Here is a 57,671-nt window from a genome sequence, read left to right on the forward strand (position 1 = left end):
TGCGCACCCGCGTGTTCTCCTGGACCGGACGCAGTTCCGGGCCGCTGCGCAGGTCGGCCAGCCACAGGTCGGTGGCGGTGTCGGCGCCGGTCGTCGCGGAGATCGTGAGCCAGCGGCCGTCCGGCGTCACGGCGACGCTGTAGAACCGGGTCTTCTCCTGGCCGTCGCCGAAGATCAGGATGTCGCCGGCCGGATCGGATCCGACGTGGTGGAGATAGACCCGCCGGTGGTACCTGTCCTCGCCGGGATCCTGCCGAGGAGGGAGCCGTCGCACGTAGTAGTAGGACCGGCCGCCCGGCAGCCAGGCGACGGGAGATCGCCGCACCCGGTCGATCGGGCCGTCGACCACGGCTCCGGTCGCCACGTCGAGCACCCTGAGCAGGGAATCCTCGGTGCCGCCCGTGGAGAGCTGGAAGGCGAGAAGGTCGCCTTCCAGCGAGGGATGCCACGCCTCCAGCACGGTGCGCCCGCCCGGGTCCAGGGCCAGTGGGCTCACCAGCGGGCGCTCCGTCCCGTTCTCCGACACCATCAGCGTGGGATGGTCCTCGCCGGGTTCTCTGCGGGTGTAGAAGATCCGGTCGCCGCGTGGCCGGGGCACCGAGGTCAGGGGGATCCGGCTGAGCCGGGCCAGCGTCGCGTGCCACTGGTCCAGGTGCGGCCATCGAGCCCGCTCGCCGGTGAGCAGTGCTTCCTGTGCCGATGTCCAGGCGAGGGTCCGCTCGTCGCCTCCGTCTTCGAGCCAGCGGTAGGGGTCGGCGATGAGGTGGCCGTGGAAGTGGTCCGCCGCCGCGGTCCGGGGGGCGTCCGGGTAGCGCACAGTGCCCTTCCTCCGTCTCACGCCCGGAGGCGGCCGGTCGAACTCAGGTAGTCCAGGAGGGCCGCATCCACCGTGTCATGAAATTCCGCCAATACCGTGATTTCATCCGCGTATTGGTACGACTCCTCGCACGTGATCCATCTGCCCTCGGTCTGCCCGGCCGGTAGGTAACCGTCGCGGACCGTGCCCACCTGCCAGCCGGGTTTGCCCGCCGTCTCCCAGCAGCTGAAGAGGGTGCCGTCGGCGTTCACGACCGCGCCGTACTTTCCGTCCTTGAACGAGCACGCCTGGCAGGGGCGGTGCGCGCGCGGGCGCGGCACCGTGAACCCGAGGTCCACCGCGCGACGCTGCCACCGTGTGAACCGGCCCGCCAGTTCGGTGGAGAACTTCAGTTGGTTGCCGTAGCCGATGCCCACATCGCCGACCCGGGCGAAGTGGAGCGAGCACCGGGCCGGGTCCAGCCCGTCCGCGAGCCGCTCGACCAGCGCGTCGATCCCCTCGAAGTTGTGGTGGGAGACGTTGACCCGGATGTCGCACCTGATCGGGGTGACCGCCGTCACCTGGGCCATGTTGGCGACGATGGCGTCGAAGGTGCCGCCACCGCTCCGGCGTACCCGGATGCGGTCGTGCTCGGGCCGATCACCGTCGAAGGTCACCTGGACGTCCCGCAGACCGAGATCGGCCAGTTGCCTGGCGAGCGGCGGGGTCAGCAGCGTGCCGTTGGAGGTCATGCTCGCCCGGAGCAGCCCATAGTCCGCGGCACGCGCGAGCAACTCCCGGCAGCCCTGCGGATTCAGCAGCGGCTCTCCCCCGAAGAGCATGAGCACGAGCCGGTCCATGCCCGACTCCGCCATCCGCCGCCCGGTGAAGTCGAGGACGGAGGTGATGGTGTCCGAGGTGAGCCGGGAATAGGCGATCCGCGGCGGACGGCTGCCGCCGGCGGCGTCCTGGTCGACGTTCTGGAAGCAGTAGGCGCAGCCGAGATTGCAGTTGGTGCTCGTCAGCACGGTCAGGGAGTAGTTCTGGTAGCCGCGTGTGCTGAGCAGGCCCTGCTCGCTGAGGTGCCGCTCGGCGGCCGGCCGTAAGGCGCGCGTGGCCGTGAGATGTTCGTTCTTGAGGCGGGCGATCCCGCCAGGCCCCAGGAACCACCAGCCGTGTTCCCCTCGGAGCATGCGCGGCCCCACCTCGGCTTCGCGGTGCCGGCCTTTGTTCATCGAACCCTCCGTGCTTCACGATGAGGGTTCCCGGTCTCCGCGGGAGACCGGGAACCGAAGGGGGACCTAGCTGTCGTGCTCCTGGTGGATGCCACACCAGGGAGTCTCTTCGCCCTCCTCGGAGTGCGCCACGACCTCGGGGGCCTCGGCGTCCACGATCTCCGGCTCGGTCTCGGGGCTCAGGTTGTCCTCATTGGGCTCGGCCATGCCGGCGCTCCTCACTATCAGGGCGAATGCCGTTTCATCGGGCGAACCACACGCTAGGGACGGCCAGTTTGGGGTCAGTATGGCGACGGCATGGCGCCGCCATACTGGCCCAAAACCCGCCGTCAGTAGCGTGTGGCCCATCAGTCGCCGAGACCCTGCGGCAGGCGTGACCAGGAGGTAACCGATGAACGGACACGACGCTGAGACCCGGCCGACGTCGTTCGACGCGTTGACATCCCTGCGCGAGGCGGGTCATCCCATCGATCTGCTCAACGAGCGGCAACGACAGGTGTTCGCCGAGCTGAGCCGGCCGGAGATCGAACTTCTCAACTCCATCAAAACCCGCCTCGACGCGGCGGCGGGCGAGGTCGAGGGCCAGGAGCTCAAGCTGATATGAACGCCATGGCCGCTCGCCCCGCCCGCCGGAACGTCGTCATCTTCTTCATCGACCTCGTCGGCTGGACCGAGTTGGCCGAGCGGCTCGACCCTGAGCTGCTCAGAAGCGTTCTGGACCGATACTACGAGGCGTGCACGTCAGGCATCATCGAGCACGGCGGCGTGGTGGAGAAGTACATCGGCGACGCGATCATGGCCACCTTCGGCATTCCGATCAGCAGTGAAGACGATGCTCTCCGGGCGGTCCGCGCCGCGCACGCCGCCCTCACCCGGGTACGGGAGCTGAGCGACGGGCTCGCGCCCACCCACGGGATCCGGTTGGACGTGCACTGCGGCATCTCCGCCGGGGAGGCGATCGTCATCGATTCGCCGGGATCGGACCTGCGCGTCATCGGGGACATCGTCAACACGGCAAGCCGGCTGCAGTCGGCCGCGGGCACCGGCGAGGTCCTCGTCGGCGACGACGTCGCACGCATGGTTCGATCCCAGGTACGCCTGGAACCCGTGCCGCCGCTCACCCTGAAGGGCAAGAGCAGCCCGGTGCGGGCATGGCGGCTGCTGTCGCTGGAACCCGAAGCCCGCCACGACGAGGACGAGATCCCCCTGATCGGCCGCGCCGACGAGATGGAGCAGCTCCACCAGGCATACCGCCGGGTGACACAGGGACGCCGGTGCTGCGTCGTGACCCTGCTCGGCACGCCCGGCATCGGGAAGTCCCGGCTCGTACGCGAGTTCCACGGCTCCCTGCCCGAGGACGTCGCGGTACTCACCGGCCGCTGCCCTTCGTACGGCGCGGGCATCACCTACCGCCCGATAGCCGAGATGCTGGAATCCCTCAACGGTGCGGGCCCGGTCATCGCCGCCACGCTGGAGCCGGCGAGCGTCCTCACCCTGCGCGGCCTCGCGACCCTGCGCCGGGCCGAGGAGGACTCGGGGGTGGAGGAGATCTCGCGCGCGGTGAGATCCCTGTTCGAGACGCTGTCCCAGGACAGGCCCCTGGTGGTGGTCTGGGAGGACCTGCACTGGGCCGAGCCGACTCTGCTGGATCTGATCGAAGACCTCGCGGCCTGGCTGCTGGACGTGCCCGTCCTGCTGATCTGCGTGGCCAGGCCCGAGCTGCTCACCACGCGGACCACCTGGGGAGGCGGCATGGCGTGCGCCGTCGCCCTGGAGCTCGGCCCGCTCGGCGGGGCGCAGATGGCACGCCTGGTCACCGAGTTGTGCACACACCGGAAACCGCCCGCCGAGGTGGTCGCGCACGGCACTGATCGACTGTGTCTGCGGGTCGCCGAGAGCTCGGACGGCAACCCGCTCTTCGCCGATCTGATGCTGGAGACGCTGATCGAGGAGGGCGAGGACGCGCCGCTCTCCCCCACGATCCAGGCGCTGCTCGGCGCACGCCTGGACCGGCTCGGCGACGGTGAGCGAAACGTGCTCGAATGCGCCGCGACGATCGGCCACCTCTTCACCTCGGACAAACTGCGAATCCTGGTCCAGGATGACCTGGACGGCCAGGCCGGGATGGACGAACTCATCCGGCGGCTGCTACGGCAACGCATGATCCGGCGTGCGGCGTCTCCGGCTTCGTTCCAGTTCACCCAGACACTCACCCGGGACACCGTCTACGCCCTGACCCGCAAGGATTTACGGGCCACCTGGCATCTGGCCCTTGCCGACGCGCTTTCCGCTCGGATGGAGACCTCGGCCGAAGGGGCGTCGTTCGAGGAGTCGTCGCAGGGGGACTACGCCCATCATCTGGAGACCGCCTGCCTGCTCAAACGAGAGGTCCAGCCGGACGACCCGCTGTTGCCGACGCTCACCGTACGCGCCGCCCGGGCCCTGATCGACGAGGGCACCCACGCGCTGCACCGCAAGGACCTGCCCGCCGCCATCTCCCTGCTGGAACGGGGACGTGCGCTGCTTCCCGCGGGAAACCCCGGGCACCGGCCGCTGGCCGTACGCATCTGCGACGCCGGGCTGGCGCGTGGCGACCGCGACCGGTCGTCGACCGCGCTCGACACGGCCGAACGAATGCTGCCCGACGACCCGAGGAACCTGCTCACCTGCGCGATACAGCGCGAGATGCTGGCCGTACGCTCCGGAATCCGGCCGTTCGCCCCTGAGCCTCTCGGTGACCTGCTCGCCGCCGACCCGGACGACGACCTGAGCTGGTGCCGGTTCCACCAGTTGGAGGCGCTGGCGCAGCTGGGCGAGGGACGCTTCGGCGCCGCGGAGGCGGCATTGCGCGACGGGTTGGCCCGCGCCCGGTCCCTGGGCGACCGCTACGAAGAGAATCGCCTGCTCAGCGGGCTGTGCGAGCTGGCGCAGTGGTCGCCCACGCCCATCGGGGAAAGCCTCACGCTCTGCGCCGACCTGGCGGCCAGGTTCAGTGGCGACCGGGCCCTGCTCGTACCCGTACTGATCACCCAGGCCCGCCTCCTGGCCCTCTCGGGCGACATCGCCGCCGCTCAGACCGTCCTCGTCACCGCCGGCCGGCACACGAGCGATCTTCATCTCGGCCTGGCGGCGACCGCGGTCATCCAGGTGAAGGGACTGGTGGAGGCGCTCGCCGGTCAGCACGCGACAGCGGAGGCGCTGTTCAGGCAGGGCGCGGCGGCCCTGCACACGGCGGGCCAGACGGGCCCCGCCACCACACTGGAGGTGTACGCGGCACGCGAGCTGCTCCGACAGGGCAACCTCCCGGAGGCCGCCCAGGCGCTGGACCGGCTGACCGCGACCGGCGACCGGCTCCAGTCGCGCGGCGAGCTGATCCTCATCGCCCTGCGGTCCCGGCTCGAATCCGCCGACGGCGACCACCGCACGGCGCTGGCCCTCGCCGCCCAGGCCGAGGAACGGCTGGACCGGACCGACGACCCCTGCCTCCAAGGCGATGTGCTGGTCGAACTCGCCGCCACCTACCGTACGGCGGGCCGTACCGCCGACGCGGCCGACGCGGCGGCACGCGCACTGCGGCACTTCACGAACGCGGGCGCGAACCTGCCCGCCGAACGGGTCCGCAGGTGGCTCACCGGTGTGGCGGAAGGAGATCAGTGACGGAGCCGCCCTGGCGTCGGGAACGGCGCGAGCACTACCCCGGCATGCCCGCCTGGAGCCTGGCCACCTCCCGCCAGGCGCAGGAGGAGTTCCCGGTGAGCCGCCAGGAGGAGGTCACCAGGGAGTGGGCGATGGCCGGGGCCGACGGATCGGGCGTGCGCGTCTGCGTGGTCGACAGCGGTGTCGACGGCGGGCACCCGCGCGTCGGCGGGCTGGAGCGATCGGTGGTGGTCGCTCGCGACGACGACGGGGAACCGACGCTCATCGACTGCGATCCGGTCGATCCCGCAGGCCACGGTACGGCGTGCGCCGGCGTGATCCGGTCGATCGCGCCGGGGGTCGCGCTCTCGTCGGTGCGGGTGCTGACCGACGGGAAGAGCGGCACCGGCAAGGCCCTGCTGGCAGGACTCCGCTGGGCCATCGACGAGGGCTTCGACCTCATCAACCTCAGCCTCTCGACCACCAGGGCCGAGTTTCAACCGGCGCTCCGCGACCTGGCCGACCGCGCGTACTTCCGGCGTTGCCTCCTGATCGCCTCGGCGCACAACATGCCGGTGCTGAGTTTTCCGTGGACCTTCTCCTCGATCGTCTCGGTGGCCAGCCACGACGAACCCGATCCGTTGACCTATTACTACAATCCCGCGCCACCGGCCGAGTTCTACGCGCGCGGCGTCAGGGTCCCGGTCGCCTGGCCGGGCGGCAAGGAGGTCAGCAGCACCGGGAACAGCTTCGCCGCACCCCACATCACCGGCATCTGCGCGGTCATCATGAGCAAGCACCGATGGATGACGCCGTTCCAGATCAAGTCGGTGCTCTACCTCACCGCCGACAACGTCGCCGCATCCAACGGAGGCACCCATGTCCCTACATGATCCACTGCCTTCCGAAGGCACCGACATCACTGAGCGGCGACTGCTGCAGTCCATCGTGGAAGTGGCCCGCCACGTGTTCGACTCGGCCGCGGCATCGATCTTCCTCGTGGACGACGACACCGGAGAACTGGTCTTCGAGGCGGTGTCGGGCGAAGGCGAGAAGCACCTGCTGGGGATGCGTTTCCCGGCAGGCACCGGCATCGCGGGCTGGGTCGCGGCAAGCGGCCAGCCCCTGATCGTCGACGATGTGTCAGAGGTGACGCAGTTCGCCCACGACGCGGCCGAGTCCACCGGCTACGTGCCCCGCAGCATCATGGCGGCACCGCTCATCCGCTACGAGGAGTGCATCGGCGTGCTGGAGGTGCTGGACCGCTCGAACCCGACCCGCGGCGACCTCGCCGACGTGGACCTCCTCGCCCTGATCGCAGCCCAGGCCGCCTACGGCCTCGAACTCCTGCTTCGCCTACGGCATGCGAACACCACCCCCACCGACGACATCCACGTGTTGCTGCAACGGATCGCCGCCCGGATACCCAAGGGCGCACGGACCACCCACCCGACAGCCGCGAAGCTCCTCGCCATGGCCGACGACCTCCTCGCCTGACGGCCGCATCGGCCTGCGCGACGCCATGGCAGCCCCGGGCCCGCGCCGGTGACTTCGGCCCCGTTTGGTTGTTTCGCCGTTCCGGGAGAGGCGGGAGCCTCGGAGGTCCGGGTTGACAGGCCGACTGCGCGTATCGCTATTCTCAATATATGAACAGTTCTTCAGATGAGCAATCGTCGGCTGTCGACGACTGCGCCATCCGGGTGGTGGATGCCCCCCGGGTGGCGGCGGTGCGTGAGCGGATGCCCGCGGGGCAGGATCTGGACGACACCGCGGAGGTGTTCGGGTTGCTGTCGGACCCGGGCCGGCTGCGGCTGCTGCTGGCGCTGCTGGAAGGCGAGATGTGCGTGTGCGATCTGGCCGCGGTGAGCGGGCAGAGCGAGTCGGCGGTGTCCCATGCGCTTCGGCTGCTGCGAGCCCACCGCGTGGTGACGGCCCGCCGCGCGGGCCGGATGGCCTTCTACCGGCTGGAGGACGCACACGTGCGGATGCTGCTCGACCTGGCGCTCGCGCACACCGAGCACACCCAGGCCATCCACCCCGAACGGGACGGGAACCACTGATGGGCACCGGGCACCGACACGGACACGGGCAGGGACACGCGGGGGGACGGCATCGGTGGCGGCTCGCCGTCTCCTTCGCGCTCATCGGCTCCTACTTCGTCGTCGAGCTGGTCTACGGGTTGTTGTCGGGCTCCCTGGCGTTGCTGTCGGATGCCGGGCACATGGCCGCCGATGTGGTGACCTTGGGCGCCGCGCTGGTGGCCACCCGGATCGCCACCCGCCCAGACGCCACGGGCCGCCGCAGTTACGGCTCCTACCGGGCGGAGGTGTTCGCCTCCCTGCTGGCGGTGGTGCTGATGCTCGGCGTGGCGGTGTACGTGGTGGCCGAGGCCGTGGGGCGGATCGGCGCCACCGCCGAGGTCTCCTCCGGGCCGATGCTCGTCGTGGGAGCCGTCGGCCTGGTCATCAACGTCATCGTGTTGCTGCTGCTGCGCTCCGGCGCGGCGGAGAGCCTGAACGTCAAGGGCGCCTATCTGGAGGTGGTGGCCGACACCGCCGGGTCGGTCGGCGTCATCGCCGCGGGCTGGCTGGTGGCGGCGACGGGCCTGCCGATCTGGGACACGCTGGTCGCCCTGGCCATCGGGATCTTCGTGGCCGTGCGCGCCGTCTCGCTGGGTCGGCAGGTCTTCGCGGTCTTGGGCCAGCATGTCCCGGCCGGTATGGATCCGGCCGCCGTCGCCCGGGATCTGGGCGCCGTCGAGGGCGTGCGTGACGTCCACGACCTGCATCTGTGGACGTTGACGTCCGGCATGCACGTGGCCACGGCCCATTTGGTCACGCAGGACGGCGCCGACCCTCACGCCGTCCTGGACCAAGCCCGCGACCTGCTGCGCGGGCGGCACGGCGTGGCTCACGCCACGTTGCAGGTCGAACCGGCCGATCACGTCGGCTGCGACGAACTGGGCTGGTGAACGCCACCATCACACCGGCCCCTGCTCCACCCTCTCCATTCCCCCTGCCTCCCCCTTGGAGATGGTCATGACCGTCCCGCTCACCTCAGGAATGCCCGGCAGGCACGTCGCCCCGGCCTGTCACGCTCGCATACGGCGGGCGACGTCTCACGCTCGCATACGGCGGGCGACGTCGTGCAACGCCGCGGCGAGCCGGTCGACGTCGCCAGCTGAGGTGAACAGGGCAGGGGTCACCCGGACGCAGTCGCCTCTGGTCACACCGCCGCGCCGTACGGTGAAGATCCGATAGCGGCTCATCAGGTAGTCGCTGATGGCGACGTTGTCGGCTTCGGAGGTCCGCCCGCTCACCCGGAACGCGGTGATGGTGCCGTACATGGCGGGTTCTTCGGGCGTGAGGATCTCCAGGTTGGGGATGTGGCGTACCTGGTGGACCCACCGGTCGCGCAGGTAGCGCAGGCGTGACTGCTTGACCGGGGCGCCGAGGGAGTCGTGGAAGTCCAGGGCGGTGCCGACCGTGAGGATCGGGGCGACGTCCATGGTGCCGGAGTGGACCCGTGAGCGGATGTCGCCGGCGGGATAGGTCTCATCGGCGAAGACCAGGTCGATGTCGGCCAGGCGGTCCTTGCGGATGTAGAGGAATCCGGCTCCCAATGGGGCGCCCATCCACTTGTGCAGGGAGAAGCCGGCGAACTCGGCGTCCAGATCGGCGATCGTGAAGTCCAGGTGACCCCAGGAGTGGGCGGCGTCGACGATGACGTCCACTCCGTGGGTGCGGGCCATCGCGATGATCTCTTTCACCGGGGTCACCAGGCCCGTGCGGTTGTTCATGTGGGAGAGCAGGAGCAGCTTGACCTTCGGATGGGCGGCGAAGGCGTGGGCGTAGGCGTCCAACACCGCCTGGCGGGTCGCCGGTTCGGGGATGACCAGCTTCTCGACATGCACTCCCCGGCGGCCACGCAGCCAGTTCATCGTGTACTGCATGCTGTGATAGTCGAGGTCGGCGTACATCACCGCGTCGCCCGATCGTAGAGCGCGGTAGCCCGCGATCAGGTTCTGCAGGGCTTCGGTGCCGCCGCGGGTGAGGGCGATCTCCTCCATCGTGACGCCCAGGAGGGTGGCGATACGCTGCCTGACCTGATCGGCCTGGGCCTTGTAGGTGGTCCGCAGCAGGTGGGAGTTGACCTTGTTGAGGTGGTCGACGTTGCGGTGGTAGGCGTGGCGCACCGGCTCGGGCATGATCCCGTAGTAGCCGTTCTCCAGGTTGACGAACTCCGGGCTGACCCGGAACCGTCGCGCGACGGCCCGCCATACGGTCTCGTCGCGGGCCAGCAGGTCGGGGTCGACGCCGGCGGGTATCCGCACCGGCTCGGCGTCCGCTCGTCCGTGCAGGCCGGAAAGGGTCATCAGCGCGCCCGCGCCGGCGACCATCGTACGCCTGGACATGGTCATCTCAGCTCTCCCAACGGCTCGACAGGCTTCGCATGGCCCAGGCGTCGTGACAGTCGCGGGCCGCGTCCCAAGTGTGCGCACGATAGCCCCGCCGTACCGGGATTGGGCGGTGCCGGGCGCGCCGCATCGACCGGAAATGCACATAAATGGCACTAATTCCATCTGATGCGAGAGGACTTCATCCGGCGATTCGAATTTGCCGTATTTTGCAAAGTTCTATGTCTTCACCGGGCGCGTCCTGCCGACCTGTGGGCATCATCTCTTTCGATGTTCACGACACGATCAGTGCGCCGCCACCGGCCGGCCGGATCTTTCTCCGGCCGGATGGTGGCGAATGCGCTGATCGCCGTGTATCTGGTGGTGGGGCTGGCGTTCACGCACGGCGGCGCCTGTGCAGCCCTGATCATCTCCGAAGCGGCGGGGCATGCCGGCCACACGGCGCAGTACGCGCCCACCACGACGGGGTCACCGGGGTCGGGGTGTTCTCATGACGATCTGCCCTCAGGCCACCGCCATGGGGCGGAGCATGACACCTCGACGGCCACCGTGCCCGGCGCGGAAATGCCGGCGGCCGAGCCGAGTGCCACGCCGGTCCTTTCCTGCCTTCCTACCGAGCGGAATGTCCGCACGTCCTACGACAATTCCACGTTTCCGAACCCACGCCCGCCGAACCTTTATGTGATGCGTATATAGGCCGAGGTGTGACCGCCCGCCACAAGGTGGCAGGCGGTCCGTCACCGATCCTATTCCTGACGTGACCATTTCCGGCGCCACGTCCATCCGCATCGGGGATTCAGCAATGACACCGCGCAACGCGGCCGCATGCCTGGAGCACGCGGCCTGTGCCACATATCCAGCACTCGGCCTCACCATCGGCAACACGCCGCTGACCTACATCTGCGAACCGCACGCGCCCGAAGGACCCGGTTTCTGGGCCAAGCTCGAAGGCTTCAACCCCGGAGGGATCAAAGACCGCCCGGCCCTGCACATGGTCCGCCAGGCCCGCGCACGGGGCGACCTCAAGCCGGGCGGGACGATCGTGGAGTCCACCAGCGGCACGCTCGGGCTCGGGCTTGCCCTGGCCGGCATCGTCTTCGGCCACCCCGTCGTCCTGGTGACCGACCCCGGCATGGAACCGCTCATGTGCCGGCTGCTGACCTCCTACGGCGTGCGCCTGGAGATCGTGCCCGAACCACATCCCACGGGCGGCTGGCAGGAGGCCCGCCGTGTCCGCGTCCGGCAACTGGTGCGGGACCTGCCCGGCTCCTACTGCCCGGACCAGTACAACAACCCCGACAACGTCGCCGGCTACGCCGGACTGGCCCACGAGCTTCTCACCCAGCTCACCCGGATCGACGTCCTGGTCTGCTCGGTCGGGACCGGCGGGCACAGCGCCGGCATCCACCGGGTGCTCCGCCAGCACTTTCCGCACCTGGAGCTCGTCGGAGTGGACACGGTGGGCTCCACCATCTTCGGCCAGCCCGACCTGCCTCGCCTGATGCGCGGCCTGGGCAGCAGCATCCACCCGCGCAACGTCGCCTATGACTCCTTCAGCGAGGTGCACTGGGTCAACGCCGCCGAAGCCGCCTGGACCTGCCGCGACCTGGCCGCGCGGCACTACATCTCCGGAGGCTGGAGCACCGGCGCGGTCACCCTGGTGGCCCGATGGGCGGCGGCGAGCGGGCCACCCGGGCGCTGCGTCGTCGCGGTGTTCCCGGACGGGCCGTGGCGCTACTGGAACACGATCTTCGACGATGAGTTCTGCCACGCCAACGACCTGCTCGCCGCCGCCCCGGCCGCCGAGCCGGATGAGATCGCCGTCCCCGGCGAGCGTAAGGTTTCCCGCTGGACACGCTGCACCTCGGTAATCGATCCGCTCGCCGATGCGGAAGGGCGGCCTCAGTGATCGCGACGCTGCGCCAGTTCCGCTCCTTCAGCCGCCCGATCCAGATCCTCCAGATCAACCAGGTAGGCATCAACCTGGGCTTCTACATGCTCATGCCGTACCTGGCCCAGCACCTGGCCGCCGATGCGGGCCTGGCCGTGTGGATCATCGGACTGATCCTCGGGCTGCGCAACATGAGCCAGCAAGGGTTGTTCCTCATCGGCGGCACGCTGTCGGACCGCGTCGGCTACAAACCCGTGATCATGGCGGGGTGCGCGCTGCGCACGATCGGGTTCACCCTGTTCGGCCTGTCCACTTCGCTGCCGGGCCTGCTGCTCGCCGCCGTGCTGACCGGTATGGCCGGAGCGCTGTTCAATCCCGCTGCCCGCGCCTATCTGGCCCACGAGGCGGCAGGTCGCAAGGTCGAGGCGTTCGCCGTGTTCAACGTCTTCTACCAGGTGGGCATCCTGGCCGGGCCGGTAGCCGGAGTCGCTCTGCTCGGCGTCGGCTTCCAGGCGGTCTGCCTGTCCGCGGCGGCGATCTTCGCCGTGCTCACCGTCGTGCAGGGGGTGTGCCTGCCCGCCCGCGCGGGAGCGGAGGCCGACTCCCACCGGCCGGTCCTGCACGAGTGGCGCGAGGCGTTCACCAACCGGCCCTTCCTGGCCTTCGCCGCCGCGATGATCGCCTCCTACGCGCTGTCCTACCAGATGTATCTGGGACTGCCGCTGGAGGTTCGGCGGGTATCAGGCGCCGATTCGGGCGTGGTGGCGCTCTACGTCATCTCGGCCGTGCTGGGGATAGTCGGACAGGTCCGGATCACCGCCTGGTGCGGTTCGCGCTGGAGCCGGGGGCAGGCCATCGCGCGCGGGCTCGCCCTCATGGGCCTGGCCTTCGTGCCCCTGATCGTCTCCGCTCACCTCACGCCCCCGCCGCAACTCGTGCTGGCCCCGGTGATCGTGTGCACCGTGATGCTCACCACCGGCACCCTGATGGCCTTTCCGTTCGAGATGGCGACGGTCGCCGACGTGGGCGGCGGGCGGCTCATCGGCACCTACTACGGCCTGTACAACCTCCTCTCCGGCGCCGGGATCCTGCTGGGCAATCTGGTCAGCGGCGCCGCGATCGACCTCACCGAGGGCTCTGCATGGGCGAGTCTGCCCTGGGTGCTGCTGGTCTTCGCGGGCCTGCTGTCCGCGCTCGCCGTACGACGCCTGGACCGCGCGGGACGACTGGCCGCCCCGCGACGCGGACCAGCCGTGACGACGACCTGACACCGCATGCCGGGATCCACCGGATCACCGCCTTCGCCCGCCGGCCCGCCAGGCGGAGGCGAGCGAGAGGTACGGGCGTCGCGGTGTTCCGCGGCGAAGCGTGACCTACCCTTGCACCGTGACCGGAGCGGATGTGGAGAGGCAGGCCAGGTGCGGCTCGGCAATCTGGAACGCTCGATCATGGAGGCCCTGTGGGGACATCCTGAGGGAATGCTCGCCCAGGAGGTGGCCGACGCGCTCGCTTCGCGGCCCGCGGTGACGACGGTCCTGACGGTCCTGGTGCGGCTCTCACGCAAAGGGCTGGTGTCGCGGGAACGGGCAGGACGCGCTCATCTCTACAAGGCGACCGGCGACAAGGACGCGTTCGTCGCCGAGACGATGCGCGCCGCCCTGGCCGAGGCCGGCGATGTGGAGGCCGCGGTGAACCGCTTCGTGGTGACCGTCTCCCCCGAGGTCACCGCCGCCCTCCGGGCCGCCCTGGAGGTGCCGGGCGGGGACCCCTCATGACTCCCTGGCTGATCGCGGCAAGCGTGGCGCTGGCGCCCATCGTGCTCGGCGGGCGCCTCGCGCGAGGGCTGGCCACCGCGCGGTGGGCCAGCCACCACCCGCGTGCCGCGCTGACGCTGTGGCAGGCGATCGGCCTGGCCGGCGGGCTGGGGGCGGTCGGCGTCGGCCTGGTGGCCGCGGTCGCCCCGCTCGCGGCGGCGTTTCCCCATGGCATGCACACGTTGGGCCATCAGGTCCTGGACGGGAGCGGGTTCGCCGGACTCGGCATGGCACACATCGCGGCGCTGCTGTGGTCGGCGGCTCTGATCGCGTGGCTGGCCAGCCACACCGCGCACACCACCGTGAAGACCATTCGCGAGCAGCGCCGCCAGCGACTCCTCCTCGACGTGCTCGCCGACCACTCTCCCGAGCACGACGCCTACGTGCTGCCGAGCCCGAAGCCGACGGCCTACTGCGTGCCCGGATGGCCTCCCCGGATCGTGCTCAGCCGCGGCACCCTGAACCTGCTCGACCCAGCGGAGTTGCAGGCCGTCCTGGCCCATGAACGCGCCCACGCGGCGGGGCGGCACGATCTTCTGCTGCTGCCGTTCATCGCGATCGCCCGCGCCTTCCCCTGGGTGCCCGCCGCCAGGACCGCTCGGACGGCGGTGCCGGTGTTGCTGGAGATGATCGCCGACGACCAGGCCCGCCGCGCGCAGGGCGACCGCGTCCTCGCGCACGCCATCCTCAACATGATCGAGTCGGCGGGCGGCCCTGCCGCGACACTGGCCTTGGCCGACTCGGCGGTCCTGCAGCGGGTCGAGCGTCTCCTGCGGGCGAGCGAGCAAGAACGGCAGTGGGTACCGGCAGCCGCCTACTCGACCGCGGCGGCACTCCTCAGCGGCCCCCTGGCGGTGATGGTGGCGCCGATGCTGTGCGGGATCCTCTGGCCGGTTTGACGCCCTGACCCTGATGGCCGTCGCATCGGGACTCACTCACAGCAGGGTGCTCCAGTACGACCAGAACCGGACGCCGATCATGGTGAGGATCCCCAGGAACCAGACCGTGACCACCACCGCGTGATAACCGACCATCGTCTCGACCACCCGGTGCCCGCCGGCGGGCAGGAACGGGCGGCGCCGCAGGTTGTGCAGGGTGACGTAGAGGAAGATCGGGATGGTGACGGTCCACACCAGCATGCAGTAGGGGCACAGGGCGCCGATGACGTACAGGCTCTGGAAGATCAGCCAATGCACGAACACCACCCCGAAGGTCACACCCGCCTGCAGGCCCAGCCAGAACCAGCGGCCTGGACGTGCACCGGCCAGCAGGGCGGCGCCCACGGTGGCGACGACGGCGAAGGCGCCGATGCCCAGCAACGGGTTGGGGAAGCCGAACACCTCCGCCTGCGGCGTGGTCATCACCGAACCGCACGACAGCACCGGATTGATGCTGCAGCTGGGCACGTAGGCCGGATCCTTCAACAGCGCGATCTTCTCAACAGTGAGCGTGAACGCGGAGCCCAGCCCGATCGCCCCGCCCACCAGCAGCAGCCAGGGCAACATCCGGGGAAACGGCCCGTCTTCAGAGGCCCCCGGCACCCCCAGAAGATCGGCGGCAGGTTCTGCCGCGGCTTCAGCCGGCGAGTGCTGCATCGATGGCCACCTTGAAGTCCTCAGCGGACTGGGGTTCGATCTTCTTGCCGTTGAGGAAGAACGTCGGTGTCCCCTGCACTCCCAGCGCCTGACCGTCGGCGAGGTCCTTCTTGATCCGGGCCAGCGTGGCCGGGTCGTCGTACGCCTTGTCCCAGGCGGCCACGTCCAGGCCCATTTCCTCGGCGAACTTCCGGAAGAGGTCGTCGGCCGGGACCTGCTTCTCCCCCCACTGCGTCTGGGTCTGATACATCCGCTGATACATCGCCTCGAACTTGCCCTGGCCGGCGGCGGCTTCGACGGCGCGGGCGGCGCGCTCGGCGTTGAAGTGGCTGGCGATGGGGAAATAGCGCACCACGAAGGTCACCTTCCCGGCGTACTCCTTACGCAACTGCTCCACGGCGGGGAAGGCCGCCTTGCAGGCCTCGCATTCGAAGTCGAGGAACTCCACCAAGGTCACCTTGCCGTCCGCGGCGGTTTGCACGCGGTGACTGTCCGCCCGGACCAGCTGGGATTCACCGGCCACCGTGGCGGCGCCGCCGGAACCGGGCCCGAATCGATTGATCGCGAACACGGCACCCAGCACGACCACGAACATGCCGATCACCGTCAGCGAGATCGCGAGATTCTTCTTGCGCGTGGCCTGGCGCCGCTCCTCGGCGCGCATGGCCTCCAGCTTGTCGCGCCGAGCCTGGGCCCGCGCCGATGTCTCCGACACTCACATACTCCTTGCTCAAGGGGAGACGCAGTCATCACGCCACGCCGCTGGACCTACCGGGCCACGCTGCTCCGAGGGATCACCTGCCGGACCGTCGTAGGCGCCTCGCCAGGAAGAACCCGGCCCCCGCCGCGACGGCCACCACACCGATGCCCAGTACGACCACTGTTCCGCCGCCGCTTCCCCGCGCGGCGGCGTCCTGCCCGACGGCCTGCGGGGTGAGGTCAGGTCGGACCGGCTGCGCGCTCGACGTCGGTGAGGCGGATGGAGACGCGGGCGGCGTCTCGCTCGGGGAGGTGGCCTCGGAGGGAGAGGGGGAAGGCGCGGCGATCACCGTGAACGGCACCTGGCCGGTACGCGGATGACCATCAGAGGAGACCACTCGATAACCGATGGTGTACTTGCCCGGCGGCAGCACCCCGGCCACCTTCTGGATCACTTTCTTCCCGCTGATCTCGGCCTCGCCCTGCTGAAACTGCTTCTCCCCGGCGTTCAGCACGACGACCTTGGGGAAGGTCACCGCACCGTTGAACTCCAGGACCACCTGCTCGACCGCGGTGACCCTGGCGTCCTTGGCGGGGCTGCTCGACTTCAACACATCGTGCGCCTGAGCCGCCGCCACCGGAACAAGCCCGACAGCACCTGCCGCGACTAAGACCGCTGTCCTTCGCAGGAACATGAGAAACCTTCCGCCGGTACTCATTCGGGTCCCGAACCGGCCTTACGCCGGGCACGCTCGGCCTGCCTGGCCCGTCCCTCGCTGCGCACAAGCCAAACGATCCCGGCGATGAAGGCACCCCCCACGACCACGGGCGGTAGGAGGGCGGACACGATCTCGATCACGAAGCTACTCCAGACGCCGGACGGACCACTGCCGAACTTCTACATTATGTCGAAGAAGTGGGTGGGGTCCGCGCTTCCGGTGGGCGAAGCGGCGATACCCGGAGTCTGCCCTGGTAGAACCCCCATTTTCGACACCCCGTCGCCCGGTTTACGGGTGGCGGCCACGCCGCCCTACTGGCATTCATCGGCAGGATCACCGCCACTGAGGACCCCTGGGCGACATCTCCGACTTGCCAATCGATCGCATATGGCGGATATCATCGCCAAATGGCGATTAATGAAGGTGCGCGGTGCGTGAGCACCGACATCGCGGCGGGCGTCGCGCCGGCGGCGGCGCTGTTCCACTCCCTGGCCGATGAGACCCGGCTGCGCATCGTGCAGCGCCTGGCGCAGGGGGAGGCGCGCGTGGTGGATCTGACCGAGCAACTGGGACTGGCCCAGTCCACGGTGTCGAAACACCTGGCCTGCCTGCGCGGCTGCGGGCTGATCGACTACCGCGCCGAGGGCCGCCAGTCCTTCTACGCCCTGACCCGCCCGGAACTGATGGACGTACTGGCCGCCGCCGAACACCTGCTGGAGGCCACCGGCCACGCGGTCGCGTTGTGTCCCGGCTACGGCCTCGACCCCGGTGCCGCCCCAAGCCGGGCGGGCAAGCGGGAGAAGGTGTCATGAGCGTCCTGAACCACCCTCCGGCGCCGGCCCGGCGTACGGCACTGCAGCGCCGTATCCGGTTACTGGTCGCCGCGACCATCACCTACAACGTGATCGAAGCCACCGTGGCCATCACCGCCGGCACCCTCGCCTCCTCCACGGCACTGATCGGCTTCGGCCTCGACTCCATCGTCGAGGTGGCCTCGGCCGCAGCCGTCGCCTGGCAGTTCTCGGCCACCGATCACGAAAAGCGGGAGAGGACCGCGCTGCGGATCATCGCCCTGTCGTTCTTCGCCCTGGCCGCCTATGTCACCGTCGACGCGCTGCGCGCTCTGATCGGCGGCGACCAGGCCGAGCACTCCCCACCGGGACTGGTGCTGGCCGCCCTCAGCCTGGTCGTCATGCCGTTCCTGTCGGCCGCCCAGCGGCGCGCCGGCCGCGAACTCGGCTCGGCCTCCGCCGTCGCCGACTCCAAGCAGACCCTCCTGTGCACCTATCTGTCCGCAGTACTGCTCATCGGCCTCGCGCTCAACAGCGCCTTCGGCTGGTCGTGGGCCGACCCGATCGCCGCCCTGGTCATCGCCGCCGTCGCGGTCAAGGAGGGCCGCGAAGCCTGGCGCGGCGACGCCTGCTGCACCCCACTCCCTGGCACACCATCCGGCCCCAGGGCCATCGAACCCTCAGATTGTGCCGACGACTGCTGCTCCGGCACCCAGCAGAACGGGCAGGATCAATGATCGGCCGACCGATGCCCGCCGAGGTGCGGGTCGTCTACACCCGTGAAATGCGCGCGGCCCGGACCGTCCCCGACCCGGCGACGCGGTGGCGGCATCTGGAACGAGCGCACATCCTGTCCCAGCCCTGGCCATGGCCGCACACCCGCATCACCTGGCGATGTTGGGCTTATGCAGGCTGGACCCCTACAGTGATCGCCTCGGATGTGATCACGCGTGGAGACCCGTGACGAGGAGGGCACCATGGCGCTTCAGCCGCCACCCGAACTCGCCATGCTGCTCAACCTCGTCGTCTCGTGGCCGCTGATCGACGAGGACGCGCTGCACGAGGCCGGGACCCAGTGGATCTCCTTCGCGACGACGGCGGTGCGCGTCTCCTCGACCGCCGCCACGCACGCCGCCCGGACCACCACGCGCAACGACGGGGAGGGGGTTCAGGCGTTCGACGGCGACTGGCGCGACACCTCGGACCGCTCCGGCGATGCGATCGCCGCCGCGCTGCTCATCGGCGGTGCGCTGCAGCTCTCGGCCATGATCGTGCTCGCCGTGAAGGTAGCGCTGATCGCCGTCCTCGTCCGGCTCGCTCTGAACCTGGCGCAGTTGGCCACGGCCTCGGGGCCCACGGCCGGCGCCTCGCTGGCGGCCGTTCCCGCCGTCGTGGCCGGCGCCCGGACGGCAGCGCGGGGGATCATCCGTAAGATGGTCGACCTGCTGGAACGCAGCGCGCTGCGCTTGTTCAATCGCGCCTCCGCGCTGCTGCGCAAGCCGCCCCACAAAGTGGGGGCCGCCGCGATCCCGCCCGGCAAGCGCCCGCCGACCCCCGTGCGCGACCCCGACAACTACCTCGACGCGGCGGCCGACAGGAGCGTCGACGTCAAGAGCATCACGCCCTACCCCATCTGGCGCCGCGACCGCGAGCCGCTCTACCGCTCCTCGGACGAGTCTCCGGACGTGGTCTTCGGGCAGGGCCTCCATCCGCGCGACCCGTCGATGACCAACCTGTCCGACTACGTGCTCAAGGCCAGGCCGTCCGCCTTCGTCGGGACCAGCACCCGCATGGATATCGACAACGCGTTCCCGCGCAGCCACGTCTACGAGGTGGACGCCCCCGGCGGGATCGACGTCCAGGAGACCGTACGGGGCGCCGGTCATCTGTCTCACGAGCGCGAGATCGCCTTCCCCGGCGGCGTGCACCGGAGATACGTCTCCGGCGCCTGGCCGCAGGGGGTGCCCCGGACTCCGGAGAACTTCATCCCCAACCCGCACTACGACCCCTACCCGTCAGGTGGATCGCCGTGACCGACACCCCGCTGCCCCCGCCGCCGGTCACCGACGATCTGCGGCGGCAGGCACGGCTGCGCCCGGGCTCCTGGATGTACGCGGTCGATCCGTTCTTCGACCCCGACGGCGAGGTCCCGCCGTACGGCATCGTCGGCGCCTGGCAGGTCGACGAGCGCGGCGAGATCACCGGCGAGTTCCGCCACAACCCCGGCTACCGGCCCTCGCCGGTGGCGCTGGGCCACCCCGAACCCACCGACCCGCTCGACCGTGCCGTGCAACTCGCCTCGACCGGCTACACCAGCGGCGACGACCTCGTCCTCCTGCTGCTGGAGACGGAGGTGATCGTGGCCGGCGGACCGGGCGGCGGGGTGCCGGTGTTCGACACGGGCGAGGGCCGGGCGGCGTTCGCCTACACGGCCCAGGCCCACCTGCCGGACACCCTGCCGGATGGTGCCACGGGCTGGCAGCGCCTGCGCGGCCGGGACCTGGTCGCGCTCCTGCCGCCGGACGTCGGCGTCGCCGTCAACCCCGAAGGGCCGGCGGGGGCGCTCCTCACCCCGGACGAGCTTCGCCGCTGACCCGCACCCAGGCAGGCTTCTCCCCGCCGACCAACTCCCGGCGCGCGCTCCTCACCCCCGACGAGCTTCGCGGCTGACCCGCACCGGGCGAACTTCTCCCACCGACCAACTCCCGGCGGGGGCGCTCCTCACCCCGGACGAGCTTCGCCGCTGACCCGCACCCAGGCAGGCTTCTCCCCACCGACCAACTCCCGGCGGGCGCGCTCCTCACCCCGACAAACTTCGCCGCTGACCCGCACCAGGCGGGTTTCCCGCCAGCCCTGGCCGTCACTGACGCTCGATGGCCCGCCCGTTCCGTGCGGCGTCCTCCTCGGTGCGCCGCTCCGCGTCCCGGTAGTTCGCCCCCATGACGTGCACGTCGTCTCCCGAGGTCATCTGCCGCTCCCCCAGCGCCTCGTACACCTCCAGCGCCCTCTGGGTGACCGCGAGGTAGACGGCCTTGACCGTGCTCTCGGCCTCCTCGCCCCAGGGGTCGCACTCTCCCTCGAGATGGGCGCGCAACACCCCCACCGCCTCCAGCCAGGTCGTGCCGGTCTCACCCAGCCCCGCGCCGGTGCCGCGCAAGTCCGTGTGGGAGACACCTAGTCGCTGGTCGAAGTGCTCGCTCACCGCTCCTCCAGCCGCCGCGCGACCAGCTCGACCCCGTCGGCGAACTCGTCCAGCCGCCGCATCACGTCGGCGTGCACGCCGCCCAGCGTCTCGGCGAGCCCCTGCGGATCCGTCAGGTCGGCCGCCTCCAGCCCCGGCACGCTCGCCCGCAAATCGTCCAGCGCGGTGTTGACCGCCGCGAGGATCTCCCGTGCGAGGTCTTCCGACGCCATCCGCATGACCCGAGGGTTGAGGTGCAGCTCGCGCAACCGCCCGTCCTGTCCGGCCACGGCCCGCACCTGCCCGCCCGCCGCCTCGCCGCTGCCCTGGAGGGCGGCGTCCGCGTGCGGCTCCGCCGTCCGCGCGAGCGCCTGGACGGCCTCTGCCAGCATCTCGCCGATCTGCTGCCCGTTTGCGTGCATAGTTACCTTTATCGCACCCCCGCAGCCGCGCACTAACCCACCGGTCGCGTCAAAGCAGGTCCGTGACCCCCTGCAACCTGCACTCGACGTCCTCGCGGAGGCTCTGACCTGCGTGCATAGCCTGCGCGGACACGTCCAAGCCTTCGCCGAGACGACGAAGAGTCTGATGGTGTGAACCTCTGCCAGCGCTGACCTGATCCACCACATGCCTGCCGCCTGCCTTCGCAAGCTGCTCATCGGTCAGCCGTCAGCCGTCAGCCGTCAGCCGCTACGGCGACGCGATCGCAGTAAGGTCGCCGCCGTCATCTCACCAGAAAGGCCAGAATTGAATATGTAAATTCTGACGCCTCCTTGGGGCTCTCGGTAAATACCCCCGGCGGCATCAATGCCCTGCGATGCGCTCGGACATACCATCTCCGTCCGGGCGGACCGAGCTTGAATGAGTCGTGGTCGTCGCCTCCGAGCGTCTCGTCGATGGCTACTGAGCCGCTTCTGGAGTGGAAGGACGTGGTTATCCGGTCGGTTTCGGGGTTACCGAGAGTCGGATCCCTGATCGACGTCCCACAGCTCAAACCGGATCCGCACCAGATGTGTGGCGCCCGCTCAGCGGTGGTCCTTCCGCTTTGTTTCCTCGCCGGCATTGCCGTATGTGACCCACTCGCCGGTCTTGCCGTCCTTGAAGAGTTCCTCTGCCAGGAGGCGAGCAAACCACTGAAACCGCTGGATCAGGCCAGATCGGCCCAAGGGGGTCGGCGGGGTCGAGGCGAAGAAGCGGAGCAGGCCCAGGAGCCGGCTGGCTGGAGGGGCGGTCCAGTGGCGTTCGCCCGGGTGCGGGACGGGATCTGCCAGGCGTCCGACGGCCCAGGTGAGGTGGAACCACAGTGCGCGAGCCTCCCAGTGACGACAGGAATATATAACATCAGCCTTTGAAATTCTTCTCCAAAAAAGCTCTATCAGATTCAGTTCATCCCGACCGGCATACAGCCGTGTACGCGATAGCCCACATATTCGCGAAACCACCGATGAGGTAGGTGGGAGCAGCTCTCCTCCGGTAGCCTTTGCCGGGCCTCCGCTCCATTTCACGGCGGGGCATCCGACACGAAAAGGAGTCGACAGTCCATGACGCGTCTTCCGAAACGGAACCGCTTAGCGATCGGGTCCCGGGCCTTTCTCGCCGCCGGGGTCGTTCTGCTTCTCTCCGGCTGGTCCGCCCCCGCCCAGGCCGCGGAATCGCACAAGCCCGCAGACAAACTGGCCAAGCAGATGTCCAAGGCCGTAACCGGTGAGAGGGCCTGGCGCCACCTGGCAGCCATATCCAAGGCCACAATGGCCAACGGCGGGCACCGGGCCGACGGCTCACCCGGATACGAAAAGTCGGCGGAGTATCTGACCCGCAGGCTGACCGCCGCCGGCTATGAGGTCAAGCGGCAGGAGTTCTCCTTCCTCGATTACGCCATCTTCTCGGAGGCGGCGTCCGTCACGGCACCGGAGCCCCGGACGCTGAAGCCGATCATCGCCCGTTTCTCGATCTCCACTCCCGAGGGCGGGCTGACTGCCCCAGTCGTGGTGCCGTCGGGCAAGTCCACCGGCTGTACGGCGAGCGACTACGCCGATACGGACGTCACAGGCAAGATCGTCCTGGTGGACGTCAACGACTGCTTCATCACGCAGAAACAGATCGTGGCGGCGGAGGTGGGCGCGGTCGCCGTGCTCATGAACGTCAACACCCCCAACCCGAACCTGAATCTGCGCTACCGCATGGTGCCGCCGGAGGACGCTCGGATCCCGATCGCGACGCTGAACCGGGGCGAGGCCGAACAGCTGAAAGCGGACATCGCCGAGGGGCCTGTCACCGTCAACGTCGATCTGCGTGGCGAGAACAAGATGACCGAGACCTACAACCTGCTGGCCGACACCCCGACGGGCCGTGCGGACAACACTGTGGTCATGGGCGCCCACATCGACAGCGTGGACACCACTCCCGGCTTGAACGACAACGCGGCCGCCTCCGCGATGCTGCTGGAGACGGCGGTCCAGATGGCCCCGCACTGGAAGCAGGTCAAGAATCGGGTGCGGTTCGCGTGGTGGGCCGCGGAAGAGAAGGGAATCTCCGGATCCCAGTACTACGTCAACCAGTTGAGCGAGGAGGAGCGGCGCGGGACCGCCCTCTATCTCAACCTGGAGATGATCGGCTCCCCGAACTTCCTGCGGCAGGTCTACAACGGTCAGACCCCGACCGGCCCCGGCCCGGCGGGATCGGATCGGATCTCCCAGCTCATCAGTGGCTACTTCGCCGAGCAGAGGCTGCCGACCGTAGGACTGGTGCTCGACGGCCGGTCCGACCACTCACCCTTCATCGTCGCCGGCATCCCGGCGGGCGGAGTCAACGCCGGCTCCGACGCGATCAAGACTCCTGAGATGGCCGCGCTGTTCGGCGGTACGGCGGGCGAGATGCTCGACCCCTGCTACCACCAGGCATGCGACACGCTGTCCAACGTCAACAGAACCATCTTCGAGCAGAACGGCCGGGCCATGGCCTGGGCAGCCGGCCGCTTCGCCGTTGACACCTCGGACGTCAACGGCAAGTAAGGGGCACGACAGCCACGGCAACCGGAACCCAACGATCCGCCCGCGCACAGGCACGGGCGGATCGGTGCGTACGCCCCCTGGCGTACTGAAAAGGGGCGTCAGCGGTCGTCCGCCGTCTCCGGGGCGGTCACACTGTCGAGTGCGGTTTCCTTCTTGGTCACGAAGCCCATCGTGCGCACCTCGCGTAACGCCAGCAGGCCGATACTGCTGGCGCCGACCAGGACGGCCGCCACCACCAGAACGGCGGCGTTGCCGGTCACAACCGCGACCGGGGCGGCCAGGGCCAGGCCGAGCGGACGCGCCGCGAAGGAGAGCAGCGCGTCGTAGGAGTCGGCACGGGCGAGGGTGTGCGGCTCGAACCGCTGCTGCATCACGGTCTGCCACACGGTGTTCAGCACGCCCAGCCCCAGCATCGCCACGAAGTACGCGGCCGCGTTCACCGCGGTCGGCGCCGGCACCGCGAACGTGAGCAACGGCAGGGCGAAGACGAACCCGCCGACCGAGGTGGCGACCAACGGGCGGGTGATCGGCAACCTGGGGGCCAGATAGGCGCCGAGCAGCATGCCGACCATGCCGCACTGGTAGGTGATGACCCAGGAGGCGTCACCCCCCAGTTCACGGACCGCGATGAGCGGCCCGAGCGTCATCAGGACGCCCGCGGTCAGGTTGGAGATGCCGTGCCCGACGAGGTTCGTCCAGAACCAACGGTGCGCACGGACCACCTGCCAGCCCTCGGCCAGGTCCTTCATGAAGGTGCTGTTGCCCGCCGGCCGCTCGTGCCGCGTCACCTTCAGGCCGCCCAGGGTGGTGGCGGCCACGATGAACAGCGCCGCGGTGAGCACGAACGACCAGCCCACGCCGATGGTGACGACCAGGACTCCGACGATGCCGGGCCCGGCGACCAGCGCGATGCCCCGCGCCGTACCGAGGCGGCTGTTGGCGCGGAGCCGGGCCTCCGGGGGAACCACCGCGGTCACCAGCGGCGACACCGTGGGGGTGCCGATGGCGACGGCGGCGCCGGTGATGATCGAGAGGACACAGAGGTGAAGGATGTTGACGGTGCCGGTCAACAGCTCGATGCCGATGGCCAGTTGGGCCGCGCCGCGCACCAGGTCCGCGGCGAACGCCACCCGCTGGGGCGAGTGCCGGTCGGCCAGGACTCCTCCGACCGGCAGCAGTACCAACTGCGGGATCAGCTCGCAGGCGAGCACCAGCCCGAGGTCGGCCGCCGAACCGGTGGCGTGGATGACCGCCAGCGTCAATGCGGTGGGGATGAGACAGGTGGCCAGCACGGACAGGGTCCGTCCGGTCAGCAGGCGTCGGAACCCCGGGATAGGGGCGAGCGCGGTAGGGGCAAGGGCCATATGGTCAGAGTCCGCCGTTCGAAGGGGAGTTGACGGTGGGAGATGGTGACGTGCTCACCCGAACAGCTAAGCGGAGCACAGCTGCCCCGTCAGTTGAGTGAGAAGTTCGGGGGGAGCGTTGAGGAACGCGTGGTGGCCGCCCTCCAGATTCACCTCGGCGTACCGCCCGTCTGCCGCGTACGCGCGCCAGCCGCCCATCTGCTCCGGTCGGATCTCCTTGTCCTCGCTCCAGCCGATCACTCGCACATCGCAGGGCAGGGGGACCGGTTCGGCCAGATGGTAGAGCTGATTGGCGGTGATGTCCGCCCGTAGGACACGCAGACTCATCTGAATCATGTCGGGGTTGGGAGTACCCCCCATCGACCTGGTCAACGCGGCCAGTTCGAGGGCCAGTTCGGAGTTGCTGAGCTGCAGGAAGCGTCCGAAGGGGCCATCGTGCGGAGCCACCTGGGAGGAGATGAACAGCGTGTCCGGGGTGGGCAGCCCGGTGCGTGCCAGGTGCAGTGCGGTGGCGAACCCGGGCAGGGCGCCGCCGCAGTGGCCGAAGAAGGCGAAGGGCCGGTCGAAGTGCGGCAGCAGCGCCTCGGCGACTTGCTCAGCCAGCTCTTCGTACGTGCCGTAGTGGGGCTCGCGGATGCGGTTCTCGCGGCCGGGTGGCTGCACGCGGCAGATCTCGACGTCGCCGACGTGATCGGGCCACTTGTTGTACATCGACGCGCCCAGACCGGAGTACGGGAAGCAGAAGAGCCTCGCCCTGCTGTCCTGCTTCGGGGGGCGCAGGAGCATCCGGGTCGGACGGCTGCCGGGGGGCATGGGCCACCTCGCTTTCTGGCGGGAGTGATTCGGGACATGGCGGACCGCGCGTGGTTTCAGACGGGCACCGGGCCGTCCGCCGTGACGGCTTCGACCAGGGTCGCTGCGGCGCCCTCGCGCAACCGTGCGGTGAGGGGCATGCTCTTGATCCCCGCCACGAAGTTGGAGGTGAGGTGCTCGACGGGGCCGGCGGGAGCGAAGTCCTCGACGCTGGCGACGATCTCTTCGAACAGCAACCGCAGCGCGATACGCGCCAGAGGGGCCCCGATGCAGTAATGGGGCCCGAACCCGAAAGCCACATGGCGGTTCGGGGAGCGGGCCACGTCGAAGCGGAACGGGTCGGGGAAGACCTCCTCGTCGCGGTTGGCCGAGCCCAGCCAGGCCACCACCGCGTCCCCGGCCTTGAGCTCCTCGCCGCGCAGCGTGATGTCCTGGGTGACGTACCGCATGAAGTGGTTCGCGGGCGAGGCCCAGCGCAACCCCTCCTCGACGGCGCTGTTCGTCAGCGAAGGATCGGCCAGCAGCCGCCGATGCTCCTGGGGGTGCTCCATCAGCGCGAGGACGGTGGCGGCGATCGCGTGCGGCGTGGTGACGTTGGCGCCCAGCAGAAGGCTGTAGCAGTTGTAGACGATCTCGTCGTGGCGCAGCCTTCTGCCGTCGGCCTCCATTTCCGTGAGGAAGCCGATCAGGTCGTCCTCGGCGAAGCCGTACCGGATCCGTCGCTTGACCTGGCCGGAGAAGTACGCGAACAGCTCGTGGTGGGCGGCGGCCAGGGTGCTCTCGCCGGCCGTCTCCCGGTACTCGGGGTCGCCCGGTGCGACGGCCATCGTGGTCAGCCGGGTGAGCCGGGGCCAATCGGCCTCGGGGAGCCCCATCAGCGTGCCGGTGAACGCCATCGGGAAGCCCGCGGAGGCCGCGGCCACGTCCCAGGTGCCTCCGTCCAGGAGCGGAGCGAGCATCCGGTGCACCACACGGCGGATCTGCGGCTGTCGGGACTTCAGGGCACGATGGGCGAGCACCTTGTTCAGTGGTTCGCGCATCGCGGTGTGCACGGGTGGGTCGCTCGCCGCCATCATCTTGCCGCCGGCTGGATCCGTACCGCCCAGGATGGACAGCAGCGTGCCGCGGTTGGAGGTGAACCGCGTGTGGTCGCGCAGGACATCGTTGACGTCGTGGTACTTGGTCACCGACCAGAACGACCGGCCGTCGGCGAGGGTCTGGCGGTGCACTGGGGCCCGTTCCCGCATAAGCGTCCAGATCGCGTGCGGGTCGCCGACGGCGTACAGCTCGGGGTCGAACAGATCCACCGCATCCAGATCGATGTCGGTGCCGGTGCCACCTGGGTGGGGAGTGCTGATTCTCATCGGTCTCGCTATCTCCTGTGGGAAGCCGTCACCCGGCCGACGGGCCTTCGCTCTCGCCCGCGGTCGTCAGCGTGCTGAGGTAGGCCGCCAGCTCGTCGATCGTCGGATGCTCGTAGAAGGCCACCGGAGGCATGTTCACGTCGTACTCGACGCTGATCTCACCGGTGATACGTGCCGCCATCAGGGAGTGGCCGCCGAGTTCGAAGAAGTCGTCGTCGACTCCGACCGGGGAGAACCCCATGAAGTCGGCCCAGAGTTCGGTGAGCCAGGTCTCCACCTCGGTGGTCGGGGCGCGGTATTCGCTGCTCATCTCGGGACGTTCGGGCCTGGGCATCGCGGTGAGTACCGCCCGGTCCACCTTGCCGTTGGAGCTCAGCGGGAGCGCGTCGAGCCGGACGAAGAGAGCCGGGATCATGTAGGAGGGCAGGGTGCGCCCCAGGTCACGGCGCAACTCGGCGGTGGTGACGGTCTCTTCGCTGACGTAGTACGCCGTCAGACGGCGTTCCGTACCCGACGTCCGCTGCGGGACGACCGCGGCGTCGGCGATCTCGGGGTGCGCCCGCAGCGCGGCCTCGATCTCGCCGGGCTCGATGCGGAAGCCACGGATCTTGACCTGCTCGTCGGCCCGGCCGTGGAACTCGAGCGTGCCGTCGGGGCGGCGGCTGGCGAGGTCGCCCGTGCGGTACATGCGGTCGCCCGGCACGTCGGAGAAGGGGTTCGGGATGAACCGCTCGGCGGTGAGCGCGGAGTTGTTCAGGTAGCCGTGGGCCAGGCCGAGCCCTGCCGCGTAGAGCTCGCCGACCTCTCCGTCCGCGACGGGCTCGTAGTCTCCGTCGAGAAGGTGCACGCTGGTGCCGCGGATGGACCGTCCGACCGGTACGGGGCCGTCCCCCACGGCGCCGGTGAAGGTGTGGCAGGCGGTGAAGGTGGTGTTCTCCGTCGGCCCGTACCCATTGGTCAAGATGGTCCGGGGCAGTTCACTCAGCGCGCGGTCGACATGCGCGGCGGAGAGTACGTCGCCGCCGGCCACCAGGTGACGCAGTCCCCGCAGGTTCTGGACGCCGGACTCGACTATGGCGTGGAACAGGCCCGCGGTCAGCCAGGCGACGGTGATCCCGCTCTTCTGGACGAACGCGGCGAGGTCGGCCGGCGTGAGCTCGCCCGGGGGCGCCACGACCAGACGGCAGCCGTTGAGCAACGCGCCCCAGATCTCCAGCGTGGAGGCGTCGAAGGCGATGGGCGCGAAGTGCAGAAAGACGTCGTCGGGCCGGATCGACAGAAAGTCGGGGTCCTGCACCAGGCGGACGACGCCTTGATGGGGCACGCAAACGCCTTTTGGTTTTCCGGACGAACCCGAGGTGTATGCGATATAAGCAGTACTCATCGGCGACGTTTCCGCATACGGTGGCGTTGCGGAGGAGGTGGGCGCGGGGGCGACGTCGAGGACGAGCGTGGCGGCCGAGTGACCGAGCTGTTCGACATAGTCGGTTGTCGTGATGACCACCTTGGCGCCGGAATCCTCCAGGAGAGCGATGTGGCGTTCCCGGGGCTGTTTGGTGTCCAGCCCAAGGTAGTTTCCGCCGGACTTGAGAACGGCAAGCAGGGATACTATCAGACCCGCCGAGCGGTCCAAGCAGATTCCTACGGTATCCTCCGCACCTATCCCCGCTTCACGGAGTTTGCCGGCCAGGAGGCTCGACCGGGAATCCAGCTCGGCATAGGTGAGTTCCTCGTCGTGCGCGCTGATCGCCACGGCGTGGGGATCCGCGACCGCCCGCTGCGAAAACAAGGTGTGCACGGATGCTGTGATCGTAGCGTAGGTCGGTCTTTCCAATAAGGTTTCCGTCGACATTCTCCGTCCGTTCTGTGAGTTCTTGCCCGCCGCCCCGGAAATGATGGGCAGATGCTGGATCGATTACGCGAGGGAGGAGTGCCTGTTCAGGCCGCCGCGGTCAGCCCGCCGGGCACGGCGACCCAAACCGCCGACGCCTTGCCGACCACACGGCCCGATTCGTCGAAGAGGGCCGTGTCGACGACGGCGGTCCTGCCCTGCCTGCGCCGCAGGGCGCCCACCACGACATAGGTATGCCCCAGGGCCGGCCGACGAGTGATCACCGCGGTCATCCGGCTGAGCACCATGGGCTCGGTACGCGGGTCGCCGGTCCACCCGCCAGGACAGTCCAGCACGCTCCACACCAGCTCATCGGTTATGCGGCCGTCGGCGGACGCCTGGTCGTCCGTGGGCGTCCAGAGGCAGGCGACGGTGCCCTGACGTCCTTCCACCGGGCCGGGGGTGAGCGCGAGTCCGTCACCGGCGGCCCGTTCGTGGCCGCAGACGAAGCAGGTGGGAAAGGGATGACCGGTGAATCCCTGGAAAGCGTGCGAGGCCCGCTCGGCCTCGGCCGGGGAAACGACATCGACCACGGCCGGGTCACCCGCGGTTCTGACAACGGTGGCGATGAGCCGTCCATCCCGCCGGACCTGGGATCTGCGGGCGCCGTGATGAAATTCGAGTGGCACGCCAAGAGGTGGCGGCGACACCAGCGTCACCGCCGCTGCAGAGCCCTCGGAAGGCGCGACGAGGCCCGCGAACAGGCCACAAGCATAACCGCCCTGCGCGGAATCCGGTGGACCGTTATGACGGAAATCGATGACAGGGCTGACTCGATCTGACACGACGAACACAATCCCCTTCTCTGCATACCGCGACAAGGCCGGAAGGGGTCTCTTCCCGCCTTCGTGCCGCCGACTCCCCCGCGATTCGATCTTGTTGAGGAAAGGTTCGGCTCTGCAGGCTCATGCTCTCCGTTCCTTGATCAAACACCGGAGCCCAGCTCAATGCGCGCCGATCAACATCTTCTGACAATCAAGGTAAAAGGGGCGGCGCACGATGTTTTCTCCTTTCGTGCTCTACATGATTGAGACCCCTTTCGCTGGGGAAAGCGAATGCGCAGAATGTGATCACGAGTGCTGGCGTGAATCGGGTGGGCCGTGCTTTACTGCCCGACTGCAACGGCATTGGAGGGGCTGCTTTGGGGTCGTGACTCGACCCGGCTGTCATGCCCCACGTCATACGTCGGTCAACAGGACAGTTAAGGAGCACTCGTGCACGCCGCACCACTCAGGACTCCGTCCGAATTCTCGTCCGACCACCGATCGGTCGCGGCCCTCTTCCGCGAGGTGGCCGCACGGTACGGGCCGCGCCCCGCCGTACGGCATGGCGACACCGAGCTGAGCTATGAGCAACTGGCGTCGGCCGCCGGCGGGCTGGCGGTCTGGCTGCGGGGCCAGGGCATCGGGCGCGGTGACGTGGTGGCCACGATGGTGGACCGCTCGGTGTGGTCCGTGGTGTCCATCCTCGGCGCGTGGTCGGTCGGCGCGGTTCACGTCCACCTGGAGCCCACGGACCCCGACGCCCGGATCGCGACGCTGCTGACCGCGACCGGGGCGCAGGCCGTACTGGTCGACGAGCGCAACCGGCTGCGCTTACCCGCGCGGACATCCGTGGTGCGGGTGTTGGATGCCACGCTGCCCACCGCTCCGTACGAGCCGATCCACGAGAGCGAACCGCAGGACCCGGCGTATCTCGTGTTCACCTCAGGATCGACAGGCGTGCCCAAAGCGGTCGAGGTCCCGCACGCGGCCGTGCTGAACCACCACGCGGGCTTCTGGCGTCACATGACACCGATCACGATTCCGCAGAGCTTCGGACTCACCACGACCTTCGCCGCCGACCTCGGGCTCATCTCCGTGTTCGGCGCCGTGCTCAGCGGCGCCCGGCTGGACATCTACGACCGCCACACCACGCTCGATGCCGACGCCTTCGCCGCCGAACTCGAGAACCACCCGGTGGACGCCGTGACCTACACCCCCTCCCTGCTCGAGGCGCTGGCCGGGCAGCGGGACATCGCTTCGCTGCTGCCCGGCCGAATGGTCGTCGTCGCGGGCGAGGCCTTCCCGCCGCGACTGGCCGCCGCGATGCTCGAAGCCCGGCCCGACCTGCATGTCTTCAATGGCTACGGCCCTTCCGAGGCGACCATCGAGATGATGCTGCACCAGGTGCGGGAGGCGGACACCCGGCGGGCTCGCGTCCCGGTGGGAAAGGCCATCGACGGAGTCGTGCTGCGCCTGCTCGATGAGGACGGCGAGCCCGTGCCCGACGGCACCCCCGGCATCCTCTACATCGGTGGCCGCTGCCTCGCCCACGGCTACCGCGGCGACCAGGACCTGACCGAGCGGAAGTTCACCCGGGACGCCGACGGCGAGCGCTTCTACCGCACCGACGACCTGATGGTCCGCGACGGCGAGGGCGTCTACGAATACCTGGGGCGGGCCGACCGCCAGTTGAAGGTCCGCGGCAACCGTGTCGAGCCCGGCGAGATCGAATCGGCTCTGCTCGCCCTGCCCGGCATCCAGCAGGCCCTCGTCGTCGGCGAGGAACCCACCCCTGGAGCACCCACCGAACTCATCGCCTACGTGGTCACGACCTCCCCGCTGGCACCGGAGGAGATGTCCCGCCGATTGCGCGAGCACCTGGCGGGGGCGCTCATCCCGAGCCGTATCGACATCGTCGCCGCCATCCCCGTCACCGTGAACGGCAAAGTCGATCTGGCCGCCCTGCACGCCCTCGCCGCGAGCTCCGCCGCTTCCGACCGGCCCGCGGGCGACCCGCCGCGCACCGACACCGAGCGGTTCGTGGCCACGTTGTGGAGTTCCGTGCTCGGACGGCCCGAAGTCGGCCGGGACCAGCGGTTCATGGAGATCGGCGGCGACTCCTTCAAGGCGCTGCGAATCTTCGCGGGCCTGCGCCGCAGCTACCCCGGCATGACCATCGGCCAGCTCTACGAGCATCCGACAGTCGCCGCGCTGGCCACCGTCCTGGACGGCGAGGACACCCGGCAGGCCGAGCGGTCCGTGCAGACCGTCGAGCTCTGAAGGGCCTCATGGACACGGGAAACGACACCACCGCGGTGGCCGTGGTCGGCCTGGCCTTCGAGTTCCCCCAGTGCGACAACTGGGACACGCTCACCGAGATCCTGCGTGCGGGACGCGACTGCGTGGGACCGATGCCCGCCGCGCGCGCCCGGGCCACGGGGGCCCCTCTCTCCGACAGCGACCAGGAAGGCGGCTGGATCGACGACATCACGGGTTTCGACCGCCGCTGTTTCGGTCTGTCCCGCGCCGAGGCGGAGCTGATCGACCCCAGACAGCGCAAGATGCTCCAGCTCGCGGTGCGCACGATCGGCCACGCCGGTTACGCCCCGGCGGAGCTTCGCGGCCGCGACGTCTGCATCTACACCTCCGGGTACGGCGGGCCGGAACCGACCCTGCACGACCTGCTGTCCGAGACCGGCCGCCGCCATGCCGCCGCACTCACCGGCAGCATCCGGGCCTTCGCCGCCGGCCGCATCGCCTACCACCTCGACCTGCGCGGAAGCGCGATGGTCATCGACACCGCCTGCTCCTCCTTCCTCGTCGCGCTGCACGAGGCGCGCCGGAAACTGGCATCCGGCGAATGCGAGGCGGCCCTGGTCGGCGGTTACGAACTCATCCTGGGCCCGCCACCGCGCCGACCGGAGGGCACAGACGGCCTGGGCGTGCTCTCCGCCACCGGCCGCTGCCGCCCGTTCGACGAGAAGTCGGACGGCACGACCTTCGGCGAGGGCGGCGGCTTCGTCCTGCTCAAACGGCTCGCGGACGCGTTGCGCGACGGTGACACCGTGCATGCGGTCATCCGCGGCAGTGCCGTCAACCAGGACGCCGGGCGCAGCAACGGCCTGACGGCGCCCAGCCCGGTGGGCCAGGCCCAGGTGATCGCCGCGGCGCTGCGGGACGCCGCCGTGGACCCGGTGACCATCGGCTACGTCGAGGCCCACGGAACCGGCACCCGGATCGGCGACCCGATCGAGGTCCAGGGGCTGGCCGCCGCACTGTCCGACGTGGCGGCCGACTTCCCGGCCACCGCCCGGCCCACCGCGCTCCCCCTGTCCTCGGCCAAGGGCAACTTCGGCCATCTGGACTGCATGGCGGGCTTCGCGGGCCTGGTGCGGGTCATCGCGCAGTTCCGTGCCGGTGAGATCTTCCCCACGGCGCACTTCACCGCCCCCAACCCCCTGCTCGGCCTGGACGGCACCGGGCTGCGCGTCGCCGACCGGTGCGAACCGTGGCCGACCGGTGACATCCCACGCCGCTGCGGCCTGAGCAGCTTCGGCCTCAGCAGCACCAACGCGCATGTCATCGTCGAGGAGGGCACCCTTGCCGGGTCGACGACGCGGCCCTCGACCGGGGGCCGCCTCGATCACGCCAACCACGCCAACCACGTCGACCTCGCCGACCTCGCCGACCTCGCCGACCTCGCCGACCACGTCGTCACACTGTCCGCACGCGACGCGTCCGGGTTACGGCGGTACGCCGCGCAGCTGCGGGATGCCGTCGCAGCCGATCCGCGGCACTTTCCCCTCGCGGACGCGGCTGAGGTCCTGGCACTCGGGCGCGACCACGGGCAGCCCTTCGCCCACCGCCGAGCCTGGGCGGTGGGCGATGCCGCCCAACTGCTCAGCGAGCTGGACGGTTTCCTGGCCGCCACCGCCGACGCAGCCGACGCCGACGCCGACGTGACGACTCGCGGCCGGCTGGTGCTGGCCCTCGGCTCCCCCACGGACCCGTCCGCGGACCTCGAGGTCACCGAACTGCTGGGCATGGCCGACGCGTCACCCGGCTTCGCCCGCGTACTGGACGAGGCGCGGCACCACGTGCCGGCGCAGCGCTGGACCGCGTCGCAGCGCCGTCTGCTCCGCCTCGCGGGAGTGCAGGCGCTCCTCGCCGATCTCGCGGTCACCCCCGATCTCGTACTGGCCCACGGAGTGGGGGCGATAGCGGACCGGTACACGCGCGGCACGGTAGATCTGCCCACCGCCCTGGCCCAGGCGGACGGGGAGTCACACACCACGGTTCCCGACGCGGGCCGGCTGCGGGCGGCGCTCGCCGGGTTCGCCGACGCCACGGTCATCGTCGACCTGGCACCGGGCAGCGCGCTCTCGGTTCTTCTGCGGGAGGAGCCCGGCTCCCGGTTCGAGACCGTTACCCCGCGCACGCCCGCCGAACTGCTCGCCGCCTGCCACAACCGGGGTTTCCCCCTGGACTGGCGTACGGGTCTGGGGCGGGGGCCGAGGCGCCGGATGGAGCTGCCCGTCGCTCCGTTCGCCGAGGAGCACTGCTGGCCGAGCGGCGTGCTCGCCGTACCGACACCCGAGACCCCGACGCCCGAGGCGGCCGAGACCCAAGCGGACAGCCCAGCGGACACCTCCGACACGACACTCGCCGCCGTGGTGCTCGAACTGGCCAGGGACGTGCTGAAGGAGCCCGGACTCAGCCTGGACGACGACTTCTTCGAGCTGGGCGACTCTCTCTACGGCCTGAAGCTGGCCACCCGGCTGAACGACCGTCTCGGCACCGACCTCGATGTCATGGACCTGTTCGACTTCGCTTCCCTCAGCGAACTGGCGTCCTCGCTCGGCGCGGAGGACACGGTCGGAGCAGCGACCACGACCGGGACCGCAACCGTGGCCCGGACCGCGACCGCGACCGCGACCGTGGCCCAGACCGGGACCACGACCGCGACCGGGACCGGGACCGGGACCGGGACCGGTGGGAGCGCCGAAGCCGCCCGCGGCCCGCTTTCCGGGCAGCAGGCCGCAATCTGGGCAGCCGTCCAACTGGCCCCCGAATCCGCCGCGTACAACGTGCCGAGCGCGTTCCTCTTCGACGGTCCGGTGGATCCCGACCGGCTGACCCGGCGGCTGGAAGCACTGGTACGCCGCCACCCCATGCTGCGCGTCACCCTGCACGACGGCGCGGACGAGTTCGTCCAGATGATCACCCCGCCCGAGGAGGCCCGGCTCACTCTCGAACGTCTCACCGTGGAGTTCCCCGAGACCACCGCCGCCGAGGGCCGCGACAGCCTGCTGGCCCGGCTGAAGGACCTGGTGAGCAAGCCGCTCGACCTCTACGGCGACACACCGGCCCGCTATCAGCTCGTCCGGGCCCGGTTCACCGACCAGGACCAGTACGTCCTCGTCCTCACCTTCCACCATCTGTTCTTCGACGGCTGGTCGTGGCGGGTCCTGATGGACGACCTGAGCGCCGACCTCGACCGTCCGGCGCCCGAGCGGACCTATCTCGACTACGTCGGGGACCAGCGGGACCTGCTGGACGGCGAACGCGGCCGGCGACTGGTCGAGTTCTGGAGCGACCGGCTCGCCGGCGTGCCTGTCGTGACGCTGCCGACCGACGGCACGGACGCCGACTTCTCCCGGCCGCCGGGCCGAGGCGCCGACCTGCCGTTCCCGATCGAGCCCGAACTCGCGGCACGGCTGCGGGACATCGCCCGCGGAGGGCGGGGCACGCTCAACATGGTGCTGCTCGCCGGGTGGATGGCGCTGCTCTGGAAGATCGGCGGCAGCCGTGACCTGTCCGTCGCGAGTCCGGTCACCGGTCGGGTCCCAGGCCACGACGACGTGATCGGCTGCTACGCCAACACCGTCGTGGTCAGGGCAGCCCTGGTCCCCGAGGAGCCGTTCGCGGCCCTGCTCGCGGCCGTCCGCGAGGCCCAGTTGTCCGCGCTGTCGCACGGGGATCTGCCCGCCGACCGGATCGTCCGGATCGCCCGGCCGTACTCGGCCGAGCCCGCCGCGACGACCAACTTCAGCTTCCACAACGCCGTCAAGCCCATCCTGGCTCTGGGCACCGACGGCCCGGCCATCGAGCTGCTCGATGTCGACCCCGCGGCGCCCACGTTCGCGCTCAGTGTGTCGGTCATGGAGTACGGCGACGCCCTGTGGGCCGGGGTGAAGTACGCCACGGACCTGTTCCGGCAGGAGACGGTCACCGCCTGGCTCGACGACTACCGCACGCTGCTGCGCAACCTGGCCGAACGTGGCCCCGACGCCACCCTGTTCGATCTGTTCGACGCGCCGTCCCCGGCAGTCTGCACGCCGACCGTGCCGGACTTCACGTTCTGAGGCCGCAGGCCTTCGAAGAGGAGAAACCCCACGTGAACACCACCATCGACGTCACCGGCCTCGCCTCCCGCGAGTTCTGGCTGCGACACCGGGACGACCTGCGCGCGGGATCCGTCGCCACGGCGCAGGCCCTGGGCGGTTCGTACGACGCCACTCCCGGCGACCTGACGACCGCGAGGGCCGCCCTCACACCCGCCACCCGTGCGGCCCTCATCCGCGTCACCGGCGGCCGGCCCCTGTTGCTCTGGGTCTCCGCCGCGGCCGCCACGGCCCTCGTCCTACGCCGATTCGGCGCCGAGGGGGCCGTCACCCTGCTGGCCGGCGCCCCGCTGGGGCAGGGGCTCCCCGCGCTGCTGGGCCCCGACCCCGCGGCGACCTTCCGGGAATGGCTGGGCACCGTACGGTCCGTGGCCGCGCAGGTCCTCGAGAACGGCGATGCCGACGCCGGCACTCTCCAGAGCCTTCTGCAAGGGGACCTGACGTTCACGGTCGACGCCGCCGGCGACCCCGCCGCGGAGCCCGGCGCCGAGGCGGCAGCGGCGCTGCACCTGGGCGCCGAAGAGATCACCGTGACGTCGCGGCTGCTGCCCGCCGAGCGGCTGAGCGCGCTGGCGACGGGTGTGGCCTCGGTGCTGGAGCAGGGTCTGGCCGACCCCGACCGGCGTCTCGCGGACCTCGGCGTCCTCGACGAGACCACCCGCCACCAGGTGCTGGTCGCCTTCAACGAGACCGCCCCGCTGGACAACGGCCGGCCGTACCGGGACCTGCTGCTGGCCCAGGCCGCGCAGCGCCCCGACGCCGTCGCGATCCACGACGAGACGGACTCGTTCACCTATCGGCAGCTGTGCTCGTACGCCACCGCCGTCGCACTGCGGCTGCGGGAGGCGGGGGTCGGCCCGGAGAGCCAGGTCGCGCTGGTCGCGCCACGCAGCGCGTGGTTCCTCGTGATGGCCGTCGGCGTCCTCTTCTCGGGCGGCGTGTACGTACCCCTGGATCCCGCGATGCCCGCCGGACGCCGGGACCGGCTGATGCGAGACGCCCACGTCGTCGTCGCCGGCACGGAAGTGGAGCTCCCGCAGGAATCCGGCACGACCCGGCTGTTCCCCCAGCACCTGCGCGAGGAGGTCGAGTCCGCCCCGGGGCCGTACAGCCCCGAGACGGTGCAGGAGCTCCTCGGTCCCCCGGCGGCTCCCGCCGACCTCGCCTACATCATCTTCACCTCGGGATCGACGGGCACCCCCAAGGGGGCCGGAGTCGAGCACCACTCCTTGCTCAACCTTCTCGCGACCCGGTTGCCGGACTACGGGCTGCGTCCCGGTGTGGAGGTGCCGCAGACCGCGCCGCTCACCTTCGACCTGTCCATCTGGCAGATGTTCGCGGGCCTGACGGCCGGCTCGACGGTCTGTGTCGTCCCCGACGACGTGGTGCGCGATCCCGCGGCGCTCGCCGCGATGGCGGTGGAGCACCGGTTCGGCTGTCTCGCGCTGGTGCCGACCTTCGTCGCCGTGCTCCTGGACCACTTCGAGGACGCTCCCGACTCGGCCGCGGCCGTCCGCGCGACCCTGGGCCGCCTGATCGCCACGGGCGAACCGCTCAGCGGCGAGTTGGCGCGCCGCTGGCACGCCGTCATGCCCGGGGTGGAGCTGCTCAACGCCTATGGGCCCGCGGAGGTCGCCGACGACAGCACGGGCGGGCCCGTCACGGCCGATGAGGGCATGTACACCTCCGTCGGGAAGGTGCTGCCCAATGTCCGTGTCCATGTGCTGGACGCCGATCTGCACCCCGTGCCACCCGGCGTGACCGGCCAGGTGTACATCGGCGGCGAGAGCGTGGGCCGCGGCTATGTCGGTCAGCCCGCGCTGACGGCGGGCGCGTTCCTGCCGGACCCGTTCTCCGCGGAGCCGGGACAGCGCATGTACCGCACCGGAGACCTCGGCCGATGGCGTACGAACGGATCCGTCGAACTGCTCGGCCGGGCCGACAACCAGGTCAAGCTCCGGGGCCGCCGGGTGGAGCTCGGTGAGATCGAACACGCCGTGGAGAGCTGTCCGCAGGTGGCGCGGGCCATCGTCGAACTCCTCAAGGACGACGGCCTGGAACGGCTCGTCGCCTTCGTCACGCTCACGCCCGGCAGTGCCCCGACCGCCGAACAGATCAAGGAATTCGTCGCCGGCCGGCTGCCCGCGTACATGGTGCCGAACGAGGTGCTGACAATCGGCGAGCTGCCCCGCAACCGCAACGGCAAGGTGGACCGCAAGGCGCTGCGCGTCCGCGCCGCCGAACGCACCGTGCCGACCGCCGCGTACACGGCGCCGCGCACCCCTCTCGAAGCGGAACTGTGCGAGCTGTGGGCGACCTGCCTCAGGCTCGAACGCGTCGGTGTCACCGACGACTTCTTCGCGCTGGGCGGCGACTCCATCACCGGTATCCGCATCGTCCAGGCGGCCGGGCGCCGCGGCATCGAACTGCGCCCCCGGCACGTGCTGGAGCACCGAACCGTCGAGGGGCTGGCCACGGTCGCTCGACGACGCGCCGCCGACGACGCCGATCCCCGGGCCGCCGCGCACCCCGGCGCCGACCGCTCTCCCGCCCCGCTCACCCCCGCCCAGCTGGCCTTCTTCGCCCGCGGTGTGCCCCGTCCCGACTACTGGAACCACGGGGTCCTCTACGCCGTCCGGCGCCCCGTCACCACCGAAGAGGTCGAGCGCGCCGTACATCTGCTGGCCGAGCGCCACGCGATGCTGCGCGCCCGGATCGCCCCGGTGGACGGCGCGTTGGCGCAGACGGTCTCCGACGTTCCGCCGCCCGTCACGGAGTTCGACCTGAGGGAGGTGGCGGCGGACGCGCTGGAGTCCCGGATGCACGCCTCGGCGACCGAGCTGCACGCGGCGCTCGACCTGGGCGCGGGTCCGGTGTGCCGGGCCGGGCTGCTCCGGCTCCCCGACGGGCTGCACGACCGGCTGGTCATGATCGTCCACCACGCGGTCGTGGACCTCTACTCCTGGAACGTGATCACCGAGGAGCTCTCCACGATTCTGCGCGACGGCGGCACCGCTGCCCTGGACCCGGTCGGCACTCCGTACACCGAATGGGCCCGCCGCCTGGTGGAGTTCGTGCGCGGCGAACCGGAAAGCCTGAACGCCGAATACTGGCTGACCCGCGACTGGAGCCGCTGCGTGCCGGTGACGGACACCCGCGCCCAGGGGGTCGAGGGCAACACCCAGGAGCGCACCTTCACCTTCGACAAGGCATGGACCCGCCGGTTCGTCGCCGGAGCCGCGAGCTCCGGACTGACCGTGTACGAGTACCTGTTGACCGCACTCGGTGCCGGCTTCAAGAAGTGGCTGGGCGCCCCCTCCGGTGACCTGCAGGTTCAGCTCGGCGGCCACGGCCGGGAGGACCTGTTCGACGACGTCGACCTGAGCCGTACGGTCGGCTTCTTCAACACCGCCTATCCCTTCGCCCTGCCGATGCTCACCGATCCCGCGGACGGGCGACAGGCTCGTGCCGTCGCCGACTTGATCAGGAACATTCCGGGCCGGGGCCTCGACCACGACCTGCTGCGCCATCTCCACCCCGATCCGGGGCTGCGCGCCCGGCTCGCCGCCCTCCCCGTGCCCCAGGTGCTCTTCAACTACTGGGGAGAACCCGGCTATCTGCACGCGGACGGCGACGGCGGGGACGGCGACGGCGCGGGCCGTACGCCGGGGCCGCTCGGGGACGTCCGTATCGACATCTCCGGAGACGACCGGCCGCGGGACATGCCCCGCCCCTTCCCGATCGAGATCTACCCCAGCGTCGTCGACGGCTGTCTGACCATCCTGTGGCGCTTCAGCGGTGAGGTCTTCACCGCAGCCCGGATGAGCGCACTCGTCGAGTCCTACGCCGAAGCCCTGCGCGCGAGCGTTCCCCCTGCCAACTCATCTGCTGAGGAGACCATCTGATGACCTACACCGTCGTGGTGAACGCCGAAGAGCAGTACTCGATCTGGCCCGAGGTCAAGGCCCTGCCGAACGGCTGGAGGACGATCGGCTTCAGCGGTGGCCGGGAGGAGTGCCTGGCCCATGTCGCGGTGGTGTGGACCGACATCCGCCCCAAGTCCGTGATGACCGCGGCATCGTGACCCGCACCGAACTGACTCCCCTGCTGTGGCACTACGGCGCCGCGCAGGGCACCCGCACCTACGTCCTGGCTCCCTTCGCCGGCGGCAGCGCGTACTCCATGGCCGACTGGCCCCGGCAGCTGCTGCGCGCGGACGAGAGCGTCCTCGTGCTGCAGTACCCCGGCCGTGGGCCGCGGGCGACCGAACCGCTGCCGACGAGCCTCGGCGAGCTCGCCGTCGAAGCCGCCCGGACGATCCAGCGGCATTCCACGGGCCCGGTGGCCGTCATCGGCCACAGCCTCGGCGGTGTGCTCGGCCACGCGCTGGCCGGGCACCTGGAGAACGCGGGACGTGAGGTGGAACTGCTCGTCGCCTCCGCGGCCCGGCCACCGTACTCGGCCCGCATGAACGCCGGGCAGATCCTCGCCATGACCGACACGCAGTGGCTCCAGGAGATCACCCGCTACAGCACGATCGATCCCGAACTGCTCAACGAGTCCGCCGTGGCCGACCTGATCGTGCCGGTCCTGCGCGCCGACTACCTGATGCTCGCCCGGCACATCCCCGACCACCGCACGCTCGCCTGCCCGGTACTCGCCATCGGCGGCGCGGACGACGTCTGGGTGACCGCCGAGCACCTGGAGTCTTGGGGCGAGTACACCGACGGGGGCCTGACCACGCGCACGCTGCCCGGCGGCCACTTCTACTTCCGGGACGACCTGACCAGCGTGATCGAGCTGATCCACACCGCCCTGGACCGCGACCGCGCACGAAAGGAGTACCGGTGAAGCCGCTGATCGTGGTGTACGACTTCGGTGCGGCCCAGCCGGGCGACATCGCGGTCGGGCTGGGCGACTGGGCCACCTGGGTCTTCGCCGCGGAGCGCAACGAGCACACCCGGGCGATGGAGCCGCTGCTCTCACAGTTCGCGCCCATCGTGTGGATCGACGACCTCGACCAGGCGGTGGCCGAGCTCGGCGGCCGCGGCCCTGGTGGCATCGTGACGTTCAGCGAGAAGGCCCTGCGCCTCACCGGCGAGCTGGCCCACCGGCTGGGGCTGCCGCAGCACGGACCGGCCACAACCGCCATCCTCACCGACAAGTGGCGACAGCGAAGTGCCCTGCGCGCGGCGGGAGTCGACTCCGTTCGCTTCCACCGGGTCGACACCGCCGCCCACTGGGCGGACGCGGTCGCGCACGTCGGACTTCCCGCGGTTCTCAAGCCCGCCTTCGGGGGGGCCAGCCGCAACACCTTCCTCATCGAGGACGAGGCCGACGGACGACGGACCGTCGAACGCCTGCTGGCCGCAGGGGCGCCCGGATACGATCCCGAGGGCGCTCTGGTGCTTGAGGAGTATCTGGTGGGGCGGGACTGCGCGCCGTTCGGCGACTACGTCTCGATCGAGCAGCTCGTGCAGCACGGCGAGGTCACCGACATCGCCGTGACCGGCAAGTTCCCCATGGTCCCCCCTTTCAGGGAGACCGGCAGGTTCTGGCCCTCCCCGTTGGATCCGGAGGAGACGGAGCAGGTCTTCGACCTGGCCCGGCGGGCTGTCACGGCGCTCGGCATCACCACGGGTCTGACCCACACCGAGGCCAAGCTCACCCCCGAGGGGCCCCGGTTCATCGAGGTCAACGGACGGCTCGGCGGCGGCATCAACGAACTCTCCCGCCGGGCCGTCGGCACGGACCTGATCGAACTCGCCGGCCGGATCGCCCTCGGCGAACGCGTCAGTGTCCCCCCGCTTCCGCACGGCCGGGCCTTCTACCAGATCTTCCATCCCGCTCCCCGCGATCCCTGCGAACTGGTCGGGGTCGAAGGCACCGACGAGATCCGAAACCTGCCCGAGGTGACCCTCTACCGCCCCTACGCCCGGCCGGGCACTCGGCTGGAGGGCGGCGTCCACACACGGGAACTCGACATCGTCATCGGGGAGACCGCCGGCCTGGCCGAACTCGCCACGGTCTTCAAGGACGTGGAGTCCCGGCTGCGGTTCACCTTCGCCTTCCCCGGACAGGCCGGTGTCCGGACTGTCACCGGAGCCGAACTCGGCCGGCTGTGACACCGGTCCGTACGCCACGACGACCAGGAGGAACGGATAATGCGTGAGACGACCACCGACGAGCCGCCCCAGCAGGGAGGACTCCCCGACGCGACCGTCCTGGCGCGCGTCTGGGAGGAAGTCCTCGTCGTCGACGGGGTCGGCCCCGACGACGACTTCTTCTCCCTGGGCGGGGACTCGCTCCTCGCCGTCCAGGTCGTCGGCGTGGCCAGGGAACGCGGGCTGCGACTGACACTCCTGGACCTGTTCAAGAACCCCACGCCGCGCGGCGCCTGCGTCGGCGCGGCGGACGCGGAGGACGAAGGACAGGGTGAGGAGCTTCTCTCCGCCCAGGACCGGGCGCTGGTTCAAGGCAGCGCGGAGGCGGCGTACCCCGCCTCCCGTCTCCAGCTCGGCCTGATCTACGAGAGCCTGCTGAGCGAGGGTGTCCTCTATATCGACGTGGTCTCCCGCTCGATCACGCTCCCCCTCGACCCGTCCGTGCTGCGGCGGGCCGTCGACCGCGTCACCCGGCGCCACCCGATGCTGCGGACGCGCTTCGACCTGACCACCTTCAGCGAGCCCATGCAGGTGGTCGAGCGGAACGTCGTCGTACCGGTGGAGACGGCGGACTGGTCAGGTCTGGACCCAGCCGCGAAGGCCGAGCGGTACGACAAGGTCATGCGGGATCTGCAGGCCCCCTTCGACCCCGAGCGGGCACCGCTGTGGCGCGTGCACGCGGCCGCCACGGGCACCTCGGAATTCCAGCTCGCCTACGCGTTCCACCACGCGGCGCTCGACGGCTGGAGCGAGTCCGTCCTGGCCAGCGAGGTGGTCCGGCTGTACGCGGCCATGCTGCGCGGCGAGGACCTCGAACTCGCCGACCCCGCGCCCGCGGAGGAGTACGTACGCCTGGAGCGTGCGGCGCTGCGGGACGACGCGTCCCGGCGGTTCTTCGAGAGCCTGGGCGCCGATGCGGGGGCGAAGCTGCCGGAGCGGGGCGACGGTACGGGCGATCCCTTCAGAAAAGCCGCGGCTCAGATCCCCGTCGGCGACATCCAGCGGATCCATCAGCTCAGCGCCGAATGGGGCCTTCCGCTGAAGAGCCTGTTCCTGGCCGCCAACTGTACGGCTCAGGCGGCCCTGACCGGCACCACCGAGGTCACGGTCGGGCTGACCGTGAGCGGTCGGCCGGAGACGGCGGGCAGCGACCTGACCATCGGGCTGTTCCTGAACACCCTGCCCTTCCACCTGGATGTGGCCGAGGTGTCCTGGCACACCGCGGCCCGGCGTGCCTTCGAGGCGGAGCGCGGTCTGCTGGGCCACCGCCGCTTCCCGGACGCCGAGGTGCGCGCGCTGCTCGGCGGCGTCCCCTTCACCACCGTCTTCAACTATGTCCACTTCCACGTCCGCGACCGGCTCCTGGAAACCGGCCTGGTCACCGCCGACGAGGACCTCAGGGACCCGTCCAGCTTCCCCGTCCGCGTCGAGGTCATCGATGACCCGCGCGGCCGCGGTCAGCTCCTGGAGGTCGTCGCCGACGAGACCCGGTACGGCGAGGGCACCGCCGAAGAGCTGCTCCAGTACGTCCTGTCCGCGCTGCATCAGATGGCCGAAGGCCCCGAAGAGCCGGCCCTCGCCGGCCTCCGGAACGCGTAGAAAGTCGGTGACCATGTCTTCCAGCCCTCTGGCAACCTATGCGGAGCTCGGCTTACGTCAGCTGCACGACCAGGACCCCGAGCTCTACGGCCTGCTGGAGCGCGAGCACCGCCGCCAGTCCGAGACCCTCGCCATGATCGCGGCCTCCAGCGTCGCGCCCGCCTCCGTGACCGCCTGTGAGGGAACGGTGCTCGGCAACGTCACGACCGAGGGGTACCCAGGGGCCCGCTTCCACGCGGGCTGCGAGGTGGTGGACGAGGTGGAGCGGCTGGCGATCCGCCGTGCCAAGGCGGCCTTCGGGGCCCGGTACGCCAACGTCCAGCCCCACTCGGGCAGCACGGCCAACCAGGCCGTCATGTTCAGTTTGCTCCAGCCCGGCGACGTGCTGCTCGGGATGGAGCTGAGCGCGGGCGGTCATCTCACCCACGGTTCCCGCGCCTCGGTGTCCGGCAACTACTTCAAGCCGATCGGCTACGGCACCGACGCCGCCGGCTGGATCGACATGGACGAGGTCGAACGCCTCTCCAAGGAACACCGACCGCGGCTGATCGTCTGCGGAGCGAGCGCCTACCCGCGCGAGATCGACTTCGCCCGGTTCCGTGCGATAGCCGATGAGGTCGGAGCCTTCCTGCTCGCCGACATCTCCCATATCTCAGGTCTGGTGGCGGCCGGGCTGCACCCCAGTCCCATCGATTTCGCGCATGTGACCACGACCAGCACCTACAAGCAGCTCTACGGACCCCGCGGCGGCCTCATCCTGATGGGCAGGGACGCCGGCACTCCCGTACCCGGCTCTCGTAAGACCCTCGCCGAGACCCTGCAGAGCGCGGTCTTCCCCTATGTGCAGGGCACCCCGCAGTTGCAGGCCGTCGCGGCCAAGAGCAGAGCGCTGGCGCTGGTGGCGCAGCCCGAGTTCCGGGAGCTGGCCGGGCGCATCGTCTCCGGAGCCGCGGCGCTGGCCGCGGCGCTGTCCACCGCCGGCTACCACGTCCTCACCGGCGGCACCGACAACCACATGGTGCTCATCGACGTCAGCCGCAAGGGTCTGACCGGCCTCGTCGCGGAGCAGGCACTCGAGTCGTGCGGAATCATCGTGAACAAGAACAAGATCCCCAACGATCCGCACGGCCCCCGGGTGACCAGCGGTCTGCGGCTGGGAACGAATCACCTGGCCGCACGTGGCATGGACGACGACGCCGTTCGACAGTGCGCCGCCTTGGTCGACCGTGTGCTGTCGTCCATCCAGGCCACGGACACCGGCACCTGGCACCTCGACGAGGCCGTCCGCTCCCGGGCCCGCGCGGACGTGACCGAACTGTGCGCCCGGCACCCCCTGCCCGACCTGGCGCCCGGGGCCATCGGGAATCACCACCCGCCCAACCGATGGAAGGGCGGCCGCAGGCGCCATTGGCTGCGGCCCTCCCGATCGGCCGGCTATTCGACGCTGCGCAGCCTGAGGCTGTTGCTGCCCACGAACACGCGGGAGCAGGCCATCGCGGCTCCGGCGATCATCGGGTTGAGCAGCCCTGGCGCGGTCGGCGGCAGGGCGGCCCCGTTGTAGGAGAACATCGAGCCAGGCCTACAACGGGCGCGCCAGCCCAAGGGACTACGGAGCGGTGGCCAGGGGGGCGGCGGCGCGCATGGCCTCGAAGTTGGTGACGTACTGCTGGTAGACGCCGCGGTCGTTGAGCCTCAGCAGGGTCTCGTCGTTGCGGCGCAGCGAGGTCTCGTTGAAGTTGTGGCTGCCGGTGAACACCCACCGCGCGTCCCCATCCCCGCCATACGTGCCCTCCACCAGCAGGTACTTCGAGTGGATCCGCCCAGGCAGCGCGCTGCCGTCGCCCAGTGTGCGCAGCTCGATCCCCGGCGCCCCCTGCAACACCTGCCTGACCTCGTCGTCCATGATCCCGTAGACGATCTGCACCGGGCAGCCCTGAGCGGACAACCGCGCCAGCCGCTGCGCGATCGCCAGCCGGTAGGCGTCCCACTCCGACATGCCCACCCGGATCTTCGTGCCGCCCGCGCAGCTCACCTCGGACAGGCTCTCCACGATGGGGTCCGTCGAGGCGTCCGCGCCGGCCCGGGGGAAGAAATGGGCGCGCACCGAGCCACCGGCCGTGCCGGTCTGGACGACGCGGTAGTAGTCGAGGTTCTTCTTTTCGGCCGCGAGGTCCTCGAAGTAGCTGTTGTAGGCGGCCGACAGCCGCTGGTTGCGGGGCAGGATGACGGCGTTGTTCCAGTACGTCGTGGAGTTCAGGTCGGTGAGGTTGGCCGAGGACTGCACGACGACGTCCGAGGCGTGGCCCGCCCGCGAGAACAGGTAGAACTTGTTGTGCTGGCCCTTGTCTCCGATGCACGCGGCCGTGCCGCCCGACACGGGGCCCGAGCAAACGTGCAGGTACGACCGCGCCGCGGTGTCGCCGCCCAGCTCGGCCGCCAGCCGCGCGGCCACCGCGCCGCCCCGGGTGTCGCCGTCCACGATGACCTGCACGTCCACGTCGCGCTTGTGCGCCTTGACGAGCTCGTCGGCGAACTGCGTGCCGGCCGTACCCGACATGACGAAGTGCGCGACACGGATGCGCGCGCCGGGCGGCGTCTGGCGGATCAGGCCGCAGAGCTGCTGGACGAGCGCGTCGCCCTGGCCTGTCATCGGGTTGTTGAAGACGGCGCGGGTGGTGGCCGGCTCGATGGGCGCCTCGGCGCAGGGGGTGGCCGATGCCGCCGAGGTGGGCGCGGACACGGCGAGAGTGGTCAGTACGGCGGCGGCCAGAGCGGCGGCCAGCGACTTCCTGGGCATGGATCGCTCCTAGTGGGGGGTGGCGGGGACGGTGGTGCTGTTCGCGAAATGGCAGGCGACGGGGTGGCCGCCGCCACGGTCGAGCAACGCGGGCTCCTCGGTCGCGCACCGATCCTCGGCCTTGAAACAGCGCGTCCGAAAACGGCAACCCGAGGGCGGGGCCAAGGGCGAGGGGACGTCTCCCGTCAGGACGATCTCCGCACGGTCCACGTCACGCCAGTCGTCCACCGCGGGCGCCGCCGACAACAACGCCTGCGTATACGGATGCGCGGGCCGCTGGTAGATCTCCGCCTTCGGGCCGATCTCCGCGATCTTGCCGAGATACATCACCGCCACCCGATCACACAGGTGGTGCACCACGCCGAGGTCGTGTGAGATGAACAGGTAGGCCACCCCGAGGTCGCGCTGCAACTCCTGCAGCAGGTTCAGGATCTGCGCGCGCACCGACACGTCCAGCGCGGAGACGGCCTCGTCGCACACGATCAACCTCGGGCGCACGGTCAGCGCCCGCGCGATGCTGATGCGCTGGCGCTGCCCGCCGGAGAACTGGTGCGGGTACCGGTCCGCGTGCTCGGGGCGCAGCCCGACCCTGGCCAGCAGGTCACGCACCTCGGCGTCCCAGTCCCGGCGCGGCACGATGCCGGGGTGGATGCGCCAGGCCTCCTTGAGCAGAGCGGCGACCGTCATGCGCGGGTTCAGCGAGGCGTAGGGGTCCTGGAAGACGAGCTGGATCTCCTGACGCAGCCTGCGCAACTCCCTCGCCGGCAGCGTCGCGAGGTCCCTTCCCTCGAACAGCACCTGGCCGGCGGACGGCTTGACCAGACCGACGATGGTGCGGGCGATCGTGGACTTGCCGCACCCCGACTCGCCGACCAGGCCCACGGTCTCCCCGGCGCCGACGCTCAGGCTCACCCCGGCCACGGCGTGGACCTCGGCGCGGCGCAGCCTGTAGGTGGTGACCAGATCGACCAGCTCCAGCAGCGGCTCATCAGGCATCGTCGAGCACCTCCTCGGCGAAGTGGCAGGTCACCGCGCGGCCGTGGCTCAGCTCGCGCGGCTCCGGAGCCTCCTCGCGGCAGCGTTCACGCGCCAGCGGGCAGCGCGGGTGGAAGGAGCAACCGGTCGGTGGCTCGGCGAGATCCGGCGGCTGTCCCTCGATGGCCGTCAGCGTCGACCCGGTTCCGCGCAACGCGGGTACGGCCCGCATCAGGCCCAGCGTGTACGGGTGCGCCGGCCGGCCGTACACCTCCGGGACGGTGCCGGTTTCGACGATCTGGCCCGCGTACATCACCGCGACCCGGTCGGCGACCCGTGCGACCACGCCGAGGTCGTGGCTGATGATGATCATGCCGAGCCGGTCGGCTTCGCGGCGCTGCCGTAGCAGCCGCAGGATCTGCGCCTGCACGGTGACGTCGAGCGCGGTCGTCGGCTCGTCGGCGACGAGCAGCACCGGGTCCAGGGCGAGCGCCATCGCGATCATCACGCGCTGTCGCATGCCGCCGGAGAAGCGGTGCGGGTGGTCGTCCAGCCGCCGCGCGGCGTCCGGGATGCCGACCTGCGCCATCAGCTCCGCCGCGTACCGCCTGGCCTGGGCACGGCCGGTTCCCCGGTGGCGGCGGAACATCTCGGCGATCTGGTAGCCGACCGTGAGCGACGGGTTGAGCGCGCTCAGCGGGTCCTGGAAGATCATCGCGATGCGTTCGCCGCGCAGCTCGCGCCACTCGGCGTCGGAGAGCCCGGTGACGTCGCGGCCCTCGATCGCGATGCTGCCGGCGGTGATCCTGGCCCGCGACGGCACCAGCCCGAGCAGCGCCTGCGCGGTCACGCTCTTGCCGCTGCCGGACTCGCCGACGATGGCCAGCGTCTCGCACGCCTCGACGTGGAAGGACACCCCTCTCACCGCCCGCAGCGGCCCCTTCCGCGTGTCGAACTCGACAGCGAGACCGTCCACCTCCAGAAGTCTCGTCAGGAGACCTCCATCGCGCGGCGGCTGACCGTACGCCTGAGGACTTCGTTCGGTCATCAGCTCAGCTCCGTCATCGGATCGGAGGCGTCACGGAGCAGGTCGCCGAGGATGCCGATGGCGACCACCACGAGCGCCAGGGCCAGGCCGGGTACGGCGGCGATCCACCAGGCCGAGGCGAGGTAGTCGCGGCCCTGCGCGATCGTCGAACCCCAGGACGCCTGGGTGGTGGGCACCCCGAGGCCGAGAAAGCTCAGCGACGCCTCGGCCACCATGGTCAGCCCCACCTGTACGGTCGCCGCCACCAGCAACGGCGGCAGGCACGACGGCAGGATGTAGTACAGCATGATGCGCGCGGGCGAGGCGCCCATCACCCGAGCGGAGTGCACGAACTCCCGATCGCGTACGGCCAGCGCCGAGCCGCGCACCACCCGAGCGAAGATCACCCAACGCGTCACCGCGAGCGCGATGATGACGTTCACCATGCTCGGCCCGAGCACTCCGGCCAGCAGGATGGCGAGCAGCAGGCTGGGGAAGGCGAGCTGGATGTCGCCGACGCGGGAGATGATCCCGTCGGACCAGCCGCCGAAGTATCCGGCCAGCAGGCCGAGGAGCAGCCCGACGCCGCCGCCGATGAGGACGGTCACCACGGCGACGGTCAGCGAGGTGCGCATCCCGGCCAGCACCTCGGCCAGCAGGTCCTGGCCCACCTGGTCGGTGCCGAGCCAGGCCGTCGTGCCGTCGGACAGCGTGCTGCCCGGCGGCGACAGCCGGTCCTGAGGGCTGGTGCGGGTGGGGTCGAAGGGTGCCAGCAGCGGCCCGAGCACACCGGCGGCCACGAACAGCAGCACGGTCCCGAAGGCGAGGTGGGCACGCAGAGGCAGGCGGGTGATCGTGTCCAGCGTCATGCGTTCTCCAGCTGGATCCTGGGGTCGAGGTAGCCGTAGAGCAGGTCGACCAGCAGATTCAGGATGATGTAGCAGATCGTGACCACGGTCAGCACGGCCTCGACGACGGCGTAGTCGCGGAAACTGATGGAGTCCACCAGCAGCGTCCCGATGCCCGGCCAGGCGAACACCACCTCGACGATGACGCCGTTGGCGATGAAGTTGCCCATCAGCAGGCCGAGCATGGTCACGACCGGGACCAGTGTGTTGCGCAGGACATGCACGTAGAAGACCACCCGCCGGCTCAGCCCCTTGGCCTGAGCCGTGCGGACGTAGTCCTGGTTCATCTCCTCCAGGATCCCGGTGCGCACCAGCCGGCCCAGCCAGCCGACGAACGGCAGCGCCAGCGTGAAGGCGGGCAGCAGCAGGCTGGCCATCGTGCCGTCGGCCGTGCTCGGCAGGATCTGCAGTCCGCGCGCGAAGATCAGCGAGAGCATGATGCCGATCCAGAACGGCGGCAGCGCCTGGCCGACCAGCGAGGTCACCGAGATCAGGTGATCGATGGGAGAGTTGGCGTGCCTGGCCGCGTAGGTGCCGGACAGGAAGCCGAGCACCACCGTGAAGACCATCGCCCAGACGGCCAGGCTGAGCGTCGGGCCGAGCCGTACCAGGGTGGCGTCGAGCGCGGCCATGCCCTGGCGCCAGGACTCGCCGAAGTCGAGCCGTACGACGTCTCCCAGGTGCCGGACGTACTGCACCAGCAGCGGGTCGTCGAGGCCGAGCTGCGCGCGCAGCTCGGTCAGCTGGTCGGGAGTCGCCTGACTGCCGAGGATCAGCTCGGCGGGGTCGCCCGGCAGCACCCGCAGGGCGACGAACACGATGGTGATCGCGCCCCAGATCTGCAGCAGCGCCTGGGCCAGGCGCCGCCCGATGAAGAAGGTCATGGGCTGCCTCCGCTGGAGGCCCGCTCCACCAGGCGCGGCGGGAAAAGGATCTTCTCCGGTTCGCCGCCCGCCTGCCGGGTCAGCCGCCTCAGCATGTGATCGACGGCCGACACGCCGACCTCGGCGGCGGGCAGGTCGACCGTGGTGAGGGACGGTATGACGTACGGCGCGAACGGATGCCCGCCGTACCCGACCACGAGCACGTCGTCGGGGATGCGCAGGCCCGCCTCGTCGGCGACGCGGTACACCCCGAGGGCGAAGTAGTCGTTGCCGGCGACGAACGCCAGTGGGCGGCGTTCCGTGCTCAGCACCTGCCTGGCCAGGCGGTAGGCCTCGCCGGGGTTCCACGGCAGGGCGCTCTGTTCCAGGCGCGTGGTCGGCACCTTGAGCAGGGCGTCGGGCTCCAGGGTCAGGCCGCTTTCCGCCAGCGCGCGGCGGTAGCCCTCGACGCGGTCGGTCACCGAGGAGACGCCGAGGTCCTCCTCCAGGAAGTAGATGTTCCTGGCGCCCTGGGTGATGGCGTGCCTGGCGGCCTCGTAACCGCCACGGACGTGGTCGACGCCCACCAGGTCGGTGTTGAGCTCAGGCACGTCGCGGCTGATCAGCACGAGCGGGACCCCGGCGGCTCGGAAGCGGCGCCAGTGCTCGGCGCCCTGCTGCACCGCGACCACCAGGACGCCGTCCACCCCGCGGCGCAGCAGTTCCTCCGCGGCGCGGCGCTCGTTGTCCACGCTCTCCTCCGTCGCCATCAGCAGGAGCGAGTAGCCGTGTCTGCGGCTGTGCTGCTCCATGGCGCTGATGAGCTGGGCGTAGAACGGGTTGGACGGGTTGGTGATCACCATGCCGAGAGTCGTGGCCGAGCCGAGCACGAGAGAGCGCGCGGTCACGTTCGGCACGTAGCCGAGCCGTTCCGCCTCGGCCTTGACGCGGTTTCTGGTCTCCAGGCCGACGCTGTCCTTGTCGGACAGCGCACGCGACACGGTGTTGACCGACACGCCCAGGCTCGCGGCGATGTCCCTGAGCGTCGGACGCCGTCTGGCCGGCATGGCGTCCATCATCCGGCGGTCGACACCGTGCGGAACTCGGGCTGGCCGTTGGCCGCAGGCTGGAAGCCCTTGACCGTGGAACGCAGCCCATAGGTGGCCGACAGGGCCGCGGGGAAGATGCCGACGGCGTCCTTCCAGATGATTTCGCAGGCCTGGCCGTACAACGCCTTGCGTCTGTCCTGGTCGGGGGTGGAGCGGGCGTCGGCGAGGACGGCGTCGAGCTTCTTGCTGGCGTAGCCCATGCGGTTGGCCGCGCTGGTGTACAGGCGGCCGAGGGTGTAGTCGGCGTCGCCGGTGGTGACGGTGTTCACCTGGAGCTCGATGTCCCAGTCGAGGGCGGTGAGCCGCTTGATCCAGGCGGCCTTCTCGATCTGCTGGGCCTCGACGGTGACACCGACCTTGGCCCATGCGGAGATGAACGACTGGGCCAGCTCGGTGGCCAGCGGTCCGGTGTCCTTGAACCACATCATCGTGGTGCGGAGCCCGTCGCCGTGGCCGGCCTCGGCCAGCAGCTTCTTGGCGAGGTCGGGGTCATAGGCGTAGGGATCCTGGGCGGCGTGGCCGAACACCGCCGCGGGGATGGGCGCGTCCATGACCGTGGCGGCTTCGCCGTACAGGCTGGCGACGATGCTCTTGAGGTCCAGCGCGTGGTGGAGCGCGCGCCGGACCTGTGGGTCGGCGAACGGCTTGCGGCCGCAGTTGAACCAGGTCAGGAAGTAGTTGACGCCGGGCGTGCTCTCGACCTCGAGCCCGTCGACGCCACGCAGGCGCGCCAGCTCGTCAGGCGGGATGATCCAGGTGATGTCCACCTCGCTGTTCTGCAGCGAGGTCATGCGCGTGGAGGTCTCCGGGATGTACGGCAGGCGCAGCCCGGTCAGGGCCGGTGCGCCTCCCCAGTACTTCGGGGCGGCCTTGAGCAGTAGCTGGGCGGACGGCGTGAACGACTCGACCGCGAATGGGCCGCTGCCGACCGGCTTGCGGAAGAAGCCCTCTTTGCCGAGCTGGGCGGCGGGCAGGATGAAGGCCAGCGACAGGTTCACCAGCAGGGTGCCGAGCGGCTCCTTCGTGGTGATCGTGATCGTCTTGGCGTCCGGCGCCTGGATGGCGTCGATCGAGGCCCACAGCGGCTTCTGCGGCCCTGTCGAGGCGGCGAGCCGCTCCAGCGAAGCCTTCACGTCGGCTGAGGAGAGCTTGCTGCCGTCGTGGAAGGTGACGTCCTCGCGGAGGGTGAACTCCCACGTCTTCTCGTCCGGCTGACGCCAGGAGATGGCGAGACTCGGGGCCGCCTCGCCGCCGTTCCTGGTCACCAAGGTGTCGTAGATCTGCCGGTTGGCCAGCAGCGACGCCTCGTCGACGGCGCTGGCGCCGTGCGGGTCGAGGTCGTTGATGGCCTGGTTGAACGCGGCGCTGAGCGGCCGGGCCGTACCCCCGCCAGGGGTGGTGCCGGACCCGCCGGGGGCGCAGCCTGCCAGCAGCGCGGCCCCGGCGCCGAGGAGGGTCAGGAACTCGCGCCTGCCTACCTCGTCGGATGGTGCCATGGCTTTCTCCTGTCAGCTCTTGAGGGCCAGATAGATGAGGACCTTCGCCTTCGGGTCGCCGCCGCGCAGCGTGGCGCGCAGGCGCAGCCAGTGGCCGAACTCGCGCACCGGCCAGCTCAGCAGGCTGGGCTCCCCGCTGACCTGCTCGGGGGCGCCGTCGTCGCACCAGTGCAGGCCGTCCGGGGAGATCTGGGTGGTCAGGTGCAGGCTGGGGGCCTCGCCGTCGAGTTCGAGAGTGCGTACGAACCAGCGGGCCTCGCGGGCCCAGGCGACCTCGTACGGCTCGGTCGTGAAGTCGGCGGTGAAGGTGGTGTTCCGCTCCAGGACGGCGGTCATCGATTGCTTCATGGTCACCAGTCCACCGAGATGAGGGCCGAGTCGAGGAAGAGGAAATTGCGTACCGGGGAATGGGTGCGCACGCTGACGTAGAAGTTCAGCAGGTTCTCCAGGCCCTCGTACTTGTCCGCGTACTGGGGGACGGGGACGTCGCGCAGATCCATCACCCGGTCATTGACCTGGAGTTCGATGTTGGTCCTTGTGCGTGTGTCGAACTGCCAGCGCAGGTAGTGCCAGTTGACCTTGGTGGGGACCTCGTTGTAGCAGAGGTACTGCGGCTCCTGGTCGAGCGGCTGCCAGTCCTCCGGGTTCGGCGCGGTGAAATCCTCCACGGGCGAGAGGTTGTCCTGGTTGTGCAGGTTCTCCTTGGGCGTCGGCTCGGGGACGACCGGGTAGACCCAGCGCCTGGTCAGCTTGTTGTCAAGGTCGGTGTTCTGGTAGCGCATCACGCAGTGGTAGCGGATGCCGTCGCCGTCGCAGAGATCGGTGGCGATGGTGAACGCGCCGAACTGCGCCTCCGACGGATGCAGGTTCCCGTCCCAGGCGACGTCACCGAAGGTGTTGCCGAGCGACGACTCGGCGGTCGCCGCCTCACTCTTGTAGGTGAAGTACGTCTCGAACTGGATGACACCGCGCTGGGCCATGGTCAGGCGGCGGATCGCGACCCCGGTGTGGCCGGTGACCGGCCTGGTCGCCACCTTCAGCGCGTAGGTGCCGCTCATGGCGCCGTGGGTGCCGATGTCGAAGAAGTCGCAGGCACTGAGCTGCGGCGGCCGGAAGTCGCGCATGTGCTTGTCGACGGTGTCGAGGTTGCCGTATCCATCGTGGTTGCCGATGAGTTCGGTCCAGCCGTGCGTGCCGGTGTTGAACTCGTCGAAGGCCAGGATTCGGGGAAGGGGGTTGAACTTCGAAAGCCTCGGATCGGCGGCGATAAGCGCGCGCCGGAAGTCCTCGGCCGGTGCATGGGTGGTCTCCACGCGTCTCCTCGTATAAGGGGGCAAGGGACGGGGGGATTAACGTTCACGTGAACGTTAATCCTCAAGTGCGTGGAAACTAGCCCGTAACAAACGGAACTGTCAAGGATTCGGACAGGCGTCAACGCGCGACCGGGCGGGGAAAAATCGGCGAAGTTCGGCCCGGCCGTACCCCGCCCCGCTCCGGCGCGACCCCGGACATCCCGCTCCGCGCGCGGGTCTTCTCACCGCACTCCGGCGAGGGACGATGCGGCTCCGGCGCCCTCCTGGCGGGCGGCCGATAGTGTTGAGGGTCTGATGAGCGCCACTCTTGTTGTGAAGGAACTCGCCGCCGGCCACGGCGACCATGTGTTGTTCGCGGATCTCGACCTGGTCGTCGCGCCCGGGGACGTGGTCGGGCTGGTCGGGGCGAACGGCGCGGGCAAGTCGACGCTGCTGCGCCTGCTGGCCGGCCTCGACGCCCCCGAGCAGGGCTCGGTACGGCTCAGCCCGCCCACCGCCAACGTCGGCCACCTGCCACAGGAACCCGAACGACGGCCCGGTGAGACGGTCGCCGCGTTCCTCGCCCGGCGGACCGGCGTGGCCGCCGCGCAGCGCGCTCTCGACGCGGCGACCGAGGCCCTGGTGAGCGGCGACCCCGGCGACGCGTACTCCGAGGCGTTGGACCGCTGGCTCGCCCTGGGCGGCGCGGACCTGGAGGAGCGGGCCGCCGAGGTGGCCGCCGGCCTCGGGCTCGCAGTCGACCTGAACCAGGAGATGACGTCACTGTCCGGCGGCCAGGCCGCGCGGGCGGGACTGGCTTCGCTGCTGCTCAGCCGTTACGACCTGTTCCTGCTCGACGAACCCACCAACGACCTCGACCTGGACGGCCTGGATCGGCTGGAGCGCTTCGTGACCAGCTTGCGCGCCGGGACCGTCGTGGTCAGTCACGACCGCGAGTTCCTCGCCCGCACCGTGAACCGGGTCCTCGAACTCGATCTCGCCCAGCAGCAGGTCCGTGTCTACGGCGGCGGCTACGACGCGTACCTGGACGAGCGCGAGGTCGCCCGCCGGCACGCCCGTGAGCAGTACGAGAGCTACGCCGGGACCAAGGCGTCGCTGGAGGCCCGCGCCCGAACCCAGCGCGCCTGGATGGAGAAGGGTGTCAAGAACGCCCGGCGCAAGGCCACCGACAACGACAAGATCGGCCGCAACTTCCGTACCGAGACGACCGAGAAGCAGGCCGCCAAAGCCCGGCAGACCGAGAAGCTGATCGAGCGGCTGGATGCCGTCGAGGAGCCGCGCAAGGAATGGGAGCTGCAGATGGAGATCGCCGCCGCGCCTCGTTCCGGGGCCGTGGTGGGGACGTTGCGGGGCGCGGTCCTACGGCGTGGCGGATTCTCCCTCGGACCGGTCGACCTGCAGATCGACTGGGCGGAACGGATCGCGATCACCGGCGCGAACGGCTCGGGCAAGACCACTCTGCTCGGGGCGCTGCTCGGCCGGCTTCCCCTCGACGAGGGCGCCGCCGCGCTCGGCCCCGGCGTGGTCGTCGGCGAGGTCGACCAGGCACGAGCCCTGTTCGAGGGTGACGAGCCGCTGCTTGAGGCGTTCGGCGCGCTCATCGACCTGCCCCCGGCCGACGTCCGCACACTGCTGGCCAAGTTCGGCCTGCGGGCCGGCCACGTGCTGCGCCCGGCGGCCACCCTGTCCCCCGGCGAACGCACCCGGGCCGCGCTCGCCCTCCTGCAGGCCCGTGGGGTCAACCTCCTGGTCCTCGACGAGCCCACCAACCACCTCGACCTGCCCGCCATCGAACAACTGGAGTCGGCGCTCGCCGCGTACCAGGGAACCCTGCTGCTGGTCACCCACGACCGGCGCATGCTGGAGGCGATCCACACCACCCGCCGGCTCCATGTCACGTCCGGACACGTCACCGAGAGCTGAGAGCTGAGAGCTGAGAACTCCGATTGATCATACGGCCAGGTCAAAGGGCGAAGGAGACGCTCACGGGTGGCGGGCCAGGTAGCCGCCCATGGTCCTGAACACCTCATCGGCCGGCAGGTCGGTGCCGTCCTGGACGCGGACCCGTTCGATCACCAGGCCATGGCTGCGGCCACGGCGGGCCTCGGCGCCGGCGACGATGACGATGCCGTCGCCCTCGCGGATGAACACCCGGCCCGGGGTGCCGCCGTAGACGCCTGTGGAGACCGAGGCCTTCAGGATGCGGATGCGCTCACCCTTGTAGTAGGTGAAAGCATTGGGGTAGGGGTCGGACTGGGCGCGCACCAGCCGTTCGATGTCCTCGGCGGGCCAGGTCCAGTCGATGTTGCTGTCCTCGATCGAACGCTTGTGGAAGAAGCTGGCCTTGGAGCGGTCCTGAGGCGTCCAGTCGGTGCGGCCGGAGGCGATGTGGTCCAGGGCCTCGGCGACGATGGGGGCGATGAGGTCGACGGTGCGGTGGAACAGGTCGGTGGCGGTGTCGCTCGGGCCGACCGGTACGGCGCGCTGCACCACGATGTCCCCGGCGTCCAGTTCGGCGTTCATCATGTGGGCGGTGACGCCGACCTCCTTCTCGCCGTTGATGAGCGCCCAGATGAGCGGGGAGAAGCCGGCGTAGGCCGGAAGCAACGAGTCATGCACGTTGAGGATGCCGTACCGGGGGAGGGTGAAGAACTGGGGCGGTATCCAGGTGCGCCAGTTGTTGGCGACGATGAGGTCGGGCTGGACTTCCTTGAGGGTGAGCAGGAGTTCATCGTCGGGGCGGTTGCGAAGCAGGACCGGGACGCCGTTGGCCTCGGCCAGCTCGGCCACCGAGTCGCTCCAGATCTTCTCGTAGGCGTGGTCGCTCTGGGGGTGAGTGACCGCCAGTACCACGTCGTGCCCGGAGTCCAGCAGGGCTTGGAGGGTGCGATGCCCCCAGGTCTGATAGCCGAACATCACGACCCGCATCAGCGCTCTCCTTGTGAGGTGAGTGGGGAAAGGTGGCTCGTTTTGCTTAGGCGAGCCTAACCTAAGGTGGACCTTGCTTCCACCCCTGGATCCCAATCCCGGTCGAC

The 57,671-nt window shown here is 69.9% G+C and carries 49 protein-coding genes and 1 pseudogene (1 of these 50 cut by a window edge); 26 read left to right on the forward strand and 24 right to left on the reverse strand.

What is annotated here, in order from left to right; all coding sequences use genetic code 11:
• From MBA17_RS06640 to MBA17_RS06650, 3 genes are all read right to left on the reverse strand, one after another.
• Positions 1-817 carry the beginning of a prolyl oligopeptidase family serine peptidase gene (locus tag MBA17_RS06640; RefSeq protein ID WP_238495389.1) on the reverse strand. It extends 1,259 nt beyond the left edge of the window, so only the first 817 of its 2,076 coding nucleotides appear in the window; its start codon is at positions 815-817; its stop codon lies off the left edge, out of view.
• Positions 818-834: 17 nt separating this feature from the next.
• Positions 835-2,031 (reverse strand): radical SAM protein, encoded by a 1,197-nt coding sequence (locus MBA17_RS06645; RefSeq protein ID WP_238495390.1) that lies wholly within the window; start codon positions 2,029-2,031, stop codon positions 835-837.
• A gap of 66 nt (positions 2,032-2,097) precedes the next feature.
• The gene (locus MBA17_RS06650; protein ID WP_238495391.1) at positions 2,098-2,238 is read right to left on the reverse strand and encodes a hypothetical protein; all 141 of its coding nucleotides are present in this window, start codon (positions 2,236-2,238) and stop codon (positions 2,098-2,100) included.
• Positions 2,239-2,422: 184 nt separating this feature from the next.
• Here MBA17_RS06650 and MBA17_RS06655 point away from each other — a divergent pair, with 184 nt between their 5' ends.
• The 6 genes from MBA17_RS06655 to MBA17_RS06680 all read left to right on the forward strand — a co-directional run bounded on the left by MBA17_RS06655 (position 2,423) and on the right by MBA17_RS06680 (position 8,638).
• Positions 2,423-2,635, forward strand: coding sequence for an aroma-sacti cluster domain-containing protein (locus tag MBA17_RS06655; protein ID WP_238495392.1), 213 nt, complete (start codon positions 2,423-2,425; stop codon positions 2,633-2,635).
• Between the two features lie 5 nt (positions 2,636-2,640).
• Complete coding sequence (locus MBA17_RS06660) at positions 2,641-5,688, forward strand: AAA family ATPase (protein WP_238495393.1); 3,048 nt, start codon at positions 2,641-2,643, stop codon at positions 5,686-5,688.
• Positions 5,685-6,560 carry a S8 family serine peptidase gene (locus MBA17_RS06665; RefSeq protein WP_238495394.1) on the forward strand — a complete coding sequence of 292 codons (876 nt, stop codon included), beginning with the start codon at positions 5,685-5,687 and terminating at the stop codon, positions 6,558-6,560. Before MBA17_RS06660 ends, MBA17_RS06665 begins: the two co-directional genes overlap by 4 nt.
• Positions 6,547-7,164, forward strand: coding sequence for a GAF domain-containing protein (locus MBA17_RS06670; RefSeq protein WP_238495395.1), 618 nt, complete (start codon positions 6,547-6,549; stop codon positions 7,162-7,164). The genes MBA17_RS06665 and MBA17_RS06670 overlap by 14 nt, the downstream gene beginning before the upstream one ends.
• 149 nt (positions 7,165-7,313) lie before the next feature.
• A complete protein-coding gene (locus MBA17_RS06675) occupies positions 7,314-7,727 on the forward strand; it encodes an ArsR/SmtB family transcription factor (RefSeq protein ID WP_238495396.1) in 414 nt (137 codons plus the stop codon).
• Positions 7,727-8,638 (forward strand): cation diffusion facilitator family transporter, encoded by a 912-nt coding sequence (locus MBA17_RS06680; protein ID WP_238495397.1) that lies wholly within the window; start codon positions 7,727-7,729, stop codon positions 8,636-8,638. Before MBA17_RS06675 ends, MBA17_RS06680 begins: the two co-directional genes overlap by 1 nt.
• A gap of 147 nt (positions 8,639-8,785) precedes the next feature.
• Here MBA17_RS06680 and MBA17_RS06685 read toward each other — a convergent pair whose 3' ends face one another.
• Positions 8,786-10,087, reverse strand: coding sequence for an aminotransferase class V-fold PLP-dependent enzyme (locus MBA17_RS06685; RefSeq protein ID WP_238495398.1), 1,302 nt, complete (start codon positions 10,085-10,087; stop codon positions 8,786-8,788).
• Positions 10,088-10,354: 267 nt separating this feature from the next.
• Between MBA17_RS06685 and MBA17_RS06690 the strand changes: the two genes are divergently transcribed.
• The 5 genes from MBA17_RS06690 (at position 10,355) to MBA17_RS06710 (ending at position 14,688) form a co-directional block, all read left to right on the forward strand.
• The gene (locus MBA17_RS06690; RefSeq protein ID WP_238495399.1) at positions 10,355-10,780 is read left to right on the forward strand and encodes a hypothetical protein; all 426 of its coding nucleotides are present in this window, start codon (positions 10,355-10,357) and stop codon (positions 10,778-10,780) included.
• A 106-nt stretch (positions 10,781-10,886) separates the two neighbouring features.
• On the forward strand, positions 10,887-11,993 hold the full coding sequence (locus MBA17_RS06695) for a PLP-dependent cysteine synthase family protein (protein ID WP_274385019.1): 1,107 nt from the start codon (positions 10,887-10,889) through the stop codon (positions 11,991-11,993).
• Positions 11,990-13,243 carry an MFS transporter gene (locus MBA17_RS06700; protein WP_238495400.1) on the forward strand — a complete coding sequence of 418 codons (1,254 nt, stop codon included), beginning with the start codon at positions 11,990-11,992 and terminating at the stop codon, positions 13,241-13,243. Before MBA17_RS06695 ends, MBA17_RS06700 begins: the two co-directional genes overlap by 4 nt.
• 150 nt (positions 13,244-13,393) lie before the next feature.
• Positions 13,394-13,750 (forward strand): BlaI/MecI/CopY family transcriptional regulator, encoded by a 357-nt coding sequence (locus MBA17_RS06705; RefSeq protein WP_238495401.1) that lies wholly within the window; start codon positions 13,394-13,396, stop codon positions 13,748-13,750.
• Positions 13,747-14,688: a M56 family metallopeptidase gene (locus tag MBA17_RS06710; RefSeq protein WP_238495402.1), complete on the forward strand. Its 942-nt coding sequence runs from the start codon at positions 13,747-13,749 to the stop codon at positions 14,686-14,688. The genes MBA17_RS06705 and MBA17_RS06710 overlap by 4 nt, the downstream gene beginning before the upstream one ends.
• 36 nt (positions 14,689-14,724) lie before the next feature.
• Here MBA17_RS06710 and MBA17_RS06715 read toward each other — a convergent pair whose 3' ends face one another.
• The 3 genes from MBA17_RS06715 to MBA17_RS06725 form a co-directional block, all read right to left on the reverse strand.
• On the reverse strand, positions 14,725-15,384 hold the full coding sequence (locus MBA17_RS06715; RefSeq protein WP_455432707.1) for a vitamin K epoxide reductase family protein: 660 nt from the start codon (positions 15,382-15,384) through the stop codon (positions 14,725-14,727).
• The gene (locus MBA17_RS06720) at positions 15,365-16,099 is read right to left on the reverse strand and encodes a DsbA family protein (protein WP_238495403.1); all 735 of its coding nucleotides are present in this window, start codon (positions 16,097-16,099) and stop codon (positions 15,365-15,367) included. Before MBA17_RS06720 ends, MBA17_RS06715 begins: the two co-directional genes overlap by 20 nt.
• A 79-nt stretch (positions 16,100-16,178) precedes the next feature.
• A complete protein-coding gene (locus MBA17_RS06725; RefSeq protein WP_238495404.1) occupies positions 16,179-16,697 on the reverse strand; it encodes a copper resistance CopC family protein in 519 nt (172 codons plus the stop codon).
• 512 nt (positions 16,698-17,209) lie between these two features.
• Between MBA17_RS06725 and MBA17_RS06730 the strand changes: the two genes are divergently transcribed.
• From MBA17_RS06730 to MBA17_RS06750, 5 genes are read left to right on the forward strand one after another with little or no spacing between them, the layout of a single operon-like run.
• Positions 17,210-17,614: an ArsR/SmtB family transcription factor gene (locus MBA17_RS06730; RefSeq protein ID WP_238495405.1), complete on the forward strand. Its 405-nt coding sequence runs from the start codon at positions 17,210-17,212 to the stop codon at positions 17,612-17,614.
• Positions 17,611-18,330 carry a cation efflux transmembrane domain-containing protein gene (locus MBA17_RS06735; protein ID WP_238495406.1) on the forward strand — a complete coding sequence of 240 codons (720 nt, stop codon included), beginning with the start codon at positions 17,611-17,613 and terminating at the stop codon, positions 18,328-18,330. Before MBA17_RS06730 ends, MBA17_RS06735 begins: the two co-directional genes overlap by 4 nt.
• 11 nt (positions 18,331-18,341) lie before the next feature.
• Positions 18,342-18,557 (forward strand): DUF3703 domain-containing protein, encoded by a 216-nt coding sequence (locus MBA17_RS06740; protein ID WP_274385021.1) that lies wholly within the window; start codon positions 18,342-18,344, stop codon positions 18,555-18,557.
• Positions 18,558-18,570: 13 nt separating this feature from the next.
• Complete coding sequence (locus MBA17_RS06745) at positions 18,571-19,626, forward strand: scabin-related ADP-ribosyltransferase (RefSeq protein ID WP_238495407.1); 1,056 nt, start codon at positions 18,571-18,573, stop codon at positions 19,624-19,626.
• A complete protein-coding gene (locus MBA17_RS06750) occupies positions 19,623-20,186 on the forward strand; it encodes a type VII secretion system-associated protein (protein WP_238495408.1) in 564 nt (187 codons plus the stop codon). The genes MBA17_RS06745 and MBA17_RS06750 overlap by 4 nt, the downstream gene beginning before the upstream one ends.
• A gap of 267 nt (positions 20,187-20,453) precedes the next feature.
• Here MBA17_RS06750 and MBA17_RS06755 read toward each other — a convergent pair whose 3' ends face one another.
• The gene (locus tag MBA17_RS06755) at positions 20,454-20,795 is read right to left on the reverse strand and encodes a hypothetical protein (RefSeq protein ID WP_238495409.1); all 342 of its coding nucleotides are present in this window, start codon (positions 20,793-20,795) and stop codon (positions 20,454-20,456) included.
• A complete protein-coding gene (locus MBA17_RS06760; RefSeq protein WP_238495410.1) occupies positions 20,792-21,196 on the reverse strand; it encodes a YbaB/EbfC family nucleoid-associated protein in 405 nt (134 codons plus the stop codon). Before MBA17_RS06760 ends, MBA17_RS06755 begins: the two co-directional genes overlap by 4 nt.
• A gap of 1,119 nt (positions 21,197-22,315) precedes the next feature.
• Between MBA17_RS06760 and MBA17_RS06765 the strand changes: the two genes are divergently transcribed.
• Entirely contained in the window at positions 22,316-23,785 is a 1,470-nt protein-coding gene (locus MBA17_RS06765; RefSeq protein ID WP_238495411.1) for a M28 family peptidase, read from the forward strand.
• 98 nt (positions 23,786-23,883) lie between these two features.
• Here the strand turns inward: MBA17_RS06765 and MBA17_RS06770 are convergent, their stop codons facing one another.
• The 5 genes from MBA17_RS06770 to MBA17_RS06790 form a co-directional block, all read right to left on the reverse strand.
• Positions 23,884-25,149, reverse strand: coding sequence for an MFS transporter (locus tag MBA17_RS06770; RefSeq protein WP_238495412.1), 1,266 nt, complete (start codon positions 25,147-25,149; stop codon positions 23,884-23,886).
• A 66-nt stretch (positions 25,150-25,215) separates the two neighbouring features.
• Positions 25,216-25,962, reverse strand: a complete 747-nt coding sequence (locus MBA17_RS06775; protein WP_238495413.1) for a thioesterase II family protein — start codon at positions 25,960-25,962, stop codon at positions 25,216-25,218.
• 56 nt (positions 25,963-26,018) lie between these two features.
• Positions 26,019-27,326: a cytochrome P450 gene (locus MBA17_RS06780; RefSeq protein WP_238495414.1), complete on the reverse strand. Its 1,308-nt coding sequence runs from the start codon at positions 27,324-27,326 to the stop codon at positions 26,019-26,021.
• Positions 27,327-27,354: 28 nt separating this feature from the next.
• Positions 27,355-29,178, reverse strand: coding sequence for an amino acid adenylation domain-containing protein (locus MBA17_RS06785; protein ID WP_238495415.1), 1,824 nt, complete (start codon positions 29,176-29,178; stop codon positions 27,355-27,357).
• A gap of 86 nt (positions 29,179-29,264) precedes the next feature.
• On the reverse strand, positions 29,265-29,750 hold the full coding sequence (locus tag MBA17_RS06790) for a hypothetical protein (protein WP_238495416.1): 486 nt from the start codon (positions 29,748-29,750) through the stop codon (positions 29,265-29,267).
• Positions 29,751-30,431: 681 nt separating this feature from the next.
• Here MBA17_RS06790 and MBA17_RS06795 point away from each other — a divergent pair.
• The 8 genes and pseudogenes from MBA17_RS06795 to MBA17_RS06830 all read left to right on the forward strand — a co-directional run.
• Positions 30,432-32,261 carry a non-ribosomal peptide synthetase gene (locus MBA17_RS06795; protein ID WP_238495417.1) on the forward strand — a complete coding sequence of 610 codons (1,830 nt, stop codon included), beginning with the start codon at positions 30,432-30,434 and terminating at the stop codon, positions 32,259-32,261.
• Between the two features lie 8 nt (positions 32,262-32,269).
• On the forward strand, positions 32,270-36,346 hold the full coding sequence (locus MBA17_RS06800; RefSeq protein ID WP_238495418.1) for a condensation domain-containing protein: 4,077 nt from the start codon (positions 32,270-32,272) through the stop codon (positions 36,344-36,346).
• A 32-nt stretch (positions 36,347-36,378) separates the two neighbouring features.
• Positions 36,379-40,290, forward strand: a complete 3,912-nt coding sequence (locus MBA17_RS06805; protein WP_238495419.1) for an amino acid adenylation domain-containing protein — start codon at positions 36,379-36,381, stop codon at positions 40,288-40,290.
• Positions 40,290-40,469: an MbtH family protein gene (locus tag MBA17_RS06810; protein ID WP_238495420.1), complete on the forward strand. Its 180-nt coding sequence runs from the start codon at positions 40,290-40,292 to the stop codon at positions 40,467-40,469. The genes MBA17_RS06805 and MBA17_RS06810 overlap by 1 nt, the downstream gene beginning before the upstream one ends.
• Positions 40,466-41,236 carry a thioesterase II family protein gene (locus MBA17_RS06815; RefSeq protein WP_238495421.1) on the forward strand — a complete coding sequence of 257 codons (771 nt, stop codon included), beginning with the start codon at positions 40,466-40,468 and terminating at the stop codon, positions 41,234-41,236. The genes MBA17_RS06810 and MBA17_RS06815 overlap by 4 nt, the downstream gene beginning before the upstream one ends.
• Positions 41,233-42,510, forward strand: a complete 1,278-nt coding sequence (locus MBA17_RS06820; protein WP_238495422.1) for an ATP-grasp domain-containing protein — start codon at positions 41,233-41,235, stop codon at positions 42,508-42,510. Before MBA17_RS06815 ends, MBA17_RS06820 begins: the two co-directional genes overlap by 4 nt.
• A 39-nt stretch (positions 42,511-42,549) precedes the next feature.
• On the forward strand, positions 42,550-44,148 hold the full coding sequence (locus MBA17_RS06825) for a condensation domain-containing protein (protein WP_238495423.1): 1,599 nt from the start codon (positions 42,550-42,552) through the stop codon (positions 44,146-44,148).
• Between the two features lie 13 nt (positions 44,149-44,161).
• A pseudogene (locus MBA17_RS06830) lies at positions 44,162-45,484 on the forward strand (serine hydroxymethyltransferase); the annotation flags it as partial.
• Between the two features lie 270 nt (positions 45,485-45,754).
• On the opposite strand, the gene MBA17_RS06835 reads toward MBA17_RS06830, so the two are convergent.
• From MBA17_RS06835 to MBA17_RS06875, 9 genes are all read right to left on the reverse strand, one after another.
• Positions 45,755-46,945, reverse strand: a complete 1,191-nt coding sequence (locus MBA17_RS06835) for a phospholipase D-like domain-containing protein (protein WP_238495424.1) — start codon at positions 46,943-46,945, stop codon at positions 45,755-45,757.
• A 9-nt stretch (positions 46,946-46,954) separates the two neighbouring features.
• Entirely contained in the window at positions 46,955-47,941 is a 987-nt protein-coding gene (locus MBA17_RS06840; RefSeq protein ID WP_238495425.1) for an ABC transporter ATP-binding protein, read from the reverse strand.
• On the reverse strand, positions 47,934-48,896 hold the full coding sequence (locus tag MBA17_RS06845; protein ID WP_238495426.1) for an ABC transporter ATP-binding protein: 963 nt from the start codon (positions 48,894-48,896) through the stop codon (positions 47,934-47,936). Before MBA17_RS06845 ends, MBA17_RS06840 begins: the two co-directional genes overlap by 8 nt.
• Before the next feature lie 71 nt (positions 48,897-48,967).
• Positions 48,968-49,816: an ABC transporter permease gene (locus MBA17_RS06850; RefSeq protein ID WP_238495427.1), complete on the reverse strand. Its 849-nt coding sequence runs from the start codon at positions 49,814-49,816 to the stop codon at positions 48,968-48,970.
• The gene (locus MBA17_RS06855) at positions 49,813-50,739 is read right to left on the reverse strand and encodes an ABC transporter permease (RefSeq protein WP_238495428.1); all 927 of its coding nucleotides are present in this window, start codon (positions 50,737-50,739) and stop codon (positions 49,813-49,815) included. Before MBA17_RS06855 ends, MBA17_RS06850 begins: the two co-directional genes overlap by 4 nt.
• On the reverse strand, positions 50,736-51,785 hold the full coding sequence (locus tag MBA17_RS06860; protein ID WP_238495429.1) for a LacI family DNA-binding transcriptional regulator: 1,050 nt from the start codon (positions 51,783-51,785) through the stop codon (positions 50,736-50,738). The genes MBA17_RS06855 and MBA17_RS06860 overlap by 4 nt, the downstream gene beginning before the upstream one ends.
• Before the next feature lie 8 nt (positions 51,786-51,793).
• Positions 51,794-53,323, reverse strand: coding sequence for an ABC transporter substrate-binding protein (locus MBA17_RS06865; protein WP_238495430.1), 1,530 nt, complete (start codon positions 53,321-53,323; stop codon positions 51,794-51,796).
• A gap of 12 nt (positions 53,324-53,335) precedes the next feature.
• Positions 53,336-53,671 carry a hypothetical protein gene (locus MBA17_RS06870; RefSeq protein WP_238495431.1) on the reverse strand — a complete coding sequence of 112 codons (336 nt, stop codon included), beginning with the start codon at positions 53,669-53,671 and terminating at the stop codon, positions 53,336-53,338.
• A 2-nt stretch (positions 53,672-53,673) separates the two neighbouring features.
• Entirely contained in the window at positions 53,674-54,636 is a 963-nt protein-coding gene (locus tag MBA17_RS06875; protein ID WP_238495432.1) for a DUF6772 family protein, read from the reverse strand.
• A gap of 294 nt (positions 54,637-54,930) precedes the next feature.
• Between MBA17_RS06875 and MBA17_RS06880 the strand changes: the two genes are divergently transcribed.
• Positions 54,931-56,559, forward strand: coding sequence for an ABC-F family ATP-binding cassette domain-containing protein (locus MBA17_RS06880; RefSeq protein WP_238495433.1), 1,629 nt, complete (start codon positions 54,931-54,933; stop codon positions 56,557-56,559).
• 60 nt (positions 56,560-56,619) lie between these two features.
• On the opposite strand, the gene MBA17_RS06885 is transcribed toward MBA17_RS06880, so the two are convergent.
• The gene (locus MBA17_RS06885; protein WP_238495434.1) at positions 56,620-57,564 is read right to left on the reverse strand and encodes a methionyl-tRNA formyltransferase; all 945 of its coding nucleotides are present in this window, start codon (positions 57,562-57,564) and stop codon (positions 56,620-56,622) included.
• Positions 57,565-57,671: the final 107 nt, after the last annotated feature.

This window comes from Dolomitihabitans soli, assembly GCF_022213955.1.
Classification (GTDB): domain Bacteria; phylum Actinomycetota; class Actinomycetes; order Streptosporangiales; family Streptosporangiaceae; genus Streptosporangium_A; species Streptosporangium_A soli.

Excerpts from the sequence above, each read along its gene's own strand:
- MBA17_RS06645 (WP_238495390.1), bottom strand. The coding sequence starts at position 2,031 with ATGAACAAAGGCCGGCACCGCGAAGCCGAGGTGGGGCCGCGCATGCTC.
- MBA17_RS06650 (WP_238495391.1), bottom strand. The coding sequence starts at position 2,238 with ATGGCCGAGCCCAATGAGGACAACCTGAGCCCCGAGACCGAGCCGGAG.
- MBA17_RS06655 (WP_238495392.1), top strand. The coding sequence starts at position 2,423 with ATGAACGGACACGACGCTGAGACCCGGCCGACGTCGTTCGACGCGTTG.
- MBA17_RS06660 (WP_238495393.1), top strand. The coding sequence starts at position 2,641 with ATGGCCGCTCGCCCCGCCCGCCGGAACGTCGTCATCTTCTTCATCGAC.
- MBA17_RS06670 (WP_238495395.1), top strand. The coding sequence starts at position 6,547 with ATGTCCCTACATGATCCACTGCCTTCCGAAGGCACCGACATCACTGAG.
- MBA17_RS06675 (WP_238495396.1), top strand. The coding sequence starts at position 7,314 with ATGAACAGTTCTTCAGATGAGCAATCGTCGGCTGTCGACGACTGCGCC.
- MBA17_RS06680 (WP_238495397.1), top strand. The coding sequence starts at position 7,727 with ATGGGCACCGGGCACCGACACGGACACGGGCAGGGACACGCGGGGGGA.
- MBA17_RS06685 (WP_238495398.1), bottom strand. The coding sequence starts at position 10,087 with ATGACCATGTCCAGGCGTACGATGGTCGCCGGCGCGGGCGCGCTGATG.
- MBA17_RS06690 (WP_238495399.1), top strand. The coding sequence starts at position 10,355 with ATGTTCACGACACGATCAGTGCGCCGCCACCGGCCGGCCGGATCTTTC.
- MBA17_RS06695 (WP_274385019.1), top strand. The coding sequence starts at position 10,887 with ATGACACCGCGCAACGCGGCCGCATGCCTGGAGCACGCGGCCTGTGCC.
- MBA17_RS06710 (WP_238495402.1), top strand. The coding sequence starts at position 13,747 with ATGACTCCCTGGCTGATCGCGGCAAGCGTGGCGCTGGCGCCCATCGTG.
- MBA17_RS06715 (WP_455432707.1), bottom strand. The coding sequence starts at position 15,384 with ATGCAGCACTCGCCGGCTGAAGCCGCGGCAGAACCTGCCGCCGATCTT.
- MBA17_RS06730 (WP_238495405.1), top strand. The coding sequence starts at position 17,210 with ATGGCGATTAATGAAGGTGCGCGGTGCGTGAGCACCGACATCGCGGCG.
- MBA17_RS06735 (WP_238495406.1), top strand. The coding sequence starts at position 17,611 with ATGAGCGTCCTGAACCACCCTCCGGCGCCGGCCCGGCGTACGGCACTG.
- MBA17_RS06740 (WP_274385021.1), top strand. The coding sequence starts at position 18,342 with ATGCCCGCCGAGGTGCGGGTCGTCTACACCCGTGAAATGCGCGCGGCC.
- MBA17_RS06745 (WP_238495407.1), top strand. The coding sequence starts at position 18,571 with ATGGCGCTTCAGCCGCCACCCGAACTCGCCATGCTGCTCAACCTCGTC.
- MBA17_RS06760 (WP_238495410.1), bottom strand. The coding sequence starts at position 21,196 with ATGCACGCAAACGGGCAGCAGATCGGCGAGATGCTGGCAGAGGCCGTC.
- MBA17_RS06765 (WP_238495411.1), top strand. The coding sequence starts at position 22,316 with ATGACGCGTCTTCCGAAACGGAACCGCTTAGCGATCGGGTCCCGGGCC.
- MBA17_RS06770 (WP_238495412.1), bottom strand. The coding sequence starts at position 25,149 with ATGGCCCTTGCCCCTACCGCGCTCGCCCCTATCCCGGGGTTCCGACGC.
- MBA17_RS06775 (WP_238495413.1), bottom strand. The coding sequence starts at position 25,962 with ATGCCCCCCGGCAGCCGTCCGACCCGGATGCTCCTGCGCCCCCCGAAG.
- MBA17_RS06780 (WP_238495414.1), bottom strand. The coding sequence starts at position 27,326 with ATGAGAATCAGCACTCCCCACCCAGGTGGCACCGGCACCGACATCGAT.
- MBA17_RS06785 (WP_238495415.1), bottom strand. The coding sequence starts at position 29,178 with ATGTCGACGGAAACCTTATTGGAAAGACCGACCTACGCTACGATCACA.
- MBA17_RS06800 (WP_238495418.1), top strand. The coding sequence starts at position 32,270 with ATGGACACGGGAAACGACACCACCGCGGTGGCCGTGGTCGGCCTGGCC.
- MBA17_RS06810 (WP_238495420.1), top strand. The coding sequence starts at position 40,290 with ATGACCTACACCGTCGTGGTGAACGCCGAAGAGCAGTACTCGATCTGG.
- MBA17_RS06825 (WP_238495423.1), top strand. The coding sequence starts at position 42,550 with ATGCGTGAGACGACCACCGACGAGCCGCCCCAGCAGGGAGGACTCCCC.
- MBA17_RS06835 (WP_238495424.1), bottom strand. The coding sequence starts at position 46,945 with ATGCCCAGGAAGTCGCTGGCCGCCGCTCTGGCCGCCGCCGTACTGACC.
- MBA17_RS06840 (WP_238495425.1), bottom strand. The coding sequence starts at position 47,941 with ATGCCTGATGAGCCGCTGCTGGAGCTGGTCGATCTGGTCACCACCTAC.
- MBA17_RS06850 (WP_238495427.1), bottom strand. The coding sequence starts at position 49,816 with ATGACGCTGGACACGATCACCCGCCTGCCTCTGCGTGCCCACCTCGCC.
- MBA17_RS06855 (WP_238495428.1), bottom strand. The coding sequence starts at position 50,739 with ATGACCTTCTTCATCGGGCGGCGCCTGGCCCAGGCGCTGCTGCAGATC.
- MBA17_RS06860 (WP_238495429.1), bottom strand. The coding sequence starts at position 51,785 with ATGCCGGCCAGACGGCGTCCGACGCTCAGGGACATCGCCGCGAGCCTG.
- MBA17_RS06865 (WP_238495430.1), bottom strand. The coding sequence starts at position 53,323 with ATGGCACCATCCGACGAGGTAGGCAGGCGCGAGTTCCTGACCCTCCTC.
- MBA17_RS06870 (WP_238495431.1), bottom strand. The coding sequence starts at position 53,671 with ATGAAGCAATCGATGACCGCCGTCCTGGAGCGGAACACCACCTTCACC.
- MBA17_RS06880 (WP_238495433.1), top strand. The coding sequence starts at position 54,931 with ATGAGCGCCACTCTTGTTGTGAAGGAACTCGCCGCCGGCCACGGCGAC.
- MBA17_RS06885 (WP_238495434.1), bottom strand. The coding sequence starts at position 57,564 with ATGCGGGTCGTGATGTTCGGCTATCAGACCTGGGGGCATCGCACCCTC.